This window comes from Azospirillum agricola, from assembly GCF_020005195.1.
GTDB classification, from domain to species: Bacteria; Pseudomonadota; Alphaproteobacteria; order Azospirillales; family Azospirillaceae; genus Azospirillum; species Azospirillum agricola.
This window is the reverse complement of record NZ_JAIFZR010000004.1, coordinates 973,169-1,030,839: the sequence shown is the minus strand read 5'-3', so window position 1 is coordinate 1,030,839 and position 57,671 is coordinate 973,169. Positions and strand designations below refer to the sequence as shown.

Annotated in this window: 39 protein-coding genes (2 of these 39 running past the window's edge); 14 read left to right on the top strand and 25 right to left on the bottom strand. The window is 71.6% G+C overall.

The features are described 5' to 3' along the window. A protein-coding gene (locus JN22_RS13315; RefSeq protein WP_085554365.1) for a hybrid non-ribosomal peptide synthetase/type I polyketide synthase crosses the window boundary here: on the bottom strand, nt 1-9,845 show its 5' portion. Its footprint begins 4,843 nt before the window's first position; 9,845 of the gene's 14,688 nt are visible here — the first part of the coding sequence; its start codon is at nt 9,843-9,845; its stop codon lies beyond the left edge, outside the window. A 907-nt stretch (nt 9,846-10,752) separates the two neighbouring features. Here JN22_RS13315 and JN22_RS13310 point away from each other — a divergent pair. The 6 genes from JN22_RS13310 (at nt 10,753) to JN22_RS13285 (ending at nt 21,984) form a co-directional block, all read left to right on the top strand. Continuing rightward, complete coding sequence (locus JN22_RS13310; protein ID WP_085554364.1) at nt 10,753-14,049, top strand: serine hydrolase; 3,297 nt, start codon at nt 10,753-10,755, stop codon at nt 14,047-14,049. 126 nt (nt 14,050-14,175) lie between these two features. Next, a complete protein-coding gene (locus JN22_RS13305) occupies nt 14,176-14,763 on the top strand; it encodes a YcjF family protein (protein WP_179166147.1) in 588 nt (195 codons plus the stop codon). Between the two features lie 89 nt (nt 14,764-14,852). After that, nucleotides 14,853-15,080 (top strand): hypothetical protein, encoded by a 228-nt coding sequence (locus JN22_RS13300; RefSeq protein WP_085554362.1) that lies wholly within the window; start codon nt 14,853-14,855, stop codon nt 15,078-15,080. Then, nucleotides 15,077-16,576 carry a prohibitin family protein gene (locus JN22_RS13295; RefSeq protein ID WP_085554361.1) on the top strand — a complete coding sequence of 500 codons (1,500 nt, stop codon included), beginning with the start codon at nt 15,077-15,079 and terminating at the stop codon, nt 16,574-16,576. The genes JN22_RS13300 and JN22_RS13295 overlap by 4 nt, the downstream gene beginning before the upstream one ends. After that, nucleotides 16,573-17,910, top strand: coding sequence for an outer membrane beta-barrel protein (locus tag JN22_RS13290; RefSeq protein WP_143268283.1), 1,338 nt, complete (start codon nt 16,573-16,575; stop codon nt 17,908-17,910). The genes JN22_RS13295 and JN22_RS13290 overlap by 4 nt, the downstream gene beginning before the upstream one ends. Before the next feature lie 48 nt (nt 17,911-17,958). Then, nucleotides 17,959-21,984 (top strand): non-ribosomal peptide synthetase, encoded by a 4,026-nt coding sequence (locus JN22_RS13285; RefSeq protein ID WP_085554359.1) that lies wholly within the window; start codon nt 17,959-17,961, stop codon nt 21,982-21,984. Between the two features lie 42 nt (nt 21,985-22,026). Here JN22_RS13285 and JN22_RS13280 read toward each other — a convergent pair whose 3' ends face one another. Then, nucleotides 22,027-22,995, bottom strand: a complete 969-nt coding sequence (locus JN22_RS13280) for a TauD/TfdA family dioxygenase (protein WP_085554358.1) — start codon at nt 22,993-22,995, stop codon at nt 22,027-22,029. A gap of 280 nt (nt 22,996-23,275) precedes the next feature. On the opposite strand from JN22_RS13280, the gene JN22_RS13275 reads away from it, so the two are divergent. Continuing rightward, nucleotides 23,276-24,397, top strand: coding sequence for a hypothetical protein (locus tag JN22_RS13275; RefSeq protein WP_085554357.1), 1,122 nt, complete (start codon nt 23,276-23,278; stop codon nt 24,395-24,397). 18 nt (nt 24,398-24,415) lie between these two features. Here JN22_RS13275 and JN22_RS13270 read toward each other — a convergent pair whose 3' ends face one another. Both JN22_RS13270 and creD read right to left on the bottom strand, forming a co-directional pair. Beyond that, a complete protein-coding gene (locus JN22_RS13270; RefSeq protein WP_085554356.1) occupies nt 24,416-25,726 on the bottom strand; it encodes a glycoside hydrolase family 3 N-terminal domain-containing protein in 1,311 nt (436 codons plus the stop codon). 5 nt (nt 25,727-25,731) lie between these two features. Beyond that, on the bottom strand, nt 25,732-27,090 hold the full coding sequence (gene creD / locus JN22_RS13265) for a cell envelope integrity protein CreD (protein ID WP_085554355.1): 1,359 nt from the start codon (nt 27,088-27,090) through the stop codon (nt 25,732-25,734). Nucleotides 27,091-27,231: 141 nt separating this feature from the next. On the opposite strand from creD, the gene JN22_RS13260 reads away from it, so the two are divergent. The 3 genes from JN22_RS13260 (at nt 27,232) to JN22_RS35220 (ending at nt 32,544) form a co-directional block, all read left to right on the top strand. Further along, nucleotides 27,232-27,924 (top strand): response regulator transcription factor, encoded by a 693-nt coding sequence (locus JN22_RS13260; protein WP_085554354.1) that lies wholly within the window; start codon nt 27,232-27,234, stop codon nt 27,922-27,924. After that, the gene (locus JN22_RS13255) at nt 27,921-29,543 is read left to right on the top strand and encodes a sensor histidine kinase (RefSeq protein WP_085554353.1); all 1,623 of its coding nucleotides are present in this window, start codon (nt 27,921-27,923) and stop codon (nt 29,541-29,543) included. The genes JN22_RS13260 and JN22_RS13255 overlap by 4 nt, the downstream gene beginning before the upstream one ends. Before the next feature lie 136 nt (nt 29,544-29,679). Beyond that, a complete protein-coding gene (locus tag JN22_RS35220; RefSeq protein WP_085554352.1) occupies nt 29,680-32,544 on the top strand; it encodes an autotransporter domain-containing protein in 2,865 nt (954 codons plus the stop codon). An 82-nt stretch (nt 32,545-32,626) separates the two neighbouring features. Here JN22_RS35220 and JN22_RS13240 read toward each other — a convergent pair whose 3' ends face one another. The 11 genes from JN22_RS13240 to JN22_RS13190 form a co-directional block, all read right to left on the bottom strand. Beyond that, complete coding sequence (locus tag JN22_RS13240) at nt 32,627-34,039, bottom strand: FAD-binding oxidoreductase (protein WP_085554351.1); 1,413 nt, start codon at nt 34,037-34,039, stop codon at nt 32,627-32,629. Between the two features lies 1 nt (nt 34,040). After that, nucleotides 34,041-34,748 carry an ABC transporter ATP-binding protein gene (locus JN22_RS13235; protein WP_085554350.1) on the bottom strand — a complete coding sequence of 236 codons (708 nt, stop codon included), beginning with the start codon at nt 34,746-34,748 and terminating at the stop codon, nt 34,041-34,043. Then, complete coding sequence (locus tag JN22_RS13230) at nt 34,741-35,529, bottom strand: ABC transporter ATP-binding protein (RefSeq protein WP_085554349.1); 789 nt, start codon at nt 35,527-35,529, stop codon at nt 34,741-34,743. Before JN22_RS13230 ends, JN22_RS13235 begins: the two co-directional genes overlap by 8 nt. After that, the gene (locus tag JN22_RS13225) at nt 35,526-36,533 is read right to left on the bottom strand and encodes a branched-chain amino acid ABC transporter permease (protein WP_085554348.1); all 1,008 of its coding nucleotides are present in this window, start codon (nt 36,531-36,533) and stop codon (nt 35,526-35,528) included. The genes JN22_RS13230 and JN22_RS13225 overlap by 4 nt, the downstream gene beginning before the upstream one ends. Beyond that, nucleotides 36,530-37,408 (bottom strand): branched-chain amino acid ABC transporter permease, encoded by an 879-nt coding sequence (locus JN22_RS13220; RefSeq protein ID WP_085554347.1) that lies wholly within the window; start codon nt 37,406-37,408, stop codon nt 36,530-36,532. The genes JN22_RS13225 and JN22_RS13220 overlap by 4 nt, the downstream gene beginning before the upstream one ends. Before the next feature lie 219 nt (nt 37,409-37,627). Next, entirely contained in the window at nt 37,628-38,758 is a 1,131-nt protein-coding gene (locus JN22_RS13215) for an ABC transporter substrate-binding protein (protein ID WP_085554346.1), read from the bottom strand. A gap of 61 nt (nt 38,759-38,819) precedes the next feature. Further along, nucleotides 38,820-39,683, bottom strand: coding sequence for an isocitrate lyase/PEP mutase family protein (locus JN22_RS13210; RefSeq protein ID WP_085554345.1), 864 nt, complete (start codon nt 39,681-39,683; stop codon nt 38,820-38,822). After that, on the bottom strand, nt 39,667-40,215 hold the full coding sequence (locus JN22_RS13205) for a 3-isopropylmalate dehydratase small subunit (protein WP_085554344.1): 549 nt from the start codon (nt 40,213-40,215) through the stop codon (nt 39,667-39,669). The genes JN22_RS13210 and JN22_RS13205 overlap by 17 nt, the downstream gene beginning before the upstream one ends. 8 nt (nt 40,216-40,223) lie before the next feature. Next, the gene (locus JN22_RS13200; RefSeq protein WP_085554343.1) at nt 40,224-41,480 is read right to left on the bottom strand and encodes a 3-isopropylmalate dehydratase large subunit; all 1,257 of its coding nucleotides are present in this window, start codon (nt 41,478-41,480) and stop codon (nt 40,224-40,226) included. Nucleotides 41,481-41,505: 25 nt separating this feature from the next. Next, nucleotides 41,506-43,104, bottom strand: coding sequence for an FAD-binding oxidoreductase (locus tag JN22_RS13195; protein WP_085554342.1), 1,599 nt, complete (start codon nt 43,102-43,104; stop codon nt 41,506-41,508). A gap of 236 nt (nt 43,105-43,340) precedes the next feature. After that, a complete protein-coding gene (locus JN22_RS13190; protein ID WP_085554341.1) occupies nt 43,341-44,279 on the bottom strand; it encodes an MBL fold metallo-hydrolase in 939 nt (312 codons plus the stop codon). A 216-nt stretch (nt 44,280-44,495) separates the two neighbouring features. Here JN22_RS13190 and JN22_RS13185 point away from each other — a divergent pair, with 216 nt between their 5' ends. Continuing rightward, a complete protein-coding gene (locus tag JN22_RS13185; protein WP_085554340.1) occupies nt 44,496-45,380 on the top strand; it encodes an IclR family transcriptional regulator in 885 nt (294 codons plus the stop codon). Between the two features lie 138 nt (nt 45,381-45,518). Here the strand turns inward: JN22_RS13185 and JN22_RS13180 are convergent, their stop codons facing one another. Next, a complete protein-coding gene (locus tag JN22_RS13180) occupies nt 45,519-45,716 on the bottom strand; it encodes a hypothetical protein (RefSeq protein ID WP_085554339.1) in 198 nt (65 codons plus the stop codon). Nucleotides 45,717-45,724: 8 nt separating this feature from the next. Beyond that, nucleotides 45,725-45,910 carry a hypothetical protein gene (locus JN22_RS13175; RefSeq protein ID WP_085554338.1) on the bottom strand — a complete coding sequence of 62 codons (186 nt, stop codon included), beginning with the start codon at nt 45,908-45,910 and terminating at the stop codon, nt 45,725-45,727. 139 nt (nt 45,911-46,049) lie between these two features. Here JN22_RS13175 and JN22_RS13170 point away from each other — a divergent pair, with 139 nt between their 5' ends. Continuing rightward, on the top strand, nt 46,050-47,453 hold the full coding sequence (locus tag JN22_RS13170; protein ID WP_143268281.1) for an MFS transporter: 1,404 nt from the start codon (nt 46,050-46,052) through the stop codon (nt 47,451-47,453). Nucleotides 47,454-47,514: 61 nt separating this feature from the next. On the opposite strand, the gene JN22_RS13165 is transcribed toward JN22_RS13170, so the two are convergent. The 3 genes from JN22_RS13165 to metX form a co-directional block, all read right to left on the bottom strand. Beyond that, nucleotides 47,515-48,090: a PRC-barrel domain-containing protein gene (locus tag JN22_RS13165; protein WP_085554337.1), complete on the bottom strand. Its 576-nt coding sequence runs from the start codon at nt 48,088-48,090 to the stop codon at nt 47,515-47,517. A gap of 96 nt (nt 48,091-48,186) precedes the next feature. Continuing rightward, nucleotides 48,187-48,753, bottom strand: a complete 567-nt coding sequence (gene metW, locus JN22_RS13160; protein WP_143268321.1) for a methionine biosynthesis protein MetW — start codon at nt 48,751-48,753, stop codon at nt 48,187-48,189. Between the two features lie 66 nt (nt 48,754-48,819). After that, nucleotides 48,820-50,019, bottom strand: a complete 1,200-nt coding sequence (gene metX, locus JN22_RS13155) for a homoserine O-acetyltransferase MetX (RefSeq protein ID WP_085554335.1) — start codon at nt 50,017-50,019, stop codon at nt 48,820-48,822. A gap of 137 nt (nt 50,020-50,156) precedes the next feature. Here metX and JN22_RS13150 point away from each other — a divergent pair, with 137 nt between their 5' ends. Beyond that, entirely contained in the window at nt 50,157-51,053 is an 897-nt protein-coding gene (locus tag JN22_RS13150) for a chorismate mutase (RefSeq protein WP_085554334.1), read from the top strand. A 65-nt stretch (nt 51,054-51,118) separates the two neighbouring features. Next, nucleotides 51,119-52,210 carry a histidinol-phosphate transaminase gene (hisC, locus tag JN22_RS13145; RefSeq protein ID WP_085554333.1) on the top strand — a complete coding sequence of 364 codons (1,092 nt, stop codon included), beginning with the start codon at nt 51,119-51,121 and terminating at the stop codon, nt 52,208-52,210. A 216-nt stretch (nt 52,211-52,426) separates the two neighbouring features. On the opposite strand, the gene JN22_RS13140 is transcribed toward hisC, so the two are convergent. From JN22_RS13140 to flhA, 5 genes are all read right to left on the bottom strand, one after another. Beyond that, the gene (locus JN22_RS13140) at nt 52,427-52,780 is read right to left on the bottom strand and encodes a tunnelling fold family protein (protein ID WP_085554332.1); all 354 of its coding nucleotides are present in this window, start codon (nt 52,778-52,780) and stop codon (nt 52,427-52,429) included. Next, nucleotides 52,777-54,666 carry a hypothetical protein gene (locus JN22_RS13135; RefSeq protein WP_085554331.1) on the bottom strand — a complete coding sequence of 630 codons (1,890 nt, stop codon included), beginning with the start codon at nt 54,664-54,666 and terminating at the stop codon, nt 52,777-52,779. The genes JN22_RS13140 and JN22_RS13135 overlap by 4 nt, the downstream gene beginning before the upstream one ends. A gap of 22 nt (nt 54,667-54,688) precedes the next feature. After that, nucleotides 54,689-55,486 carry a MinD/ParA family protein gene (locus JN22_RS13130; protein ID WP_085554330.1) on the bottom strand — a complete coding sequence of 266 codons (798 nt, stop codon included), beginning with the start codon at nt 55,484-55,486 and terminating at the stop codon, nt 54,689-54,691. Then, the gene (locus JN22_RS13125) at nt 55,483-56,592 is read right to left on the bottom strand and encodes a flagellar biosynthesis protein FlhF (RefSeq protein WP_085554329.1); all 1,110 of its coding nucleotides are present in this window, start codon (nt 56,590-56,592) and stop codon (nt 55,483-55,485) included. The genes JN22_RS13130 and JN22_RS13125 overlap by 4 nt, the downstream gene beginning before the upstream one ends. 64 nt (nt 56,593-56,656) lie before the next feature. Then, nucleotides 56,657-57,671, bottom strand: partial view of a flagellar biosynthesis protein FlhA gene (gene flhA / locus JN22_RS13120; RefSeq protein ID WP_143268280.1) — the end only. 1,157 nt of this gene lie beyond the right edge of the window; 1,015 of the gene's 2,172 nt are visible here — the last part of the coding sequence; the start codon falls outside the window, past its right edge — the gene reads right to left on this strand; it ends in the stop codon at nt 56,657-56,659.

The following is a 57,671-nucleotide window of genomic DNA, read 5'->3' as shown; positions in this document are numbered from 1 at the left end:
GCCCGCCAGCCGGTGCCCTCCAGCAGGTGGGCGATGCCCTCGCGGTCGTCCATCACCAGGACGATCTCGAACAGCGGGTTGCGCGCCGGGTCGCGGGGGGCGCCCACCGCCTCGACGATGCGGTCGAAGGGGGTGTCGCCATGCTCGAACGCCTCCAGCATGGTGGCGCGCGTCCGGTCCAGAAGATCGAGGAAACGGTCGGACGGGGCGACGGCGGTGCGCAGCGGCAGCGTGTTGACGAAGAAGCCGATGGCGTCCTCCAGCGCCGGGTGGTCGCGTCCGGCCCCGACCCCGCCGATCAGCAGGTCGCCGTGGCCGGTGACCCGGTGCAGCAGGCCGTAGAGCCCGGCGGTGACGGCCGTGAAGGGGCTGGCGTCGCGGGCGGCGGCCAGCGCCCGCAGGGCGGCGGCGGTTGCCGCCGGCACGGTGACCGTCACCTGGTCGCCGTCGTAGGTCTTGACCGGCGGGCGCGGACGGTCGGCCGGCAGCTCCAGGGCCGGCGGCGCGCCGTCCAGGCGCTGGCGCCAGAAGGGCAGATGGGCGTCCTGCCGTTCCGCCTGCCAGGCGGCGCAGTCGCGGTACTGCACCGGCAGTTCGGGCAGCGCGGCCAGGGGAAGGATCGGCCCGCCGTCCCGCTCCTGGCCGTAGAGGGCCAGCAGGTCGCGGATGAAGACTCCCACCGACCAGACGTCGCCGATGGCGTGGTGCATCACGGCGACGATCCACGCGCCGGCCCCTTCCTCGCCGGCGAGCAGCGCCACCCGCCACAGGGGCGCCCGGCCCAGGTCGAAGGGCGCGGCGACGATGGCGCGGGCGCGGGTCCGCGCCGCGTCCGCGCCGCCCACCTCCTCCACCGTCAGGACCGGGGCCGGGTCCGCCTCGACGGTCTGGCGTGGCAGGCCGTCCCGTTCGACCAGGGCGGTGCGCAGGCTTTCGTGGCGGCGCGCCAGCCGGTCGAGGGCGCGGCGCAGGGCCGGCTCGTCAACGGGGGTGCTGGTCACCAGGGCGAAGCCGATGTTGTAGGCGGTCAGGCCGGGGTCGATCTGCTCCAGCATCCACAGCCGGGCCTGGGCGTTGGACGGCGCGTAATCCGGCGCCTCGGGCAGGCGGGGGATGGGCGCGGCGTCGTCGGTGGCCCCGGCGGTGAGCAGGCGGGCCAGCCCGGCGACGGTCGGCGCCTCGAAGAAGCGGCGCAGCGGCACCGAGCGGCCGAACTCCCGCGCCACCCGCGCCAGGATGGCCAGCGCCTTGAGACTGTGGCCGCCCAGGTCGAAGAAGCTCTCGGTCACGCCCAGCTCGGTCAGCCCGAGCACCGACGACCAGACGGCGGCGACGCGCGCCTCATCCGGGCTGCGGGGGGCGACGATCTCGCGACCGCGCACCCGTTCCGCGTCGCCGGCCCGCAGGGCGTCGGCGTCGGCCGGTCCGGCGGGCAGGGCGGCGAAGAAGGACGGGACATGGTCGGCGGGCATGCGGGCGCGCAGGAAGGCCGCCAGCACCCCGGCCGGCACCTTGCCGTCGGTGAAGGCGGTCAGGCCGGCCTCCTCCAGCACCACCACCGCGCGGGTCACCGCCGGGTGTTCGGCGAGGGCGGCCTCGACGGTGCCGAGGTCGATCCAGCCGCGCGCGCCGCGCAGCAGCCGGCCGGCGCTGCCCAGCACCTCCACCGTGCCGTCGGGGCGAAGGCGGCCCAGCTCGCCGCTGTCCGACCAGCCGCCGCCCATGCGCCGCTCGACCGGCGCCACCACGCCGATGGCCGCCGGGGCGCCGAAGCCGTCGAGGGTGCGAATCCCCGATGCCTCCGCCGCCTGGACCGCCTCCTCGTCGGCCGGCGACAGGGGCAGGGACCGGAGCGGGGCCTGCGGGTCGGCGGCCGCCCTGTCCAGCAGGGCGACGAGGGACTCGAACCAGCGGGCGGCGGTGGCGGGGCCGGCCACGGCGGAATCATGGTCGAAATCGAACAGGGCCTCGCCGTTCAGCTCCAGCACGTTGAGGAACAGGTCCATCTTGGGATGGGCCACCGGCGGCGACAGCCAGTCCGCCTCCAGCCCGTCGAAGCCCATCCGCACGCCGCGGTCGACGTTGAACAGCACGTTGACCGCCGGCGCCGGCCCGTCCGGCTCGCGGCGGAACAGGCGGCGGATGTCGCGCTGGGCGGCGGTCAGGTCGGTCCTGACCCGCTGGAGCAGGGCGGCGAAGGACTCGCCGGGGGCGAGCGTCACCGCCAGCGGCAGCACCGCCGAGGCCGCCCCCACCATGTCGGGCATGCCGGCCTCGGTGTGGCCGGCCATCGGCAGGCCGACCGTGAGGCGGCGCTGGTCGGCCAGTCGGCCCAGCAGCAGGGCGAAGCCGGCGAGCAGCACCATCACCGGGCTGGCGTCCTGCGCCCGCGCCAGCGCCTTGACCCGGCCGTAGAGCGGGCCCGAGGGGCCGGCCGGTTCGCGGCGGTGGATGCGGCCGCCCTGGAAGGACGGGGTGCGGGCGTGGGCGTCCTCGCGCGGCAGCAGCACCGGCGGGGCTGGCTCGGTTGCCGGGGCCGGGGGCTGCGGCGGCAGGGCGTCGCTCCAGGCGACGAAGGCGTCGAAGGGCCGGGCGGGCGGCAGCGCCGCCGGCCGGCCGTGGCGCTCGGCGGCGTAGAGGGCCGACAGCTCCGACACCATCAGCCCGAGCGACCAGCCGTCGGCGACGATGTGGTGGACGGTCAGGGCCAGCGCATGGTGGCCGTTGCCGCGTTGCAGCAGGGCGGCGCGCAGGAGCGGTCCGGCCTTCAGGTCGAAGGGTCGGCCGAGGTCGGCCGCCAGCCACGCCGTCACCGCCGCCGCGTCCGCCACGGGATGCACCGGCAGGGGAACCGGGGCCGGCGGGGCGGCGCGCCAGCTCTCGCCGTCGAGCGCCGTCGCGCGCAGCGCCGGATGGCGGGCGGCCAGCGCGTCGAGCGCCCGCCGGAGGGCGGCCACGTCCAGCGGTCCGCGCAGTTCCAGCGCCACCATCTCGTTGTAGGCCAGGGTGGCTTCCGGCCGGGACTGGATCAGGAACCACATCTCCTGCTGGCCGCGCCCCACCGGCATCGGCGTCCGTTCCGGAGCCGGCGCGCCGGCCGGCCCCGCCATGGCGGTGGCTTCGGCGGCGGGCGCGTCCGCGTGTCCGCCGCCGCGCGGTGGCAGCCAGCCGCCGTCCCGCATCTCCGCCACGCTGCGGCGCACGGCCTCGACGATGAAGGCGATGTCGGCGTCGCTGTGGGCGGTGGACAGGAAGCAGTTGCGCCCCTCCCACACGAAGACGCCGTTCTTCAGCAGATGGTAGTTGAGGATCTCGGTGTCGGCGGCGAAGTCGAAGCGGAACAGCGAGCCGAAATGGACGACGCGCACCGGCACCTCCTCGGCCTCGAACAAGGCGTTGAGGTCGGCGGCCATCGCGGCGGTGCGGGCGTTCAGGGCCTGCTGGAGGCCCGGACCGGTCTCCTTCAGGTGGCGCAGCATGGCCTCGGCCGCCGCCATGGCGAGCGGGTGGTTGTTGAAGGTGCCGGCGACGAAGGCGGTGCGGGCGCTGGGGGCGCTGTCGTCGCCGTAGCGCCACAGGCCGCCGTCCACCGCGTCCATGAAGCGCTTCCTGCCGGCCACCACGCCCACCGGCATGCCGCCGCCGACGATCTTGCCGTAGGTCGCGAGGTCGGCGGTGACGCCGAAATGATGCTGCGCCCCGCCGGGATGGATGCGGAAGCCCATGATCATCTCGTCGAAGATCAGGGCGATGTCCTTGTCCGTGGTCAGGGCGCGCAGGGCGTGCAGGAACTCCCTCGGCTGCACCGCCGGGTCGCGGCTCTGCACCGGCTCGACCAGCACGGCGGCCAGCTCGCCGGCGTGGGCGCGGATGACGTCGAGCGCCGCCGGGTCGCCGTAGCGCAGCACAATGACGTCGTCCACCATCCGCTGGGGCGTGCCGTCGGTGACGGGCATGCTGGTCACCCGGCCGCCGTCGGCCCAGCCCACCGCCAGCACCCCGTCGAAGGTGCCGTGGTAGGAGTTGACGAACAGCACGATCTTCGTCCGGCCGGTGACGGCGCGGGCCAGCCGCACCGCCACCATCACCGCCTCGCTGCCGGTGGTGAAGAAGGCGACGCGCTCGGCCCCGGTCATCTCGGCCACCAGGCGGGCGACCGTGCCGGCCCTGGCGGTCTGCGGCCCCAGCGGCGCGCCGGCCGCCAATTCCGCCGCCACCGCCTCGCGCACGAAGGGCGGGTTGTGGCCCAGCAGGGTGACGCCGAACCCCATGGTGATGTCGACGTAACGGTTGCCGTCGACGTCCCAGACATAAGCGCCCTCGGCGCGGGCGACGTGGAGGGGGTAGGTCAGCTCCTTCCATTCCGGCCGGAAGCCGATGACGGCGCGGGGGTTGGCGTAGACGTCGCGGTGGCGGTCGGTGTGCTCCTTGGAGCCGCGCGTCCGGGCGTTGTAATCGGCGGCCAGACGGCGGACATGGGCCGCCTGCGCCTCGTTCCAGCCGTCGCGCTTGCCGGGCAGTCTCTTGAACAGACCCTTGATTTCCGGGGCGGCGCGCGCGGGGGACGAGGCCGCGACCGCTGCCGGGAGCGGGGCCGTCGGAGTTGCGGCGGGGGCGGCCGCCGGAGCCGCCGCGGGGGCGCCCTGGAGAACGGCGAGCTGCTGCTGGAACAGCGCGCTCATGGCCTCGATCTGGCGGGACAGCACCCCTTCGACGCCCGGCACCGGGGCCGCTGCCGGAGGTGGGGCCGGCGGAGGGAACGCCGCGCCGGGATGGGCGGGCGGGGGCAGGCGGGAATCCACCAGCGCCGCCAGGGCGTCCAGGGTGGAGCCATGCTCCAGCACGTCGGCCAGGGCCAGCTCGACGGCGTATTCCCGGCCCAGCGCCTGCTGGAGCTGGACGATCAGCAGGGAATCCAGCCCCAGGCTGAACCAGCTCGCCGAGGGCGCGACCTCCGCCGGGTCGAGGCCGGCGATGCCCTTGAGGATGCCGCGGATCGTCGCGGCGATGCCGTCGCGGCGGGAGGATGTTCCGGTGGGGGTCATGGGGACTGCCGTTGCGACGATGGCGTTGGGGGTGGGGGCGTTGGGTATGGGGGCGTTGGGAACGGCAGCCACGGGGGCGCCGCTGCGGACGGTGGGAAGCAGGCGGGTGCGGCCCTGGAACGGATAGGTTGGGGCGGTGGTCCGGCGGCCGGGGCGGGTGGCGAACACCGCCGGCCACGACACCGGCACCCCCAGCTCGAACAGGCGGCCCAAGGTCTCGTCCAGGCGCAGCGCGGGATCGGGGCCGCCGGCGCAGGCCAGCCAGGTGGCCTCCGGCAGGCTGGCGGCGGCCAGCGGCGCCAGTCCGGGACGGGCGCCCAGCTCGACGAAGACCGTGGCGGCGTCGACGGGCACGCCCTGGAGCGCCTCGTGGAAGCGCACCGGCGCGCGGGCGTGGCGCGCCCAGTAGGCCGGGTCGGACAGCAGCCCGGTCCCTGCCCGGCCGCCGGTGACGGTGGAATGGAACGGCACGCGCGGCTCGCCCAGGGACCGCTCCCGCGCCATCCCTTCCAGCGCCGCCAGGATCGGATCCATCAGGGGCGAATGGAAGGCGTGGGACACGTCCAGCCGGCTGGTGCGCACGCCCCGGCCTTGCAGGATGGCGACGGCGCGTTCCACCGCCGCGCTTTCTCCCGACAGGGTGACGGAGGCCGGCCCGTTGACCGCGGCGACGCAGCCGACGCCCCCGGCCCGCGCCAGGGCCGCCTCGGCGGTGGCCGGATCGCAGGCGGCGGCGGCCATGGCGCCGGGCGGCAGGGCCTGCATCAGCGCGCCGCGCCGGGCGGCCATCAGCAGGGCGGTGTCGGGATCGCAGACCCCGGCCACGGCGGCGGCGGCGATCTCGCCGACCGAATGGCCCAGCACCGCCGCCGGGACGACGCCCCAGGAGCGCAGCAGCTCGGCCAGCGCCAGCCCGAAGGCCACCACCGCCGGCTGGGTGACGGCGGTGCGGGCCAGATCCCCGGCGGTGCCGGCGAACATCAGCTCGGTCAGCGGCCGGCCCAGCCGGTCGCCCAGCGTCCGCTCGGCCCGCAGCAGGCTGTCGCGGAAGACCGGCTCGCGCTCGAACAGCTCGCGTCCCGCGCCCGGAGTCTGGGAACCCTGGCCGGAAAAGGCGAAGACGACGCGGGGCGCGGGCGAGGCCGGTTCGCGGTTGCGCGGCACGCTGGCGGCCAGCCGGTCCGCCAGCGTGCCGGCCTCGCGCCCGGCGACCGACAGGCGGTGTGGGAAGGCGGCCCGGCCAAGGGCGGCGGTGTGGGCGAGATCGTGCAGGCGTTCCGTGTCCGCGCTCCGCAGCGCCTCCCCGTAGCGGTGGGCCAGGGCCGCCAGATCGTCCTCGGTGCGGGCCGACAGGGCGATCAGGGCCGGCGGGAGGGCGCCGCCGGTGGCAATGGCCGTGTCCGTGGGTGCGGGCGCGGCCTCGACGATCACATGGACGTTGGTGCCGCTCATGCCGAAGGCGCTGACCCCGGCCCGCCGGGGCCGGCCGCCGGGGGTGTCGGGCCAGGGGCGGGCGGCGGCCACGACCTCCACCGGAATCGTCGTCCAGGGGATTCGGGGGTTGGGGGTCCGCAGATGCAGCGAGGCCGGCAGGAGGCCGCGCTCCAGCGCCAGCACCGTCTTGCACAGGGCGGCGATGCCGGCCGCCGCCTCCAGATGAGCGATGTTGCTCTTGACCGAGCCGACCAGCAGCGGCCGGCCTTGGCCGTGGACGGCGGCCAGGGCCATCACCTCCACCGGGTCGCCGAGCGGGGTGCCGGTGCCGTGCGCCTCGACATAATCGATCCCGCCCGGCTCCAGCCCGGCGTCGGCGAGCGCGGCGCGCAGAACCGCCTGCTGCGCCGTCCCGCTGGGGGCGGTCAGGCCGTTGGAGGCGCCGTCGTGGTTCATGGCGCTGCCGCGGATCACCGCCAGCACCCGGTCGCCGTCGCGCCGGGCGTCGTCCAGCCGCTTCAGCAGCACGGCGCCGCAGCCCTCGCCGCGCGCGTAGCCGTCGGCGGCGGCGTCGAAGCTCTTGCAGCGGCCGTCGGGCGACAGGGCGTTCATCCGCGACAGCCCGACCTGGAGTTCGGGCGCCAGGATCAGGTTGACGCCGGCCGCCAGAGCCAGCCCGCAATCCCCCGCCCGCAGCGCGCGCACCGCCAAGTGCACCGCCGCCAGGGACGAGGAGCAGGCGGTGTCCACCGCAAGGTTCGGCCCCGCGAAGCCGTGGAAGAAGGACAGCCGGCCCGAGGCGACGCTGGGCGCCGTGCCGGTGAAGGCGTAGGCGCCGATGCCGTCGAGCGCGCCGCGCGCCTGGGCCTGGGCGTAGTCGGAGCCGCTGATGCCGGTGAACACCCCCACCGGGGCGCCGCGCAGCCCATGGGGATCGATGCCGGCATGCTCGAAGGCCTCCCAGCTCACCGTCAGCAGCAGCCGCTGCTGGGGGTCGAGCGCCTCGGCCTCCACCGGGGTCAGGTTGAAGAAGCGGGCGTCGAAGCGGTCGAGCCGGTCGAGATAGGCGCCACGGTCGGTGGTGGCGCCGGCGTTGAGCGCCGCCGGCCAGCGGTCGGTGGGGAAGGGGCCGGTGGCGTCGAATCCCGCCGCCAGCCGCTCCCAGAAAGCGTCGGGACCGTCGGCCCCGCCGGGGAAGCGGCAGCCGATGCCGACCACGGCGATCGCCCCGTCCGCGCCGGCGGCGGCGGCCCATGGCGGGCTGAAGGGCGGGCTGGAAGGCGAGACGTGTGACGGCTCCGCTTCGCCGGCCGGCCGGGCGGCCGGATGCTCACCGTCCGACGCAAGGCCCATCAGGTGACCGGTGAGCCCGGCCAGCGTCGGGTGGTCGAACAGCACCGACACCGGCAGGGCCAGATCCAGGGCGTGGTTGACGCGGTTGAGGAACTCCACCAGCCGCAGGGAGGTCAGCCCCTGCTCCATCAGCGGCGCGTCGGGATCGACGGCGCCGGAGGGGGTGAGGCGGGCCGCCAGCGCCGCCAGCGCCGCCAGCAGCGCCGCGCGGTCGCCGGAGGAGCGGGCCTCGCGCAGCGCCGCCCCCCGCTCGCCGGCCAGCCGCCGGAGGGTGGCGATCTGCTCGTCGAAGGCCCCGGCCGCGAAACGTTCCACCAGATGGAAGCGGCGGACCTTGCCGCTGGTGGTCTTCGGGATCCGGGGCACCGCCAGGCAATGGTCGACGGCGATGCCGATCTTCCGGACCACCTGGTCGCGCACCTGCTCGGCCAGTGGGGCGAAGGCCTCCAGGCTCTTGCGGAACAGGATGCACAGGGCCAGCCCCTCGCGCCCCTCGCCGGGCAGCGGCACCGCGCAGGCCAGCACCATGTTCAGGTCCAGCCCCGGCACCTCGGCCGCCACCCGCTCGATGTCCTGGGGGTAGTAGTTGGCGCCGTTGAGGATGACGACGTCCTTGCGCCGCCCGGTGACGACCAGCCGGCCGTCCCGCAGATAGCCCAGGTCCCCGGTGTCGAGCCAGCCGTCCCCGGACAGGACGGCGGCGGTGGCCTCGGGGTTGTTGCGGTAGCCGCGCATGACGCTGGGGCCGCGGATCTGGATGGTGCCGACCACCCCGTCGGGGCAGGGCTCGCCCTGGGCGTCGGCGATGCGCAGGCCCACGGTGGCCACCGGAACGCCGACATCGGCGAAGACGATCCGGTCCAGGCTGCCGGGGTCGTCGTCGGGCCGCACCCGCATGCCCGCCGACACCGTGCGACGGTCGACCGCGTGGGCGCGCAGGCCGGCCCCCACCGGCGTCAGGCAGACGCACAAGGTGCCCTCGGCCAGCCCGTAGGCCGGCATCATCGCCCCCGGCGCCAGCCCGTAGGGGGCCATGGCGCGCTGGAAGTCGGCGATCAGGTCGCAGGCGATCGGCTCGGCGCCGTTCACCACCACCCGCACGCAGGACAGGTCCCAGCCGCGCGCCGCGCCGCCTTCCCCGCCCAACTCCCCGGCCCCTTCCCCGCCGTCCGCCGGGTCCAGATGCTTGAGCAGGTGGCGGTAGGAGTAGTTGGGGCCGCCCAGGATCGAGGCGCGGAAGTCCGAGGTCTTCTGCATCCAGATCAGCGGGTTGCGGATGAACAGCTTGGTCGGGATCATGGCGTGGTCGAGGGCGAAGACCACCGGCATGATGTGGAACCAGATGATGCCGAAATCATGGGTCAGGGGCATCCAGTTCAGCAGCCGCCCCTCGGCTCCCACCGGCCCCAGATGGTCCATGATGGCGCGGACGTTGGCCAGCAGGTTGGCGTGCGCCAGGGTCACGCCCTTCGGTGTCCCGGTCGATCCGGAGGAGAACTGGATCAGCGCCACGTCGTCGGCCGCCACCGCCGCCGGCTCGGCCAGCCGCCCGTCGAGCGTGGCGGCCGGGGCGGCGATGATCCGCCCGGCCATGCGGGCCAAGGTGTCCGCGCCGTGTCCGCCGGCCGCCAGCCGCGATTCGAGGGGCTGGTCGGACAGCAGCCACGGGCTGTCCAGCGCATCCAGCACGTTGAGGATCTTGACCGCCCCCTCGTCGTTGGTCGGGGTGGAGACCGGCACGGCGACGATCCGGCCGAGGATGCAGGCCCAGAACACGGCGGTGAACAGTTCCTGGTCGTCGGTGGCCAGGACGAGTTCGTCCCCCTCCCGCACGCCCTGGTCCTGGAGCCGGCCCAGCCAGCGCCGGGCGCGGTCAAGCAGGCCGGCGTAGGGCAGGCGCCGCTCCTCGCTGCTCGACAGGACATAGGTGACGCCGCGGCTGGTCGTGGCGCTCTCTTCGAGAGCTGCCGCCAGGGTCGAGGGGATCCGGTTGGGAGTGGAGCAGTCCATCATCGTCAGCGTCTGGGTTGCGGCGGTGCGAGGGGGTGGTCTCGTGCGGAATCTCGGTTGTCGTTAAAAATAACAATGACATGCAAATCATTTTGCCAGCGCGCGTGGCCGTCTTGAGTATACATGGGTTTCTTGCTGGTTAGTATCTTAGTTTCTCTTTGTAATGTTCAGATAAATATTATGAAGATAAATTGATGATTCCGGTATTTACGGGATATTCGGAGAATTATCATTGGATTCGGCAATGAGTTCGTGGATTTTCTGAAAATATCCTTCGCGGATTGACGGAGGGTTGTCTCTTGATGGGCGGTCTTGGCGGTAAACACGATTGCTGAACGCATCGATCGGCCATCTCGGAGATTGTGGATTCCGCACTCTGAACGATCATTGGAGTATTAATGATAAATTATACTTCTCAATGATTGTGAGAATGCGTGGCGCTGCATTTCCTTTATTCTCTTTGTATAAACCTCCTTTCAGGAATAGATTTTAAGCAATCAATGGTAGATTTCGAAATTTTCATGGCAATTCATGAACACTATTGTATCGATGCGCCTGTATGGCTTTATACGATTATCTGCCGTTTTAGGAAAGACTCTTGTTGTCATTTCATTGTTGCATGGTATATAGCAAAATCTGCATAGATAACGCGGGCGTGTCAATGATAATAGCAATTGGTTTTATAAAGAATCGGTCATTCATTCGTATTCTTTGTCATTTGAATGAGTAATTGGTCTCAATATGGCGCGGATTATTGAAGCACATATGAAATCTGTTCTGGAGGCGGATAGGAGATTATCTCCCAATAAGGCCTCTTCCTGAAAATTCACTGGACGATGGACCGCTGCCGAAGCGGCTGGCTGCGTCCATCGGAAAACCTTCACCATCACTTCGGCCGGGGGGCGGTGTCATGGCGTGCAGCAAGGACGAGGTTTGCGAAAGGGGCAGGAGCCGGACAGGGATCCTGCGGGATCTGCTGCTGGCGGGTGTCGCGCTGTGCCCGCTGGCGCTGGGGGCGGCCGAGGGCCGGGCCGCCAGCCGGGAGCAGCTGGGGCCGGTGCTCCAGGCGGTGATCGACATGACCGTGTCCCAGGGCTCCTCGTTGCAGGGCGTGGGCGTGGGGGTGAGCTACGGCAACGGCGAGATCTGGCTGGGGGCCGGCGGCTACCGGGACATCGCCCGGACCCAGCCCCTGCAACCGACCGACCAGTTCCGCATCGGCAGCCACAGCAAGACCTTCACCGGCACGGCGGTCCTCCAGCTGGTGGACCAGGGGGCGATCCGACTCGACGACACGCTGGAGCGCTGGCTGCCCAACACCGGCATTCCGAACAGCGGCGCCATCACGGTGCGCAACCTGCTGAACATGACCAGCGGCATTCCGGACTATCTGATGGCCACGTCGCTGCGCTACCCGAACATGTCGGTGCTGGCCGAATGGAGCCGCTTCGCCCTCGGTCCCCCCTACGCCACCGCCGACTACACGCCCGAGCAGCTGATCCAGGCGGTGGTCCAGACACCCGGCCAGACCTATGGCGCGGTCGGGCAGATGAAGTATTCCAACACCAACTTCGCCCTGCTGGGAATGATCGCACAGAAGGCGTCCTGCGCCACGGCCGGGGGCTGCCGCTCCATCGAGACCCTGGTGAACAGCGGCGTCATCCAGCGGCTTGGCATGGGGAGCACCCTGTTCCCGGTCGACGGGAACTTCACCGGCGTCCCGGTGCAGAACCTCCAGACCATCATGCCCAGCGACGTGATGCCCGGGATGCCCGCCGGCTCCTACAACGTCACCAACGCCAACCCCAAGGTGCCATGGGCGGCGGGATCGATCCTGTCCACCCCCCTGGACGAGCTGACCTGGATTCGCCAGCTGGCGCTCAACAACCAGAACCTGCTGTCCCAGCAGACCCAGATCGAGCGGCTGACCAGCACGGTGCCCGGCAACGTCGCCTACATCCCGGTGCAGTACGGGCTGGCGATCTACCACATGCCCTCCACGGGAACCGGCACCCAGCTGGTCGGCCACAGCGGCCAGATCGGCGGCTACGTCTCGTCCATCTTCTACGATCCCCTGCTGGACGTCGCTTTCTCCATCAACATGACGGGCTACGCGACCGACGCCGCCCCCTGGTACCCGCTCTACGGCGGCAGCGCCTACGCCCAGGCCCTCCAGGGCGGCAACTTCAACACCGTGCCGATCCTGTGGGCGCTGGACCGCAATCTTCAGATCGCCATGCAGGCCCAGGGGAGCTGCACCGGCTGGGGGGGAGGCGCCACCGCCGCTCCGGCCACCTGCACCGGCGACAGCGTCCGCACGGCGCCGCTGGACGTGTCGGGGGCCCTGACCGTCCAGCCGTCCGGGCGGACCATCGCCAACGCCGTGATCACCAACATCACCGATCCCATACCCCAGGTGGCCTTCGTCAACGTGCCGCGCCCCAGCATCGCCTTCTTCGGCAGCGGCATGGCCGGCATCAACCTGAATCCGGGCGCGTCCCTGACGCTCCAGCCCGGCTCGATCATCGAGATGACCGGAATCGACTCCGCCGCCGTCCTCCTGTGGGGCAACAACACGGTGAGCGCCTCCGGCACGGTCAACGCCTATGGGGCGGGTGCCTCCGCCTTCGGGATCCTCGGCAGCGGCAGCACCCTCACCATCGGCACCCCGGCCAGCGTGCTGGGCGACATCCGGCTGGGCCGGGGGACCACCAACACGGTGATCGTGGACGGCGTGGTCGCCGGCAACATCGACATGACGAACACCAACACCCGGTTGCAGGGAAGCGGCCTCATCACCGGCACCGTCGGCGGCGGCGGCCGGGTGGCGCCGGACTACATCGTCGCCGGCGGCCTGGGCGGCGGTCTGGGCGGCGGCACCCCGCCCCAACTGACCGTCGGCGCCTACAACGGCCACAACACGGTGCTGGAGATCCACACCCGGCCGGGCGGGGTCAGCAACCGGCTGGCGGTGGCCGGCACCGCCGATCTGCTGGGCGGCGTCCTGGAGCTGCATCCCGATTCGACGCGGCTGGACGGAATCTACACGGTGCTGACCGCCGGCACCGTCCTGAACCAGTTTTCCGCCGTCAACTCCATCGACCGCACCGCGGTGCGCGCCTATTACGGAGCGGGGGAGGTGACGGCGGCGGCGGTCAACGCGGTCAGCTTCGACATGGGCGTGCGCACCGCCAACGCCGGCATCGGCCAGCATCTGGGCGTTCTCCAGGACCGGGCGGCGCTGTTCGGCGGCTCGCCGTTGCAGGTGGCGGCCCGGCCCGGCGGCACCCTGACGGACGCCGCCGGCTCGGGCATCGAGGGCTTCGTCCCGCGCCGGCCGGTGGAACTGCGCGGCCCCCGTGGGGTCAATCTGTGGAGCGACGCCTTCTACCACATGGGCCGCTTCGACCAGACCGGCGGCACCGCCGGCATCCGCAGCCACGGCATCGGCCTGGCGCTGGGCGCCGACGTCGAGTTGTCCCGCAGCCTGGGCGTCGGCGCCATGGCCGCCTACCAGACCACGCGGGCCAGGGCGGGCGACGGCAACGACACGGAGCTGGATTCCCGGGCCTACTACGCCGGCCTCTACGGCGTGGCGAAGCTGGACGGGGTGACGGTCGACGCCTCGCTCCTGGCCGGCATCGGCGACAACGACACCCGCCGCCCGACCATGGTCCTGGGCTCGGCGATGGCGGCGGAAGGCGATTACCGCGATCTGCGGCTGGCGGCCAGGCTGGGGGTCAGCCGCGAGGTCGACGCCGGTTTCGCCACCCTGGTGCCGCGGCTGGGGGCCTCCTGGTCGCGGGTGCAGGGCGACGGCTACGCCGAGAAGGGGGCGGGCGTCGGGGCGCTGGCGGTGGACAGCACCTCGTCCCAGCTGTTCCGCGCCGAGGCGTCGCTGGGCCTGCGCCGGGTCTTCGATCTCGGCGACGGCGACCTGGGCGGCGGCGGCTTGCTGAGCGAGCTGCGGGTCGGGGTGGCGCGCGACGTCGAACTCGAGGGGCGCACCGAATCGGGCCGGGTCATCGCCTACGACCTCCCCCTCAGCGTGGACGGCTACGCCGAGAACCGCTGGAGCGTCCCGGTGTCGGCCCGGGTCGAGGCCATGGCCGGCGAAACCGTCAGCCTGTTCGGCGCCTATGGCGGCGAATTCTCTTCCCGCTCGGCCAGCCACCGCTTCAACGCCGGCCTGCGGGTCCGCTTCTGAGGCCGTGGCGCCAGGTTCGGGCGGGAAACCATGGACGGCGGGCCGCCGCTCCCCGGAGCGGCCGGCCCGCCGTCCGATCTGTGCAAGACCATGAGCGACTGCAACACGAAGGAGCTGGAACACGCCATGACCGAAAATCTGCACACAGACGTCAAGCCCGCCGGGGAGGTCGTTCCCGTCGACCGCCGCGCCAAGGCCGACGAGATCGTCCGCAAGCACGCCATCCTGGCCGCCGGGCTGGGCCTGATCCCCGTTCCGGTGCTGGATCTGGCGGCGATCAGCGGCGCCCAGTACAAGATGATCCGCGAGCTGGCGGATCTCTATGGGGTGCCGGCCTCCAACGACCGGCTGCGGTCCATCGTCACCGCCCTGCTCGGCGGCGGGCTGCCGTTCCTGCTGAGCACCGGGTCGCTGGGCGCCGTCGCCAAGTCGATCCCGGTGGTCGGCACGGTGGTCGGCATCGCGGTGATGCCGTCGCTGGCCGGCGCGGCGACCCTGGCGCTGGGCCGGGTGTTCACCGCCCACTTCCGGGCCGGCGGCAAGCTGCTGGACCTCGATGTGGACGAGCTGCGCGAGCATTTCCACAGGGAGTTCGAGGCGGCCAAAAGCAACCCGGACGACCACGGCGTGCCGGCGTCCCCGGTCGAGGTTCCGGTGGCGCCCGTCGCGGTGACCAAGCCGTCGGCCAAGACGCCGCCGTCCCCCACCGTCTGACCGGCGGCGCGGCAGGGTAAGGAAGAGCCGCCCGCCGCCCCGTGGGGCGCGGGCCGGACTGGCCCATTTTCGGCAAAGGACACGCAGGGATGGCTCATGTCGTCTACATCGCGCTCTGTCTCATGGTCGGTGCCTTCGCCATAGGGCAGCGCGGCGGCTTTTTCCTGTACTTCATCCTGTCGCTCGCGATGTCTCCCCTGGCCGGGCTGCTGATCCTGATCATCGCGACCTCGCGTCTCGACCAGGAGCGGCGGTCGGTCCTGACCGACCGGCCCCCGTCGGCGCCCCCACTGTCGCAGCAGACCTCCAGACCATGACCGACACCGCCGCCGCCCCGGAGACGTTCCGGGTCCGCTTCGCCCGCATCCCGCCGGTCCGCCGGCTGCGGGACTGGTATCTGCGCCACCGGCGCAACATCCTGCTCGGGGTGCTGATCGCCCTGTTCGTCGCCGTCTACCTCGCCCCGCTGATGGTGGTCAGCGTGCCGCCCGGCCATGCCGGGGTGCTCTACCGCCGCTTCGGCGGCGGCATCGACGTGCGCACGGTGCTTCAGGAAGGGGTGACGCTGATCTGGCCGTGGAACACGGTGACCGTCTACGACGTCCGTCTCCAGTACCGGCGGGAGGAGTACGAGGCCATCGCCCGCGACGGGCTGCACATCAGGATCGCCGTCAGCTTCCGCTACCGTCCCGATCCCGACGCCGTCGCCTACCTGCACAAGGCCGTCGGCCCCGACTACACCAACATCCTGCTGGTCCCGGAGGTCGGCTCCATCACCCGCCGCGAGGTGTCGCGGTATCTGGCGAGCGAGGTCTACGGCCCGCTGCGCAGCCAGATCCAGGACCAGATCTACCGCGGGGTGCTGGACCACACCGACGGCAACCTGATCGGCGGAGTCCGCTTCTCCCAGCGGACCGACCATTACGGCCTGTTCCTGGCGGTGCCCCCGGAGCAGGGCATCCCGCACGACGTTCCCAAGGGGCGGGGCGCGCCGCTCGGCTCCAACGGCGTGGCCGACACCTTCATCGAGCTGAACGACGTGCTGATCAGCGACGTGGTGCTGCCCGAGCGCGTCCGCGCCGCCATCGAGCGCAAGGAGGAGCAGGGACAGCTTGTCCAGGAATACGCCTTCCGCCTGGAACGCGAGCGCTTCGAGAGCCAGCGCAAGGCCATCGAGGCGGACGGCATCCGCCAGTTCCAGGACAAGGTGCAGGAGGGAATCTCCGACAATTACCTGAAATGGCGCGGGATCGAGGCCACCTTGAAGCTGGCCGCCTCGGCGAACGCCAAGACGGTGGTGATCGGCGGCCAGAACGGCCTGCCGCTGATCCTCAACACCGGCGAGGGCGCCGTGCCGGCGCGGCCGGGGCACCCGCCGGCGACCGTGCCGCCCGAGATCGACAGCAGCGGCCTCGACCTGCCGGACCAGGAGCCGGGGAACCGGGACCCGATGCCGCCGCCCGGCAGCGATCCTCACGCCGATCCGCGCACCGCCCCGCGCACCGATGTCCGGGCGGATACCAAGCTGGCCCTGCGCGGCGATCCGGCCCAAGCGGCCACAGCGGCGGCCACGGCGACGCCGCTCCGCACCGGCCCGGTCCAGCCGGTGCTCTCGCCCCTGATGGGGCTGGAGGGCACCGCCGGCCTGCTCGGCAGTCTGGGCGGCCTGCTCGGCGCCGTGCTGGGGCCGGGCGAGCGGACACCCGCCATCCGTCCCGATTCCGTCCGCCCGCTTTCCGTCCAGCCCCCGCCAACGCCGCCGATGGCGCCGCCCACCACCCGCCCGCCCCCCATGGGAGCGACCGATCCATGACCGGCGGCCTGCGGACAGGCCTCCCTTCCGTCCTGCTGGCGGCGCTGGCGGCCGGAGGGGCGTCGGCCGGCACCTTCGTCGAAGGGACGCCGCCGGAGGCGGGCCAGCCCCCGGCGGCGGCCGTCCGCGACCCCGACGCGCAGCGCGGGGAGGCGACCGGCCGCACCGAAGCCACCCAGCCCCTGGACGTTCCGGACGGCGCCGCGCCCCTGGGCCTGCTGGGCGGGGCGCTCGCCGTGGCTCCGAAGCTGTCGCTGCACTCGGTCTACACCACCAACGCCCTCAAGGATTCCAGCCGCATCGACGGCGTCCGGCTGGTGACCGCGCCGGCCCTCACCCTGCGCACCGGCAAGGATCTGTTCGGGGGCGCCGCCGGGGGGGAGGCGACCGGCTCGGCCCGTCTGACCCGCTATCTGGCCGGCGGCGTGCAGAGCCTGGGGGAGTATCTGGGCGGTGGCTCCGTGTTCGTCCGGCCCGCCGACGGCCTCACGGTCACCGGCGGGATCACCGTCACCCGCCAGCAGCTCAGCCAGGGCAGCCTCAACGCCATTTCCGGCGCCTCCAGCACCTTGCGGGAGGGAACCAAATACAGCCTCGGCGTCAGCCACGCGCCCGGTCCGCTGGAAACCAGCTTGCGGCTGTCCCGCGACGAGCGCCGCTACGCCGCCGTCAGCCGCGACGGGCAGACGATCGATCTGACCGGCCGCGACAACGACGAGACCATCGCCGTCGCCAAGCTGGCCTACAAGGCGTCGTCGTCGTTCCAGCCGCACCTGCTGGCCTCGGTCAACCGCAACGTCTATGTCCGGGACACCAGCCGCCAACTCTACGACCGGGATTCGCGCGGCTGGCAGATCGCCGCCGGCCTCCAGGCCAAGCCGCTGGCGGGGGTGAGCGTCAGCGGGCAGCTCGGGCTGCTGCGCCAGGATTACGACGACCCGCGCTTTTCCCCCGTGGTCGGGCCGGTGGGCAACGCCACCCTTCGCTGGGACATCGCCGCCGACTGGGCGGCGACCCTGGAGTGGAGCCGCATGGCGGCCGAATACGTCTATCCCGGCACGCCGGGCATCTTCGTGGCCGGCTATGGCGGACGGCTGTCCCACCAATGGTCGTCCGCCCTGCTGCTGGAGGCCCGGCTGGACTCCACCGTCCAGCGGGCCATCCAGCTTCCCGTCACCTACCGCGAACTCACCGCCGCCGCCGGCGGGGCCTGGACGCTCGCTCCCTGGGCCGTCCTGGAATTCGGATACATCTACGACATCCAGTACACCTCCACCGGAGAGGACGAGTACACCGCCCACAGCCTCGGCGCCGGCCTCACCGTCTCGTTCTGAGGCGCTGACCGGTGTCCTTCCCTTCATCCCTGACCGGGTTTTCCGCCAATGATCACGCGCGATGACATCAAGGATATCTACCCCCTGACCCCGTTCCAGGAGGGAATCCTCTATCATGACCTGATCGACCAGGATGCCGTGGCCGGCGAGCCGAGGGCCTACTTCCAGCAGCTGATCTTCCGCATCCGCGGCCCGCTCGACCTGACGGCCTTCGAGGAGGCGTGGCGGCATGTGATCGGCCGCCACGACATCCTGCGCACGGTGTTCCGCGCCAATGGGCGCGACCGGCCGTTGCAGATCGTGCTGAAGCGCGTCGACTTCGCGCTGGAGCGCCAGGACAGGGCCGGCCTGTCCCCGGCGGAGCGGGACGCCGCCCTGGCCGGCTACGCCGCCGGGCAGCGGCGCCGGCCCTTCGCGCTCGACCGCGCCCCGCTGACGCGGGTGGGCTGCCTGAGCTTCGGTCCCGGCCCCGACGGGCGGGCCGATCACGGGGTGGTGTGGGACTTCCACCACATCCTGGTGGACGGCTGGTGCCTGGGCCTGCTCCAGGACGAGCTGGCCGACGCCTATCAGGCCTTCGCCGCCGGCCGCCGGCCGGCCCCGCGTCCGGCGCTGCAATACGCCAGCTTCGTCCAGTGGGTGGAGGCCCGCCGGGGCGACGGGCGGCTGGCCTTCTGGTCGGACTATCTGGCCGGCTACGAGACGGCGCTCGACCTGCCGGGCCAGCGGCCGGTGCCGCTGCCCGGTCCGCGCGACCCGCGCACCCACCGGCTGCGCCTGGAGCCCGGCCTGCTGGCGCGGCTGGGCGAGCTGGGGCGCGAGCAGGGGGTGACCGCCAGCACCCTGGTGCAGACCCTGTGGGGGCTGGTGCTGGCCAAGCACAACAACACCCGCGACGTGGTGTTCGGCAGCGTCGCCTCCACCCGGCCGCCGGAACTGGCGGGCAGCGAGGCGATGGTCGGCCCCTGCATCGGCATGCTGCCGCTGCGCGTCGGCTTCGAGGCGGGCGAGAGCTTCCGCGGCCTGCTCCGCCGCACGCGCGGCCGGATGCTGGACTGGCTGGACAACGTTCATTGCCCGCTGGCCGAGATCCAGGCGCGCAGCGGGCTGCGCAACGGCCTGTTCAGCCATTACTTCGTCTTCGAGAACTACCCGCTGGAGGAGCGCTTCAAGGGCGAGGCCCAGGAGCTGGCCCCCGGCGTCACCGTCGGCGACGTGTCGGTGTTCATGGCCAGCCATTATGACTTCCTGATCCGCGCCCTGCCGCCGGACGCGGATGGCATGCTGGTCGAGTTCGAATACAACGCCCGCATCGTCGATCCGGCCGCCATCGAGGCGATCGCCGGCCGGCTGGGGCTGCTGGCCGAGCGCGCCGCCGGACGGCCGGACGAGCCCATCGACGCGCTGTCGCTGCTGGACGACGCCGAGCGCGCGCTCATCCTCGACCGCTGGAGCCGTGGCGCCGATCCCGTCCGTCTCGCCGCGACGGTGCCGGAGCGGCGCGCCGCGGTGGTGGCGGCCGGCGGCGACCGGCCGGCGGTGCGCGGCCGGCGGGGCGTCCTGTCCCATCGCCAGCTCCAGGAACGGGCCGAGGCGCTGGCCCGCCACCTGCACCACCAGCACGGCGTCGGCGTCGGCAGCGCCGTCGCGATCCACGCCGAGCCGGGCGAGCCGATGCTGCGGGGCATGCTGGCCTGCCTGCTGCTGGGCGCCGCCTTCGTCCCGCTGGATCCGGCCCTGCCGGCGCCCCGCGTCCGCCACATGCTGGCCGACAGCTACGCCGCGGTGATCCTGGCGGCGTCCCCGGCGGCGGTGGAGGCGGTCGCCGGGGCGCTGCCGGTGGTGGTTGTTTCCGAGGGGGATGCCGGGGAGACTGGCGGCGGGGACGGTGCCGGCACCCTGTCCGGCGCGCCGCTGCCGGCGGTGCCGGCGGACGCCCCGGCCTACATCATCTACACCTCCGGCACGACCGGGCTGCCGAAGGGGGTGCGGGTCGGGCAGGCGTCGCTGCTCAACTACGCCGGCTGGCTGAGCCGCGACCTCGGCATCGGTCCGGGAAGCGCCACCGCCCTGGTGACCTCGGCGGCCTTCGATCTCGGCTACACCGGCCTGTTCGGGGCGCTGCTGCTGGGCAGCTGCCTGACGCTGCTGGACGAGGACGAGCGGCGCGATCCGGACCGGGTGATGGAGGCGGTGGTCGGGGACCGGCTGAGCTTCCTCAAGGCGACGCCCTCCTACCTGAACATGCTGCTGGCCTCGCCGGCCGGCCGGCGCTTCGCCGAGGCCGAGGCGCTGGAGTTGGTGCTGCTGGGAGGCGAGCCGCAGAATTTCGACGACCTGGGGCGGCTCCGGGCCTTGCGGCCGGGCTTGCGGATCCTCAACCATTACGGCCCGACCGAGGCCACCATCGGCTGCGTTGCCGGCCCGCTCGACGATCTGGCGGGGGGCTCCGGCGCTCCCCAGCGCATCGGCCGCCCGGTGGCTGGCGCCCGAATCCTGCTGTGCGACCACACTCTCGCCCCGGTCCCGCCGGGGGTGCCCGGTGAACTGGTGGTCGGCGGCCTGCCGCTGGCCCAGGGTTACATGAACCCGACCCCCGCCGACGCCGCCCGCTTCACCACGTTGCCCGCGCTCGGCGGCGCCCCGGTCTACCGCACCGGCGACTTCGCCCTGTGGCAGGCCGACGGCACCATCGTCTTCCTCGGCCGCCGCGACGATCAGATCAAGGTGCGCGGCCATCGCGTCTCGCTGAGCGGGGTCGAGGCGGCCCTGCGCGAGACGCCGGGCGTGAAGGACGCGGTGGTGCTGGCCGAACGCGCCGCCTCCCCGGACCAGGGGACGGAGCTGACCGCCTACCTGATCCTCCAGGACGGCGCGGGCGCGGCCAAACCGACGGCGGCGGGCCTGCGCGCCGATCTGGCCGGACGCCTGCCCGAACCGATGATCCCCGGCCGCTTCGTCACGGTCAGCCGCTTCCCGATGACCGCCAACGGCAAGATCGACCGCGCCGCCCTGGCCGGGCAGCGGCGGACGGACCGGCCGGCGGGCCCGGCGGACGCCGAGGCCGGGACCGCCTCTGCCACCGCCACCGAGGAGACCTTGCAGGGCATCTGGCAGGAGATTCTGTTCGTCGAGCGGGTCGGGCTGGACGAGGATTTCTTCGCCCTGGGCGGCCACAGCATCAAGGCGATCCTGATGATTGCCAAGGTCCGCACCGCCCTGAAGAAGAGCTTCACCATCCGCGACCTGTTCGAGAACCCGACCATCCGCCGGCTGGCCGCGCGCCTGGACGCCATTGGCGGCGGGGCGGCCTCCCCGGCGGTTTCGCAGGCGGCGGCCCGGCCGTCGCCGTTGCTGGCGCTCCGCCCGGCCCCGGCGGGCGCTCCGGCGGCGCTGTTCCTGCCGCAGGCGCTGGGCACCGCCACCCTGTACAAGGAACTGGCGGCGGCGTTGTCGGCGGAGGTGGCCTGCTGGGGGGTGCAATGCCCTGGCTTCGATCGCGACGAGCCCTTCGCCCCGTCCCTCGACGCGCTGGCCGGTGGCTTCGCCGCCCAGGCCGCAACGCTGGAGGGGACGGAGCCGTTGCGGCTGGTCGGCTGGTCTTTCGGCGCCCATCTGGCGGTGGAGACGGCCCGTCACCTGGAAAAGGCGGGACGGGCGGTGCGGCTGGTGCTGATCGACGCCGGGCCGCGCCCGGATGATGCGGGGGAGCCGGCCTTCACCGGCTTCGCCGAACTGCGCACCCGGCCCTATTGGGGGCGCGTGCTGTCGATCCTGATGGACGGCCTGCCGGCGCAGGAGGTGGCGCGGCTGGAGCGGCTGGTGCGTCACAACATCGCCCTGCTGGCGAAGCATGATCCCGCCGCCGACCCGATTGCCGCCGACATCCTGGCCATCGAGGCGATGGACAACCCCCGGCCGGCCGGGATGCATGGCTTCGCCGATCTGACCCGCGGGCGGGTGACGGTGCACCGGCTGCCGGGGGACCATTACTCCCTGTTCCACCCGCCGCATGTCGCCCGTGTCCTGGAGGTGCTGGACACCGCCCTGTCGGCCCGGCGCGTTCCGGCCTGAGCCTGAGGGGGCTCCCCCGGATGTGTTCCGGGGGAGCCGGCGTCAGATCAGGGCGCTGTGGGGATCGCTCATCGCCACCACCACGCGCCGCGGCCCGGTGAAGGGGTTGCGCCCGTGGGAATAGCGCATGTTGTCGATCAGCAGCATGTCGCCGGCCTGCCAGGGAAAGGCCAGGGTCTCGGCGGCGAAGGCCTCCCGCACCGCCTCCAGATCCGCCGCCGCGATGGGGCTGCCGTCGCCGTGGAAGGCGTTGCGGGGCAGATCGTCCTCGCCGAACATGGCGATCATGGCCTCCTGCAACTCGGCCGGCAGGCTGGAGATGTGGAACAGGTTGGCCTGGTTGAACCACAGCTCCTTGCCGCTGCCGGGATGGATGGCGGTGCCCTGGCAGACATGGGAGGTGCGCAGGCGGTCGCCGCCCAGCCACGCGAAGTCCATGCCGTTGGCCCGGCAATAGGCCTCCACCTCGCCCGGAACGTCGGTCTGGAACACCGTCTGCCAGGGCAGGTCGACGCCGTGGCCGTAGTTGCGCACATACAGGACGCCGCGCTCGCGGAAGCGTGCCATGCGCTCGGTCCCGATGCGGGCCGTCACCCGCTCCATGTCGGCCAGCGGCGTCTCGCCGCCGGTCGTGGCGGGCACCACGCACTGGAAGGCCAGCAGCATCGGCCAGTCGCGGTGATAGGCCATCTCGCAATGCTGGGGAATGGTGTGGTTGGCCGGGTATTCGGTCGTGGTGTAGACCTTGCCGTCGACACGGGTGCGCGGCGTCGACTGGTTGACGTAGGTCAGCAGGTCTTGTGAGAAGAGCGAGAGGAAATCCTCCAGCCCGGCCACCGGCCGCGCCTCGAAGCCGCGCAGCAGCACCGCCCCGCGGTCGGCCAGCAGCGCCCGGATCGCGTCGCGGCGGTCGTCGGCCCAGGCGATCAGGCCGGTGCCGTCCGCCGGCGGCGTGACGACGGCGATGGACGATCCCGCAAACAGATCACTGACGGTCAACCCGCTGCTCATGGCCCGCTCCCATTGGTTGTCGATGGGCGAGTGTTTTTCGGATACTCGGTAATCGTCAAGATTTGTTGCAGTGTATGCGACAATAAATCATTGAATTCTGGCCGGGTAAGTCTTACGAATACGTATGAAATCATGAAAAATATAAGTATTGATGGCCGCCGTGACGGCGGGTTCCGATCCCGGCCGGTTGCCGCACCCGGCCCGACGGCCCATCCGCTTGAAGAGTGTTCCGGGCGCGACCATGGTTGAAGGGGGGAGGCGGCGGAGGAACGGATCGGGCATGGCCGGGACGCGTGGAATTGGACGGGACGAGAGCGCGGCGATCCTCGCGGAGGCCCGCCGCATCGTCCTGGACCGCGACCGGCGTGCGCTGGCGCCGCCGGCCTCGCTGGCGGGCCTCGCGGAGGTCCTGGCCGACCGCTTCGACGAGACCTACACGGCCGAGCGCGTGATCGACCTGCTCGATCCGGCGCATTGGCGTTCGCTGCGCAGGCGTCTCGCCGGGGAGGGCGCCGCCGGGGAGGGCGCCGAGGTCTGGCTGCCGGCTGATGTCGCCGCCCGGCTGAGGGAGATCGCCGACGAGCCCGCCGACGCGATCCGCATCCTGCTGGAAGGCCTGCCGGGCCTGCCGGAGCCGGGCAGCGAGGAGCATTGCCGCGGCCGGCTCTGCGCCCCCCGGATTCGTCTTTCGGATCCCGGCCGCTGGGCGTGCGCGGCCTGCGGGCTGGAGGGGGACGCCCAGCGGCCGTTCAACCCGGTCATCCGGGAGCGGCTGGCTGGCGAGCAGGACCGCATCGGCGAGCTGCACGCGCTCGCCTCCGGGATTTACGAAACCTGGGGCGCGGGGGAGCGCTTCACCCTGGCGGAATGCGCGGCGCGCCGCCTGCCCGGCGTCCGGGCCGACCGCGACCGGCTCAAGGGCCTGCTCGCCGATCTGGTGCAGGCCGGGCTGGTCGAGGAGGCGCCCGGCCCGCGCGGCGGCGCCGGCTGCCGGGTTCTCGACGAGCCGCCCGACTGGATCGCCGACGCCCTCGCCGAGCGCCGCGAGCAGCGCGCGGCGGAGGCCCGCTTGCGGGACGACCGGGCCACGGCGATCCGGCGCGCGCTGGAGGAGGGGCTGACCCACACCACGCCCGCCGGCGAGGTCGTCGAGGTCGACCAGAGCGAGCGGGGGCTGGAACTCCAGTTCCCGGCGATCCCGTCCTGGGAACTCCGGGAGGAGATGAAGCGGCAGGGGCACTGCCGCTGGGACGGCCGCCGACGCCGCTGGTGCCGGGCGTCGCCGGTCGCCACCGTCGAGCCCTGGCTGGCGGCGGCGCTCGACGCCGGGGCGACGGTCGCTCCCCTGGGAACGGCGGACCCCGACGCGGAGGATTGGGCGCAGCCGGACTGGCCCGACTGACGCGCCGGCCGGGGAGGATCAGCGCTCCGGCTTCGCCGCCACCTCGGCAGCCGCATCCGCCGGGGCCTGCGGCAGCCGCGCGCGGCTCGCCGCCAGCATCGCGCCGTCCAGTTCGCCACGCTTCCCGGCGTCCAGGGCGCAAGCCATGGCCCGGTAGAACTGGCGGCCGTCGAAGGCCACCAGCAGGTAATCGACGCCGGCGTTCAACGCCTCGGCGACCGCCCGGCACAGCCCGTACTGGTAGACCGGCGTCATCACCAGATCGTCGGTGACGATCGGGCCGTCGAAGCCCCATTCCCGCCGGATCACCCCGTCGATCAGCCGCCGCGAATGGGAGGCCGGCCGGTCGGGATCGACGGCGGCGACGATGGCGTGCCCGACCATCAGCAGGGCCTGCGGGTCGTCCGCCAGCAGCTGGCGGAAGGGGCGCCAGTCCGTCGCCTCCAGCTCCGCGCGGGACTCGCGGATGGTGGTGCGGAAATGGTGGGTGTCCTGCCCGGCGCGGCCCAGGCCGGGGAAATGCTTCACCGTCGGCCGGACGCCGGCCTCCGACAGCCCGGCGGCGTAGGCGGCGGCGATCTCGGCCACCACCTCCGGGTCGCCGTCGATCGCCCGCTGCGTGATCCGGCTGTTGAAGTCCAGCGGATTGCGCGGACGGTCGTGGCGCAGGTCGAGCACCGGCGCGAAGTTGACGGTCACGCCGACCGACGACAGGTCCCGCCCGTGGCCGGCCCCCAGGGCGTGGGCGGCGGCGCGGCGCTCGCCGGGCGGCAGGCCGGCCAACGTGGACAGGGCCGGTTGGTGCGGCAGCCAGGGCGACAGCTGCGACACGATTCCACCCTCCTGGTCGGCCGTCACCGTCAGGGGCGGCAGTCCGGCGCGCCGCCGGATGTCCTGCAAATAGCGGATCTCCGCGCCCAGCGCCTCGGCGGTGCGGCCGGCCAGATTGCGGCGGGTGACGAAGAGGCCGCCGATCAGCCCGCGCGCGGCCAGCCCCTCGACCTCCTCGACCCGCCGGTAGCCGACGATGAAGTGGCGCCCCAGATCGAGGGCCAGCGGCCCGCTCGCCGCCAGCACCGACGCCTTGCGCGTCTGGAACACGGCCTCCGCGCCGAGGGCGGACAGCGGCACCGCCCCCCACAGCAGGGCGAGCAGGAGGCGGTGGCGGAGCCCACGCTGCGCCCGGCCGCGAAGCTGGACCAGCAGGCCGCACAGCCCGGCCGCCACGATCGTCGGCAGCGACCAGCCGCGCACCGGCACCATGTAGGGGTCGTGGATGTTGGCCCCGGCGAAGGCCAGCGTCAGGCCGGCCAGCCACCACATCATCATGGCTTTCACGGCCGCTCTCCCCGCCAGTCCACGCGCTGGGTGACCGCCATGATGACCGACAGCGTCAGGAACAGCGCGACCGACCCCGCCAGCAGCGCGTAGCTTTCCAGGCTGAGCAGCACGTAGAGAAAGCCGAACAGGCCGGACAGGACCACGGCGAAGATCAGGGTGGACAGCAGCCGGCGGGTGACGGCGGCGGTGTAGGCCGTCGCCTGGCTCAGGACGAGGGCGGTGCTGATCCAGTAGCCGGCGGCGTAGCCCAGCGGCTCGGCGAAGGACACCAGCAGAAGGGCGAACAGCGTCATCGACAGCCCGAGCAGGCCGTACTGGACGACGTGGATGCGCACCGCCGACAGAAGCTCGAACAGCGCGTAGACGGTGAAGGACAGGACGATGAAGAGCAGCGCGTATTTCGACGCGCGGTTGATCATGCGGTAGGTGGGGACCGCCTCCAGCAGGGTCACGCCGATCGAGGGAAGGCAGTTGGGGTCCGGCGTCTCCGAGAGCCGGACGGTGGACCAGAGCTGCGGCCTTGAGAAATCCAGCATGTGCCAGCGCGCCTCGAACCCGTCGTCGGTCACGCTCGGTTCGGCGGGCAGCACGCTGCCGGTGAAGCTTGGCGTCGGCCAGGGGGCCTTGATGACCGCCGTGGTCTGCCGGCTGTACACGCTCTGCTGGAAGGCTTCGGTTCCGCGCAGCGTCACCGTCGCCTGGAACGGGATCTCGGCGTTCGCGGCGGCGGCCGCCGCCGTCAGCGCCGGGCGGGCGACGAGCGGCGCGTCGCTGCAATCGCCGGCGTGGGGAACCAGCTCGTAGCAGGCCCGCCAGGGGAGCGTCCGGCCGTCCCAGACGATGCGGTCCCCGGCCGTCATGCCCGTCAGCCCCGACGCTTGCAGCAGGACGACCGCGTCCTCCCAGAAGATCGCGCCGCCGGGGCCGGTGATGGTCTCCAGATCGGCGGCGGACGGGATCGCCAGCGTGCCGGTCATGTCCAGGGTCGTGGTGTAGACGATGGCGGAGAACAGGCCGCGCTTCTTCCGTTCGGGGGCCAGCACGGCTTGCGTGGACAGCTCGCGGGGGGCGATCTTCAAGTAGCCGCTGGTCTTGCCGTGGGCCGCCGTGTAGGGCACCGCCAGGATCGGCGCGTGCACCGTCTGGGCCGGGCTCCAGCTCCGCATGATCTCGGCCCGCATCTCGGCCTGCCGTTCCTCGCGCTCGTGGATGATTCCCGCGATCGGCACGCTTGCCAGCAGGGTCGCGAGCAGCAGCCCGGCGACTTGCAGGACCTTCGCCGACCGGCGGCGTCGGTGCGAAGGGAGCGGAGCGGCGGGCGCCATCGGCGGATCGGGCGGCGCGGTCGTCATGAAGGACTCTCCGGGAGACGGTTGGAGGGGACAGGCCCGCACTGTGCCGCCGTGCCGTGCCGTGGCGATGACGCGGCCTTGCAGGGACGGAGGAAACTCCGTGCAGAACTTGTGCAGGGGATCGGGTAGAGTTGCGCCGCCATGCCCAAGACGCCCAAGATCCTGCTGATCGACGACGATCCCCACATCCGCGACATCGTCCGCTTCGCCCTGATGCGCGAGGGCTTCGCCGTGGTCGAGGCGGAGGACGGCGCGCGCGGGCTGGCGCTGGCCGTCGGCGAGGCGCCCGACCTGATCCTGCTGGACATCGCCATGCCGGAGATGGACGGCACCGAGGTCTGCCGCCGGCTGCGCCGCGACAGCCGGGTCCCGATCATCTTCCTGTCCTCGCGCGACGACGAGATCGACCGCATCCTCGGTCTGGAGCTGGGCGGCGACGACTACGTCACCAAGCCCTTCTCCCCGCGCGAGCTGACGGCGCGGGTCAAGGCGGTGCTGCGCCGCGTGGCGCCGGCTGAACCGGCGGTTTCCGAGCCGGTCCTCCGCCACAACCGCCTGCGGCTGGAGCCGGAGGGCGTGCGCGCCTTCTGGGACGGGGCGGAGGTGACGCTGACCGCGACCGAGTTCGGCCTGCTGCGCACGCTGGCCGAGCGTCCGGGCAAGGTGTTCAGCCGCGACGCTCTGATGGACGGCGCCTACGCGACCGAGCGCTATGTGGCCGACCGCACCGTCGACAGCCACATCCGCCGGGTCCGCGCCAAGTTCCAGGCGGTGGGCGGCGCGCCGGTCGAGACCGTGCACGGGCTGGGCTACAAGCTGTCGGACTGCCGATGAGGCGGCCGTCCGGGCGGCGCCTGTCGATCGGAACGGTGCTGCTGGTTATGACGCTGGCGGCGCTGGTGCTGCCGCTGAGCGGGCTGTGGATCCTGCGCCTCTACGAGAGCGCCCTCATCCGCCAGACGGAATCGGAGCTGATCGCCCAGGCCGGCGTCATCGCCGCCTTCTACCGCGACGGCTGGCGCCGGGCCGGCGGGCAGCCGGAGGGGCTCGGCTCGGCGCTCGACCCGTCCTGGACGCACGCGCCGGGCTTCGAGGCGCCCTGGACGCCCCGCTTCGCCGGGCTCGATCTGGCCGAGGATCCGGTGCTGCCGGCCGCCCCGGATCCGGTTCCGGCGCCCTCCGCGCCCGACCCCGCCGCCGTCGCCGCCGGGGCGTCGCTCGGGCCGATCCTGCGCGAGGCGCAGCGCGTCACCCTGGCCGGGATGCGGGTCACCGACCGCCGGGGCGTGGTGGTCGCCAGCACCGGCGAGGAGCTGGGGCTGTCGCTGGACAGCCAGGACGAGGTCCGCCGCGCCCTGGCTGGCGAACCGGCCAGCGTCCTGCGCGAGCGCTCGGGCACCCGCGTCGGGCTCGACGGCGTGGCGGTGCCCGACCGCAGCCGGTCGCTGCGGGTCTTCACCGCCCAGCCGGTGCTCGATTCCGGCCGCGTCGTCGGCGTCGTGCTGCTGTCGCGCACGCCGCGCAGCCTTTCCGACACCCTGTACGGCAAGCGCTGGCACCTTGCCGGGATGACGCTGCTGCTGCTGGCGTCGGTGGGGTTGCTGGCGCGGCTGGGCACCGTCGCCATCGCCCGGCCGCTGCGGACCGTCACCGCGCTCGCCAAGCGCACGGCGGACGGCGAGCGCGGCGTGATGGTTCCGCTGCCGCGTCCCGTGGTGCGCGAGGTGGCCGAGCTGTCCGACGCGCTGGCCCGGATGGCGGCGACGCTGGAGGAGCGGGCCGACTACATCCGCGACTTCGCCGCCCACGTCTCGCACGAGTTCAAGACCCCCCTCACCACCATCCGGGGCACCGTCGAGCTGCTGCGCGACCATCTCGACAGCATGCCCGCCGCCGAGCGGGACCGCTTCCTCGCCAACATGGATTCCGAGGCCGAGCGGCTGTCCCGGCTGGTCCGCCGCCTGCTCGAACTCGCCCGCGCCGACGTGATGACGGTGGCGGAGGATGCGGCGACCGACGCGGTGCCGGTGGCCGCCCGTCTGGCCGGACGCCACGGCGCCGAGGCGTCGCTTCCGGAGTCGCTGCCGGTCGCCATGGGGCTGGAGGCCCTGGAGAGCGTCCTGGCGAACCTGATCGACAACGCGCGGCGCCACGCCGGTCCGGACGCGCGGGTCGCCGTCACGCTGCGCTCCGAGGCGCGGCCCGAGGGGGAGCGGGCGGTCCTGCTGATATCCGACGACGGGCCGGGCGTCTCGCCGGCCAACGCCGACCGCGTCTTCAACCCCTTCTTCACCACGGCACGCGGCCATGGCGGCACCGGGCTCGGCCTCACCATCACGCGCGGGCTCGTCGAGGCGCATGGCGGAACCATCGCGCTGCTGCCGTCCGAACGCGGCGCCCTGTTCGAGGTCGTGCTGCGCCGCGCCGATCCGGTTCGATCGCCTCCGGTGTGATTTCGCGGCCACCGGGCGAGGGTTCCGTGGTTTGGGGCGGACACACCCTGTGTTGCGGAGCGTGGGAATGCGCTACAACGCCGAAAATGCATTCGACACGCAATAATTTCCAACGACCGGGGATCGAAACACGCCGATGACCACGCCGGACCTTTTCCTCCGTGGCCGCCTGGGCTGGCTGGGCGGGCTGCTTCTCGGCTCGACCGCCCTGGTCGCGGCAACCGCCGCCACCGCGCAGACCGCCGCGCACCCCATGGTCGCGGGCTTCGAGGACGCCGAGTACCGCGCCGACTGGGGCTTGGCGGCGATGAACGCCTCGACCGCCTACGCGCGGGGCTTCACCGGCAAGGGTGTGCTGGTCGGCGTGGTCGACACCGGGATCGAGGTCACCCATCGTGAATTCGTGGGGAAGCTCGATCCGCGTTGGGCCAACTTCATGCTCAGCGACCTCAACGGCGATCCCGGCGACCCCAAGGATGTGGATGGGCACGGCACCCATGTCGCCGGCACCGTCGGCGCGCGGCGCGACGGCGCCGGCATGATGGGCGTCGCCTTCGATTCGCGCATCCTGGCGCTGCGCGGCATCCCGGCGTCCCCGCCGCTGGAGGAAACGGCGCTTCCCGGAACGCCGTCGGCGACCACGGCGGCCGCCATCGACCGTGCGGTGGCGCTCGGGGTGAGGATCATCAACGCCAGCTACGGCCCGTCCTTCGGCGATTCGCGGGAGGGGGCCCCCCTGCTGTCCACCACCCCGTTCGGACCGGACGACGTGACGGAGTACCAAGCGCTGTTGCGGGCGGTCCGGCAGGGGGTGATCCCGGTCTTCGCCGCCGGCAACGAGTTCGAGGGCCAGCCGATCGTCGCCCGCAACCCGACCAGCGCCGGCCTGCTGCCCTATGTCAGCCCGGCGACCAGGGGGGACGGCGTCTACCAGTTCCTCAACGCGGACGAGACGCCCAGCGCGGCGACCCATGATTTCAGCGCGCTGAAGGGAAGGCTGGTGGTGGTGGTCGCCACCGACCGCAACAACGTCATCGCCGATTTCAGCAACCGCTGCGGCGTCACCGCCGACTGGTGCGTGGCCGCCCCGGGGGTGGACATCAACTCGACGGTGCCGAACGGGGGGTACGACCGGCTCGACGGCACCTCGATGGCCGCGCCCCATGTGGCGGGCGCCTTCGCCGTGCTGGCCGAGGCCTTTCCCGACCTCGCCGCGACCGAGCTGATCAAGACCCTGCTGACCACCACCACCGACCTCGGCGAGCCGGGCACCGACGCGATCTACGGCCGTGGCCTCGTCGATCTCGGCAAGGCGTCGGGCGGCCCCGGCGCGATCGCGGCGGACGGCTTCCACGCCACGGTGGCGACCCGCGACGTCACCTTCTCCAACGACATCGGCGGGACCGGCGCGTTGCTGAAGGACGGCGGCGCCCGCCTGACCATGACCGGCCGCAACAGCTACGCCGGCGGCACCCGCGTCGCCGCCGGCACGCTGACGCTGAACGGGTCGCTGGCCAGCGCGGTGCGGGTCGATTCCGGCGCGCGGCTGTCCGGCACCGGGACCATCGGCGCCGGTCTCGTCAACGACGGCACCGTGGCGCCGGGCAATTCCATCGGGACGCTGACGGTGCAGGGCGACTATGTCCAGCAGGCCGGCGGCCGGCTGGCGCTGGAGGTGGACGGGACGCGCGGCGACGCGCTCGCCGTGGGGGGCGACGCCGTGCTCGACGGCGGCATCGACGTCACCATCGCGGACGGTGCGAAGATCAAGGATCTCGACCTGCGCGTCGTCAGCGCCGCCGGAACCCTGTCCGGCCAGCTCCAGGTCGGCGGCGTGACGCCCTTCCTGCGGGGCAACGCCCTGTCCGGCGCCCACGACGTCACGCTGACGCTGCGCCGCGACTTCGCGCTGCCCGCCGCCACGGCCAACCAACGGGCCGTCGCCGGCCACCTGAACGCCTCCTACCTCACCAGCGCGCAGGGCGATCTCGACGCGGTTTTCGGGGCGCTCGACGGGCTGGCCGGCGCGGAAGAGGGGCGGGGGGCGCTCGACAGCCTCTCGGGCCACGAGCTGGCCTCGCTTGCCGTCGCCGGCCGGCACGCCCAGACGCTGTTCATGCAGCGGATCGGCGACCGGCTGGCCCAGCGCCGCGTCGGCCTGACCGATCCCGCCAGCCCGTCGCTCTGGCTGTCGGGCATCGGCGGCCTGTCGAACACCCGGTCCGACGGCAACGGTCCAGCCCTGCGCAGCCGTGCCGCCGGCTTCGCGCTGGGTGGCGATCACGCCATCACGCCGGATCTCGTCGGCGGCTTTGCGGGCGGCTACACGCGCGGACGGCTGACCTCCGGGGAGGCGCGCGGCGACACCACGGCGTGGCACGCGGCGGTCTACGGCACGGCGGTGCTGGGAGCGGCCTTCGTCGACGGGTTGGTCGGCTACAGCCGGGGCGAAACCGACGTCAGGCGGCGGATCGCCATCGGGTCGCTCGACCGCACCGCCACGGCGTCGCCGACCTCCGACGGAATGGGCGCCGCGGTCGAGGCCGGCACGGCGCTGACGTTCGGCGCCGTCACCCTGACGCCCTCGGCCCGGCTCGACTGGCAGCGCGTCGCGGTGGACTCCTTCACCGAGCGGGGGGCGGGTTCCGCCGGCCTGTCGGTGTCGCCGCAGGCCTACGACCTGCTGGCGCCGTCGATCGGGCTGTCGGCGCGCACCAGCGTGGCGGCCGGCGACTCGTTGCGGGTGTCGCCGCAGGCCCATGTCCGCTGGCAGCACAATCTGGGCGACGCGGCGCCCGGTATGAGCGCCGGGCTGGTCGGGGCGCCGGGCGCCGCCTTCGCGGCGGACGGCAGCCGGCCGGGACGCGACGTCGGGCTGTTCGGCGTCGGCCTCGACATCGCGGGGGAGCAGGCCCTGCGCGTCAATGTGGGCTACGATCTGTCGGTGTCCCGCCACCAGACCGGTCACAGCCTGACCGCCGGCTTGAAATACGCGTGGTGACAGGCGTGCGCCGCCGGTTCATGGCGGGGCCGGCCGCTTGATCCCCACGCGGCGGAGGCCGACGCGTGGGAATGCCGCGTCCTTACAGCAGCTTGCCCGGATTGAGGATGTTCCGCGGGTCGAACAGCCGCTTGATTCCGCGCATCAGCGCCATTTCGGCCGGCCCCTTGAGGTCGGCAAGGGACGCCCGCAGGCTCTGGCCGATGCCGTGCTCGGCGCTGATGGTGCCGCCGAGCGCAACGGCGCGGTCGTGGACCGCCGCGTTGATCGCGCGGACGATCGGCTCCAGCGGCTCGCCAGAGGTCCGCAACGCCTCGGGCAGGATCACCACCAGATGGATGTTGCCGTCGCCGATGTGGCCGACCGCGACGATTCGGGCGTCTGGCCGCAACGCCGCGACCGCCGCGCTGGCGCCGGCGACGAAGGCGGGGATTTGCGCGATGGGCACGGCGGTGTCGTGGCCGACGACGATGCCGCTCTTGCGGTTGGCCTCCGACACGCTGTGGCGCAGCGTCCACAGGGCGGCGGCCTGGGCGCCGCTGCGGGCGACCAGCGCGTCGGCGGCGGTGCCGTCCTCCAGCGCGCCGCCCAGCACCTCCTCCAGCCGGTCGGCCAGCGGCTGGCCGGGCAGCGTGTCGGTCACCTCGGTCAGCAGATACCAGGGCGTGCGCGTCTCCAGCGGGCGGATGGTGCCGGGGACGTGGGCGAGCACGGCGGCGAGCTGGCTTTCCGACAGGATCTCCGCCGCGGTGACGCGGTCGCCGAGCGTGGCGCGCAGGCGGGCGAAGACCTCCAGCGCGCCGTCGAGGCCGGGCAGGGCGGTCAGCGCGGTGGCGCTGCTCCTGGGGCGCGGAAACAGCTTCAGCACGGCGGCGGTGACGATTCCGAGCGTGCCCTCCGCCCCGATCAGCAGATGCTTGAGGGCGTAGCCGGTGTTGTCCTTGCGCAGCGAGCGCAGCCCGTTCCACACCGTCCCGTCGGGCAGCACCGCCTCCAGCCCGAGCACGAGGTCGCGCATCGGGCCGTAGCGCAGCACGGCGGTGCCGCCGGCGTTGGTGGCGATGGCGCCGCCGATCTGGCAGGTGCCCTCGCTGCCGAGGCTCATCGGGAACAGCCGGTTGGCCTCCTCGGCCGCAAGCTGGATCTGGGCCAGCGTGCAGCCGGCCTCCACCGTCACGGCGTCGCCGGTGCGGTCCAGCGCGCGGACGCGGTTCAGGCGCGCCAGCGACAGCACCAGCGCCGTGCCGGAGGAATCCGGGATGGCGCCGCCGACGACCCCGGTGTTGCCGCCCTGTGGCACCAGCGGGATCCGCCGGTCGGCGCAGAGGCGGACGAGTGCGGCCACCTCCGCCGTGTCGGCCGGGCGGACGACGGCGAGCGCCGCCCCCCGGTAACGCCCGCGCCAGTCGGCGAGGAAGGGGGCCGTGTCGGCGGCGGTCAGGACATGGTCCGGCCCGACGACCGCCCGCAGGTCGGCGATGACGCTGTCCATCATCTCACAGGCCGAGATAGGCGGTCTTGATGCGCGGGTCGGCCAGCAGGGTGTGCGCGGCCTCCTGCATGACGACGCGGCCGGTCTCCAGCACATAGGCGCGGTCGGCCAGCCGCAGGGCGAGATCCACCCGCTGCTCGACCAGCAGCACGGTGATGCCGGTGCCGTGCAGGTTCCTGATGGTGTCGGCCAGCGTGTCGACCATGATCGGCGCGAGGCCGAGCGAGGGTTCGTCCAGCATCAGGCATTTCGGGTTGGCCATCAGGCCGCGCGCGATCGCCACCATCTGCTGCTGGCCGCCGCTCATGGTGCCGGCCTTCTGGGCGTGGCGCTCGGACAGCACCGGAAAGAGGTCGTAGACCCAGCGCAGCCGTTCGGGGAAGCCCATCGCGCCCGGCCGGCCGCGCAGGGCGCCGAGTTCCAGATGCTCCAGCACCGTCATCTCGGGGAACAGCAGCCGGCCCTCCGGGACATGGACGAGGCCTCGCTCGATGATCTGGTGCGGCGCCAGCCGGTCGATGCGCTCGCCCTCGAAGACGATGCTCCCGCCCGACGGGCGCAGCAGGCCGGAGATCGCCTTCAGCGTCGTCGTCTTGCCGGCGCCGTTGGAGCCGACCAGCGTGACGATCTCGCCCGCCTCGACGCTCAGCGACACGTCGTGCACCGCCTCGCGGTGGCCGTAGCTGACCTGAAGCTTCTCGACCTTAAGCATCGACCGTCTCCCGTCCCAGATACACGCGGATCACCTCAGGGTCGTTGAGCACCTGGGACGGTGGCCCCTCGGCGATCTTCACCCCGTGGTCGAGCACGAACAGCCGGTCGCAGACGGCGGCGACGACGCGCATGTGGTGCTCGACCAGCAGCACGGTCACGCCGCGCGCCCGGATGCGGCGGATCATCTCGACCAGCCGCTGGCCCTCCTCCGGGTTCATGCCGGCGGCCGGCTCGTCGAGCAGCAGCAGGCGCGGCTGGGCGGCCAGCGCGATGGCGATCTCCAGCCGGCGCTGCTCGCCGTAGGACAGCGCGTCGGCCAGCGTGTCGGCCCGGTGGTCAAGGTCGCAGAAGGCGAGGGTCTCCATCGCCCGGCGGTGCAGGTCGGCCTCCTCGTTGCGATAGGCGGCGGTGCGGAAGACGGCGGCGCCCCAGCCGGCCTTCGTCGTGCGGTAGGCGGCGCTGCGCACGTTGTCGAGCGTGCTCAGGCTGGGGAAGACGCTGGTGATCTGGAAGGTGCGCGAGACGCCGCGCTGGCCCATGGCGTGCGACGGCAGCCCGGTGCAGTCGGCGCCGTCGAAGCGGATGCGCCCGGCCGAGGGCGGCAGCGAGCCGCCCAGCATGTTGAACAGCGTCGTCTTGCCGGCGCCGTTCGGGCCGATCAGCCCGACCACCTCGCCGGCGCGCACCGACAGCTCGACGTCGCGCACCGCCGTCAGGCCGCCGAACACGCGGGTCAGGCCGCTGACGGAGAGGATTTCCCCATTCATGGCGGTGCTCATTTGGCGCCTCCTTCGGCGTGGCGGGGGCCGCGCCAGCGGCTCCACAGGCTGACCAGACCGCCCGGCAGGAAGACCACGGTGCCGGTCAGCAAGGCGGCGAAGACCACCATGCGCAGCGGCCCGGCGACGCGCAGCGATTCCAGCAGGCCGATGTAGACCAGCGCCCCCAGGATCGGCCCGGCGATGGTGCCGCGCCCGCCGACGACGACGACGATGATCAGCGCCGCGACGTTGTGCACGCCCATGATGTCGGGGGTGATGACCTTGATGTAGTGGGCATAGATGGCGCCGCCGACGCCGGCGATGGCGGTGGCGACGACGAAGCCCAGCAGCTTGGTGTGGAAGACGTTGACGCCGAGCGAGGCGGCCAGCGGCGCGTTCTCGCGCACGGCGATGAAGGCGCGGCCGGTGCGGCTGTTGACCAGCGCGTGGCACAGGAAGGCGACGATCAGCACCAGGGCGAGCACGAGATAGTAGGTCTCGCGCGCCTCGGCGAAGGTGATGGGGCCGAGCGACAGCGGCGGGATGTTGGAGATGCCCATCGGCCCGCGCGTCAGATCCACCCAGTGGTTGGTGACGGTGTAGAGGATCGAGCCGAAGCCCAGCGTCAGGATGGCGAACTGCGGCCCGACGACGCGCAGCGCCGCGTAGCCGATGACCAGACCGAACAGCGCTGCGACGATGCCGGCCAGCGGCAGCCCGATCAGCGGCGGCAGGCCGAGTTGGGTCGAGAGGATTGCCGAGGTGTAGGCGCCGACGCCGACGAAGGCGGCGTGGCCGAAGGACAGCTCGCCGAGATAGCCGATGATGATGTTGAGGCTGAGCGCCAGCAGCGCGTACAGCATCCACAGCACCAGCAGATGCTCCAGATAGGCGTTGCCGGCCAGGAAGGGCAGGATTCCGAGCAGCAGCGCGCCGCCCGCGAGCCCCAGCGTGCCGCCGGGAATGCCGCCCGGAACGCCGGTGGAGGTTCCGGGAGAGGAGGCGGTGGTGTGAGTGCTCATCGCAGCCCCCTTGCCGTGCTGAACAGGCCGTTGGGGCGCCACAGCAGGACCGCGATGATCATCGCGTAGCCGATCGCCTCCATGAAGCCGAGGGAAATGTAGCCGCCGCCCAGCGATTCGATGACGCCGAGCAGCAGACCGGCGAACAGCGCGCCGGTGACGCTGCCGAGCCCGCCCATGATCACCACGATGAAGCCCTTCAGCACCGCCCAGTTGCCGATGGTCGGGAAGATCATCACGGTCGGTCCGACCAGCGCGCCGGAGAGTGCGGCCAGCCCGCAGGCCAGCGCGAAGGTGTAGCTGTGGACCAGCCCGATGTTGATGCCGGTCAGCGCGGCGCCGTCGGGATTCTGCGCGGTCGCCCGCATCATCTTGCCGAAGCGCGAGTAGCGGATGAAGAGATAGACCGCCACCAGCACCGCGACGGCGGCGCCGAACACCAGCACGCGCTGCTGGGTCAGGGTGACGGTGCCGATGTCGAGCACCTCGTCGGCGAAGGGGCTCTCGACGTATTTCGGGTCGGCGCCGAACAGCAGCTCGCCGCTGTTGGCGATCAGCAGGGCGAGGCCCAGGCTGGAGAGCAGGATGGTGAACTCGTGGTCGCGGCGCAGCGGCCAGAAGATCAGCTTGTTGGCGGCGACGCCGAGCGCCGCCACCACCACGGCGCCGAGCACGGCGGCGGTGATGTAGTCCAACCCCAACAGGGTTCCGGCAAAGTAGGTGAGGTAGGCGCCGAGCATGTAGAATTCGCCATGGGCGAAGTTCACGATGCGCAGCACTCCGAAGACCAGCGTCAGCCCGGTGGCGATGAGCACATAGGCCATCCCGTTGACCAAGCCGTTCGCGATCTGCTGGGCGAAGACGGTGACATCCATGGAGATGGGAACCTTCCCTTGTCGGGGTGCCGGAGGGACGGAGCGAGAATCCCTCTCCCGCCCCGGGAGAGGGAGGGGACCCGCTGCGCAGCGGTGGGGAGGGTGAGGGGCTAGCGGGCGTGCGGCTCAATCCATGCTGCCGATCGCCCCTCACCCTTCCCGCTTTGCGGGCCCCTTCCCTCTCCCGGGGCGGGAGAGGGAGAGACGGCACGGCTGGCGTCAGTCGCGGACGGCGACGATCTGCTTGCTCTTGACCTGGACGAGGTGGATCGGTTGGGTCGCCTGGCCCTGCTCGGAGAAGCGGACGTTGCCGAGCACGGTCGGGATCTCGTTCGCCTTCAGATAGGCGGCGATCTTGTCGTAGGCGCGCGGATCGCCGCCGGTGGCGGTGACGCCGGCCGCGATGACCTCGACGCCCTGCGCGCCGAGCGCCGCGATGAAGGACGGCTCGTTCTTGTAGGACTTGCGGTATTCCGCCAGCCACGGCTTCATCGAGGGCTGGCCGTTGTCCTCGACGAAGGGCGAGGCCGAATAGACGCTCTCCAGCGAGTTGCCCGACAGCTCGACCAGCTTGGGGTTCATGTTGCCGGCGGACGCGATCACCTTGCCGCGGAAGCCGGTCTGCCGGACCTGCCGGTAGATGGTGGCGCCCTGCGAGGTGTTGATCGCCGCCACATAGATGGCGTCCGGATTCATCGCCTTCAGCTTGGTCAGCGCGGTCGTGAAGTCCGTGTCGGTCCGGTTGTAGAACTCGTGACCCTTCACCTCGATGCCGCACGCGCCGAGCAGCTTGGTGTAGTTCTCAAGCTCCAACCGCCCCCAGTCGTCGTTGACGTTCATGAAGGCGACCGACTTCGGCTTGATCTGGTTGCAGATCGCCTTCGAATAGAAGCTGGACATCATCGCCGAGGTGGCGTTGAGGCGAAACAGGTACTTGTGGCCCTCTTCCGTCACCTTGGGGTGCTGCGAGCTGGTCATCACGGTGATGATCTTGTCCCGCGTGACCTCCTTCATCGACAGCGCCACGGCGCTGAACCAGCCGCCGATGATGAAGTCGACGTTGTCCTGCTCGATGGCGCGCTTGGCGGCGCTGACGCCGTCCTCGGGCGAGCCCTTGTCGTCGTAGGTGACCAGCTCCAGCTTGCGGCCGGCGACGCCGCCCTTGGCGTTGATGATGGCCGCCGCCGCCTGGGCGCCCTCCAGGCCGAGCTGGCCCTCGAAGGCGCCGGTGCCGCTCATCGGCCCGATGAGGGCGATGCGCACCGGCGGCTGCTGGGCCTGGGCGCCGGCCAGGGGGGCGAACAGGGCCAAGGCGGCCGCCGCCGCAATGAGATCGCGCCTTCCGAGCATGGTTTCCTCCGTTGATTGTCGCTTTGTTGAGTCGGGCCAGTGGGATGAGGCCGGCGCCGGTTCAGGCGCTCTTGAGGTATTTCTTTTGCAGTTCCTCGATCTCCGGGAAGCCGATGAAGTCGATGAAGCTGTTGTGGTCGGTGACCGGGCGCGGCAGATCCTTGGTGGACCGGCGCTGCGCCAGCGCCGCCAGATTCTCCTTCAGCGCGGAGGCCACCGTCATCAGCGGCACCAGCGCGTAGGTCGCCATGCCGGCGACCTCCTCGACCTCGGCCGGCGACAGGTCCTTCTCCAGCCAGCCCAGCAGTTGCAGCGACAGCGGCACGCCGACCGCCTCGCGCATCGCCCGCAGCCCGTCGATCGAGCTGAAGCATTTGCTGATCGGCTGGATCATGTCGGCGCCGGCCTCGGCATAGGCGCGACCGCGCTTCATCGCCTCGGCCGGATCGACCGCGTCGGTGCGGGCGATGATCAGCATGTTGGGGTCGCGGCGGGCGGCGACGGCGGCCTGGATCTTGGCGACCCCCTCGTCCAGCGGGATCACCTCGACCCCGCCGACGCAGATCGGGCAGCGCTTGGGCGCCACTTGGTCCTCCATGATGACGGCCGAGACGCCGGCCGCCTCGAACTCGCGGATCGTGCGCATGACGTTGATGGCGTTGCCGTAGCCGGTGTCGATGTCGGCGATCACCGGCAGCTTGACCGCCGAGACGACGTTGCGCACCACCGTCAGGTTCTCCGACATGGTGTACAGCTCGGCGTCCGGCTGGCCGAGGAAGGAGGCGGACACGCCGAAGCCCGAGGTCATCAGGGCGTCGAAACCGGCCTGCTCGATGAAGCGGGCCGACAGCGCGTCGTAGGCGCCGGCCGACCAGACGGTCTTCCGCGCGAGAATGCGGTTGCGGAACTCAGGCCCCCTGGACATGCTCGCTTCCTTTCCGTTCGCGTTGTTCAGCAGCTTGGCGTTTCAGGTAGGGGACGAGGCCGCCGGCCTCGATCATCTCGGCGTCCGACTGCGGTGGCGGCTCGAAGGCGATCTCCGTCCCCTGGGTGACGTTGCGGATGGTGTGGGTAGTCCAATCCACCTCCAGCTCGTCCCAGCGCCGGACGAAGCCGAGGATTCCGGGGCAGCTCACCTGCGGGAAGCCCATGCTGATCTCGCCGCGCCAGTAGCCGGGCGAGAAGGACTCCGCGATCACCCCGGTGATGCCGAGGTGCCGCATCGCCTTCATCGGCGGGTAGTGCGGGTGGCCGTAGCCGAAGTTGTCGGCCCCGACCAGCAGGTCGCCGGGCTTCACCTTGGTGGCGAAATCCGGGTCGTAGGGCTGCATGGCGAGCTTCGCCAGCTCCTCCACGTCGGTGATCTTGATGTTCTTGACGCCGACGATCTGGTCGACGTCGAAATTGACCTCGTCGAAGATGTAGGCGACGCGGCCGCGCAAGGGGTTGAGCGCCATGGCGGGCCTCACAGATAGGGGCGCGGATCGGCGATCCGGCCCTCGATGGCGGAGGCCGCGACGACGGCGGCGTTGCACAGGTAGATCTCTGAATCCGGGCTGCCCATGCGGCCGCGCACGTTCAGCGTCCCGGTGGACACCGCGCGCTGGTTGGCGGTCATCGTCGCGATGCGGCCGAAGCAGTAGTCGCAGCTCGGCGAGGAGACGAAGGCGCCGGCCTCCACCAGGGTGGCGATCAGCCCCTCGCGCGCCGCCGCCGCCATCAGCTCCTGGCTGGTCGGGATGATGTGCAGCGAGACGCCGCCCTTCACCTGACGGCCGTTCAGGATCCTGGCCGCGACGCGCATGTCCTCCAACCGGCCCGAGGCGCAGGATCCCAGATAGCCGGCGTGGATCTCCAGGCCCAGGAATTCGGTCAGGTCGCGGGTGTCGGCCGGGGTCGGCGGCACCACGACGATGGGCTCCAGCGCCGACAGATCGACCTCGTGGACCGCCGAATACTCGGCGTCCGCGTCGCTCGACACCGGATCGAGTTTCTTGCGGGCGCGCGGCAGGGCGTAGTCGAGCCGCACCGGGTCGGGGTTGACGATGGCGGTCAGCGCCCCGGTGAACATCGCCAGCCCGGTGATGGTCTGAAGACCTTCCGTGCTCATCGCCGCCGCCGCCGGCCCGCCGATCTCCAGCACCTGGAAGCGGCAGGAGCTGGGGCCGAGCACGCGGACCAGATGATGGAAGACGTCGCGCGCCATCACGCCCGGCCGCAAGGAGCCGTGCAGGTTCACCCGCACGGTGTGCGGCACGCGCAGCGACACGGTGTCGCTGACGAAGGCTTCCAGCACGTTGCGGCGCAGCCCGATGGCGAGCGTGCCGAAGGTGCCCATCTGGCTGACATGGCCGTCGAAATGGACGGCGAAGGCGCCGGGCGTCGCGTAGCCGACCTCGCAGGCCACCTGATGGCCGATGCCGCGCCGTTCGAACAGCGGCACCTTGTTCTCCGCGCACCAGTTGCGCGTGTTGATGTGCAGCTCCTCTTCCTTGGCGGTGGCGGTCGGCACCATGTGGTCGATGAAGATGCCGAAGCGCTCCGGCTCGGCGACCCGCTCGATGCCGAAATCCTCCTTCATCGTCTTGAAATAGACGTCGGTGTATCCGGGGAAGTCGTAGGCGAGGACGAAGTCCGGCTTCGCCTTGATGTCCTGGCCGGCGCGGACGGCGGGCAGCCCCGCCGCGCGCGCCAGGATCTTCTCGGTGATGGTGTGGCCCATGGCGGCGGTCTCCGTTCCGGTGCGCTCAGTCGAGGCCGAGCGCGCCGGGATTCATCAGGCCCTGCGGATCGACGGCGCGCTTGACGCCTTCGAGCAGCGCCCAGGTCTCGGGCGAAAGGATTTCGCGGAAGGGGTAGTCGCGGGCGACCTGCCAGCTGATGCCGCCGAGTCCCGCGTAGAGTTCCTGCGTGGCGCGGCGCAGCTCCGCCACCGCCTGCCGGGTGCCTGGGTTGGCCGGACGGTCGCGCCAGGGGCGCACCACCTCCTCGCCCAGGCTGGCGGCGTGCAGCGGGGTGATCTCGTCGTCCCAGTAGAAGGCCGGCTCCAGGAAGAAGTCGTTGCCGACCGTCATCGTCATCACCGAATAGATGATGCCGTGAGTCTCCATGAAGGCGCGCTTCCCGGCAAAGAAGGCGTCGTTGGCGTCGACCACCTTGGCGGCGTCGCCGAGCGGGAAGACGGCGTGGATGGGAACCCAGCGCTGGCCGTCGCGCCCCAGCATGCCGCGCACCGGCCCGAAGGGCTTGGAGCGCATCACCTTGGGCACGCTGTTCTCGATCTCGGTGCCGTGGCGCTTGCCGATGGCGCGCAGCGTGTCCAGCGAATGGCGCAGTTCGCCGTCGGTGCGCCCCTCCACCACCAGATGGAGGGTGAAGTTGTGCGCCTTGAGGAAGGCGGTGCCGGCGGTCGCCACGCCCAGCGCGTCCTTGGCGCCCTGGAGCAGCGACTTGCCGCCCATGGCGAGGTTGCCGAGTGTCTTCAGCCCGTCCGACAGCTTGTTGACGCTGGCCGAATGCTCGATCTTGGTGCGGTCGATGCCGAAGCCTTCCGAGACGCAACGCGAGCGCGCCATCTCGACCTGGGCCGCCGCCATCGCCTGCATGGTCGGGAAGCCGAAGGACAGGAAATCCACCTTCTCCGGGTGCGGGTAGAGGCGCAGGGTGGCCGAGACCTTCAGCCCCATCGCCCCGTTGTCGCCGAGGAAGAGGCCGGTCAGGTCGGGACCGCCGAAGCGGTTGAAGGGCTTGGCGCCGACGCGCCCGCCCGATCCGGTGGTGACCTTGCGGCCGTCGGCCAGCACGACCGTGACGCCGAGCACCGTCTCCGCCACCGTGCCGTGGACGCCGGAGCCGAAGAAGGCGCTGTTCTGCGACAGGGCGCCGCCGATGGTGGCGTTGATGCCCGACAGTGGCCCCCAATAGCCGGTGCGCAGGCCGGTGCCCTCCAGCGCCTCGTTCAGCGCCGCCCAGGTGCAGCCGGTCTCGACCGTCACATATTGGTCGGCGGTGTTCAGCTCGACGACGCGGTTCAGCTTGCGGCCGTCGACGATGATCGAATCCGGGCGCTTGGGCAGATAGCCCTTGGTGTAGGACATTCCGCCGCCGCGCGGCACGATGGCGACGCCGGCCTTCGCGGTGGCGGCCACGGCGGCGGCGGCCTCGTCGGCCGTGCGCGGCAGGACGATGGCGAGCGGGGCAACGCCCGGCTGCCAGAAGACGTCGTTGGCGTAGAAGTTGCGGCTCTTCTCGTCGTCCAGCACGGCTTCGGCGCCGAGGGCGGCGCGCAGGTCGTCGAGCAGGGTGGCCGGCAGGGTGGCCGAGCCTTCGAGGGCGGCGATGCTCATCGAAATGTGCCTCTGCGTCAGAGTGTCGAAAAACTCGGGTCGTTGGATCGGTGGCGCCCGGCTTTTTTGAGCCCTCTCCCGCCCCGGGAGAGGAAGGGGACCCATGCGGAGCATGGGGAGGGTGAGGGGTTCTCCGGGAACAATAGGCTTTGATCCTCGGATACCCCCTCACCCTTCCCGCTGTCGCGAGCCCCTTCCCTCTCCCGGGGCGGGAGAGGGAATCTCGCTGCCGGCGCTCACACCGTCCCGTTCAGTGGCTCGAAGCGGAAATCCTCGCCGCGACGGCGCACGAAGCCGGTGTGCGGCGCGCCGAAATGGGCGGGGAAGACCAGGGCTTCGCGGTCGGCGGCGAAATCCAGCAGGCGGCGGCGCGTCGCCACCGCCTCGGTCTGGTCCTCGCAGAAGCGGCTGTTCCAGGTGGGCCGGGTGATCTGCATCGGCTGGTGCAGGCAGTCGCCGGTGAACACCGCCGCGTGGCGGCCGGACTCCAGCGTGACGAAGAGCTGGCCCGGCGTGTGGCCGGGCGCCAGCTCGACCTCCAGCCCGTCGAGGATGCGGTCGCCGCTCTCGATCAGCTCGACCTGGCCCGCCTCCCACACCGGCATCACGCTGTCCTCCATCACCGGGCCGTTGCCCGGCATGGTGACCAGGCCGCCGGTCGGCGAGCGCCAGTGCGCGAACTCCTTGGCGCCGTAGATGTAGCGGGCGTTGGGGAAGGTCGGCACCCAGCGGCCGTCCACCCATTGGGTGTTCCAGCCGACATGGTCGATGTGCAGGTGGGTGTTGATGACCAGCGTCACCTCCTCGGGCCGCACGCCGGCCTCCTTGAGGCGCTGGAGGTAGGGCTTGTCGAGCATGTGGAAGCGCTCGAAGCCCGGCGTGTCGCGGTGCTTGCCGTTGCCGCAGCCGGTGTCGATCAGGATGACGTGGTCGCCGGTGCGGATCAGCCAGGAATGCATGCTCGACATCAGGCGGCGCGACGCCGGGTCGAGGAAGTTCGGGGCCGCGAGATCGGGATCCGCCTCGAGGATGGCGTCCTCATAGGCCGGGAACAGGAAGGCCGGATCGAAGCCCGGCGTCAGCATCTCCTCGATCCGCGTGACCGTGAAGGCGCCCAGCGAAATGGTGTGGGGCGAAATGGTGTGGGGGGTCTGGGTGTGGGCGATGGTGGTCATCCGCCTCCCCTCCTGCCGTTTGTTCTGTTTGTTCGCAAAGGAAACCATTTGCCATGAAGAGTGTCAACAGGCAAATATGGTATCACTCTGCAACACCGATGGGCGGACCCGACATTGGGCTTGCGCAACGGGGCGCGACCAACGAATGCTACCGGAACGGGATGAATCCGACCGGTTCGGGACCCGGCGGCTCGCCATCCACGAGAGGTTTTGCTTATGGACAAGGATCAGGACGACACCCAGGGCGCCGAGCAGGCCACGGAACAGGGGACGGAGCAAGGGACGGAAAAGAACGGGCTGAGCGTCCGCGCCGTGTCCCGCGCGCTCGCCGTGCTGCGCAGCTTCTACCAGGAGGGGCCGTCGCTCTCGCTGACCGAGATCGCGGGGGCGGCGAAGCTCGACAAGGGCACGGCCCGGCGCATCCTGCTGACGCTGGTGCAGGACGGCTTCGCGGTGTTCGACGCGCAGACCCAGAAATACAGCCTCGGGCTGGAGATCCTGAAGCTGGCCGGGGTGGTGCCGGAGCGGCGCGATCTGCGCCAGATCGCCGCCACCGTGCTGTCGCGGTTGGCCAAGGCCACCGGCAGCACGGTCTTCCTGTCGGTCTATCACGACGGGGCCGCCATCTGCCTCGACCAGTTCCACAGCGACCGCTCGGTCGAGGTGCGCTGGTGGATCGTCGGCGGGCAGTTGCCGATGAACTGCGGCGCCGCCCCGCGCGTGCTGCTCGCCTTTCTGGCGGAGGAGGAGGTGGCGCGGGTGCTGGCGCGCGGCACCACCCGCCTGACGCCCTATACCACCACCGATCCGGCCGTGCTGCTGGAGGAGCTGGAGACGGTGCGGCAACGCGGCTGGGCGGTGGCGGTGGACGACGTCTACGAGGGCCTGTCGGCCATCGCCATGCCGGTCTTCGACCCCGACGGCGCGCTGGTCGCCTCGGTGAGCCTGACCGGCCTGACCCCGCACATCATCCGCAACGGCCAGCCGGCCTTCCTGGAGGAGCTGCGCGGCGCGGTGCGCGACATCTCGGCCAATCTCTACCCCGGTCGGGTGCCGCCCCTGCACCGGGCGGCGCGGGCGCAGTTGGCGCTCGGCGATTGAGACGGCAACGGCCGGAGCGATCGCTCGCTCCGGCCGTTGTATCGCTGAGCAACACTGATTTCGGTGAATGGAATTCGGCCGCTCCGGCCGCGCTCTCGCCCCTCTCCCGTCCGGCGGGCGAAGGGCGCCCGAATTCCGTCAGCTCTTGGTCCGGGGATCGTGGGTGTGGTGGATGTCGCGCTCCCCGCCGCCGCCGGAGATGTGGCTGCGCTCGGTGTTGGTCGGCTCGCCGGGGCGGGGGTGCTTCTCGGCGGGGGCCTGCGGCTTGTCGGCGTTCTGCCGGCTGCTGCCGGGGCCGCCGTGATGGCGGTCGGTGGCCTCGTGTCGCTTCGTCATGATGGGTCTCACCGGTCCTGTTGAAGGCCTTGATGGGTGGTGTTCTGGGCGGCGTTGCCCTGGCGGTCCTGCTCCTTCAGGTTCGCCGGCGGCGCGTTGCCGGCCGCCGTGTCGGCCGGGGCGCTCTCCGGCACGCCGGCCGGACCCTTGTTGCTGCGTCCGGCGGGCGGGACGGGGGGAATGTGCTTGGTCATCGAAGCCGCTCCTGCGGTTGAAGACAGTTCCTCTCCAACAGGGGCGCGTCGCGGCGGGTTCCCCGTTCCGCCGCCGCAACGCTTGCATGCGAAGAAATCGGGAGGGCGGGGGATAATCCGCCCCTTATGCTCCCGGCCCATGCCGCACAGCCCATCGCCCGCCCCATCCGCCGCCGCGCCGTCCCCCGCCGTTCCCGCCGCCGACGGCCTTCCGGTTCCGCAGCGTTATTGGGCGATGGCGGCGATGACGGCGGCGCTGGTCATGGCGGTGCTGGACGGCGTGGTCGCCACCATGGCCCTGCCGACGATCCAGCGCGAGTTCGCCATCGACGCGGCGCAATCGATCTGGGTGGTGAACGCCTACCAGATCGCCGTCACCATCTCGCTGTTCCCGCTCGCCTCGCTGGGCGACATCCTGGGCTACCGCCGGGTCTACTGGGGCGGGCTGGCGGTGTTCACCGTGGCGTCGCTGGCCTGCGCGCTGGCGGATTCGCTGCCGCTGCTGACGGCGGCGCGGGTGCTCCAGGGACTCGGCGGCGCCGGCATCATGAGCGTCAGCCTGGCGCTGGTCCGCCACATCTACCCGACGGCCCAGCTCGGGCGCGGGGTGGGCTACAATGCGCTGATCGTCGCGGTGACGACGGCGGCCGGCCCCAGCGTCGCGGCGCTGATCCTCTCCGTCGCCTCCTGGCCGTGGCTGTTCGCCGTCAACGTGCCGATCGGGCTGGCGGCGCTGGCGGTCGCGGCGAAGGCGCTGCCGCATTCGCCGCGCTCCGTCCACAGCTTCGACACGGCGGGTGCCGCGCTGAACGCGCTGACGCTCGGGCTGGCGATCCTCGGCTTCAAGGGGCTGGACGGCAGCCAGCCGCACTGGATGACCGGGCTGGAGCTGGGCGGCGCGCTGGCCTTCGGCGTGGCGCTGGTGCGGCGCGGGCTGTCGCAGGCGGCGCCGCTGCTGCCGGTCGATCTGCTGCGCCGGCCGGTCTTCGCCCTGTCGGTGGTGACGTCGGTCTGCTCCTTCGCGGCGCAGAACATCGCTTTCGTGGCGCTGCCCTTCTTCTTCGAGGACGTGCTGGGGCGCAGCCAGGGCGACACCGGCCTGCTGATGACGCCCTGGCCGGTGGCGGTGGCGCTCGTCGCTCCGCTGGCCGGACGGCTGGCCGACCGCTACGAGCCGAGCCTGCTGAGCGGCGCCGGGCTGGCCCTGTTCGCCGCCGGGCTGGCGCTGATGGGGACGCTGCCGGCCGACCCGGCCTTCTGGGACGTGGCGTGGCGGATGGCGCTGGCCGGCTTGGGCTTCGGCCTGTTCCAGACGCCCAACAACAAGGTGCTGGTCAGCAGCGCGCCCAAGGAGCGCAGCGGCGGGGCCAGCGGCATCCAGGCGACCGGCCGGCTGCTCGGCCAGACGCTGGGGGCGGCGGCCGTCGGCCTGCTGTTCAGCGGGCTGGGCAAGGCCGACGGCACGGTGTGGTCGATGGCGCTGGGCGCCGGCCTGTGCCTCGTCGCCTGCCTGACCGGCAGCCTGCGCCGCCGCGTCCGCTGAGCGGACGCGCTCCCGGCCGCCGGCGCCGGCGGATCATTCCTGACGGATCATTCCTGACGCATCATTGGCGCCGGATCAGCGTGCGCTGGTCGATGCCGTAGGCGAAGCCCGGCGCCTGGGCGAGTTCGGCGGCGTCCATGTCGAGCGTCGGGGTGCCGTCGTCCATCTTCAGGGCCGTCACCGGCACCGTCACCATCTTGGCTCCCAGTCCCAGCACGTCGTTGGGGGCGAGCACGACACGGGCGATGCGCCCGTCTGGTTCCGCCATGGTGAAGTCGAGGATCCGGCCGCCGACCTGGCCGTCGCGGGTGCGCAGCTCGGTTCCGACCATCGCCTGCGCCTGGGGCGCCGTCAGCGCGTCCGGCGGCAGCGAGGCGACCGGCGGCGACGGGTTCTGCACCTCGTTGGAGGGCGCCGAGCCGCCGACGCCCGACGGCGAGGCCAGCGGGTCGGTGGTCGGCCGGTCGTCGGGGCGCGGCGCGGTCATCAGCGGCGGCGGCGCGGCGGCCGGCGGCACCGTCTGGGCGGTCGTGCTGCGGCCGGGTTCGGTCTGGTCGGGGTTGACGATCTGGGCCTGGGCGGCTCCCGCGAGCAGCAGGGCGGCGGCGGGCAGGGCGAACAGGAGAGGGCGGGGCATGGGACGGGCCTTCCGGTGGGGAAAAGAGCTTTTTCCCTAAACACCCGGAAGCGGCTCCGGGTTGCCGGCCCGGCTTTCGGATCCCCGCTATTCCGTTCAGTCGCGCTTCAGCAGGAAGACGCCCTGTTCGCCCAGAAGGTTGGCGAAACCCGAATGCGCCCGGCCGGTGACGCGGCCGGCGCGGTCGAGAATGCGGGCCTGCTCGATGCGGATTCCCATCTCCTCGGTCAGCACGACGAAGTCGCGCAGCGTGCAGAAATGGATGTTGGGCGTCTCCCACCACTGGTAGCCCAACTTTTCCGTCACCGGCATCCGCCCGGTCAGCAGAAGCTGGAGCCGGACGCGCCAATAGCCGAAATTCGGCACCGAGACGATGGCGCGCCGGCCGATGCGGCACATCAGGTCCAGCACCTCGCGCGGGTTGCGCATCGCCTGGAGGGTCTGGCCGAGGATCACATAGTCGAAGGCGTCGGCCGGGTAGTCCTTCAGGTCGGTTTCGGCGTCGCCCTGGATCACCGACAGGCCCTGCGCCACGCATTGCCGGACGCCGTCCATGCTCAGCTCGATGCCACGACCATCGACGTTCTTCGCGTGGGTCAGATAGTCGAGCAACGCGCCGTCGCCGCAGCCGACGTCCAGCACGCGGCTGCCCGGTTCCACCATCTCGGCGATCAGCTTCAGGTCGTCACGGATGTCCACGGTCTGTCTGGTCCTCGGCTTCTCGGGTCGTCAGCGGGCGCGGCGGCGGACGGTCAGGCCGCGATGCTCGGCGCAACCCTCCAGGAAGCCGTGGATGACCTGATGGAACTCCGGTTCGTCCAGCAGGAAGGCGTCGTGGCCCTTGTCGGTCTCGAACTCGACGAAGCTGACGTTGGCGGCGACGGCGTTCAGCGCGTGGACGATGGCCCGCGACTCGGCGGTCGGGAACAGCCAGTCGCTGCTGAAGCTGGCGAGGCAGAAGCGCACCGGCGTGGTCTTGCCGCCCGGCCGGAAGGCGTTGGCCAGCGTTCCGCCCGCGTCGGCCGCGAGGTCGAAATAGTCCATCGCGCGGGTGATGTAGAGGTAGGAGTTGGCGTCGAACCGCTCGACGAAGGCCGCCCCCTGGTAGCGCAGGTAGCTCTCCACCTGGAAATCGGCGTCGAAGCCGTAGGTGATGGACTTGCGGTCCTGGAGGTTGCGCCCGAACTTGCGGTGCAGCGCGGTTTCCGACAGGTAGGTGATGTGCGCCGCCATGCGCGCCACCGCCAGACCGGACTCCGGACGGGTGCCTTCCAGCAGGTAGTTGCCGCCGCGCCATTCGGGGTCGGCCATGATCGCCTGACGCCCGACCTCGTGGAAGGCGATGTTCTGCGCCGAATGGCGGGCGGCGGTGGCGATGGGGCAGGCCGCGAACACCGATTCGGGGTAGGCGACCGCCCATTGCAGCACCTGCATCCCGCCCATCGAGCCGCCGATCACGCAGAACAGCTGGTCGATGCCGAGATGCTCGACCAGCAGCTTCTGGGCGCGCACCATGTCGCCGATGGTGATGACCGGGAAGGACAGGCCGTAGGGCTGGCCGGTCGTCGGGTTGATGTCCTTCGGGCCGGAGCTGCCCAGGCAGCCGCCCAGCACGTTGGAGCAGATGACGAAATAGCGGTCGGTGTCGACCGGGCGGCCGGGGCCGACCAGCATCTCCCACCAGCCGGGCTTGCCGGTGACCGGGTGCCTCTCAACCACGAAATGGTCGCCGGTCAGGGCGTGGCAGATCAGGATCGCGTTGGACCTGTCGGCGTTCAGCGTGCCGTAGGTCTGGTAGGCGATCTCGAACGGGCCCAGCTCGGCGCCGCTGTCCAGCCGCATCGGGGTGGTCACGCCCAGCCGGACCCGCTGGCCGGGCAGGGGACCCGCGTCGGCGGGAACGACGACGGAGGGTTGGGACGCGGGCATGGGCGCTTGGAAGCCTTGGGCGGGACGGGAACCGTATAGCTACGAAGCCGGGCTTCGGAGTGTCAACGTTTTCTTTGATTTTGCGGCGCATGCGGACTACTACTATCCGGCTTTGCCTCCGACGGTTTTGTGAATCGATGTCTCCCGCCCGGACCCCGCTCGACGATTTGCGCCGCGAGATCGACCAGATCGACGACGCGCTCCACGATCTGCTGATGCGCCGCGCCGCGGTGGTCGAGCGCATCGGCGCCGCCAAGGGCGCGCCGGGGCAGGCCATCTACCTGCGTCCGGCGCGCGAGGCCTCGATCCTGCGCCGCCTGATGGCGCGCCACACCGGAACCTTCCCGGCCCAGGTCGTCGTCCGCATGTGGCGGGAGATGATCACGGCGCTGACCCGCATCCAGGGCCCCTTCGCCGTCGCCGTCCACGCGCCGGAGGACAAGCGTGGCTTCTGGGACGTCGCCCGCGACCATTACGGCAGCTTCGTGCCGATGACCGCCGTCAACACCCCGGCGGCGGCGCTGCGCGCCGTGTCGGACGGCACGGCGACGGTCGCGGTGGTGCCCTATCCGGCCGAGGACGACAACGACCCCTGGTGGCGCTTCCTGGTTTCGGCCGACGCCAATCGGCCCCGCGTGGTCGCCCGCCTGCCCTTCGGCGGGCGCGGCAACGCCCGTGGCGAGAACCGCGACGCGCTCGCCATCGCCGTGGCGGCGCACGAGCCGACCGGCGACGACCGCACCCTGCTCAGCATCGAGATCGGTGGCGACCTCAGCCGCGGCCGGCTGAAGGACATGCTGGAGGCCTGCGGCCTGCCGCCCGTCGGCTTCTGCTCCTGGCATTCCGGTGGGGGGCATTCCAGCGGAGGGCACGCCGGCGGCGGCCATCACGGCGGCCCCTCCATCCATCTGGTGGAGATCGCCGATTTCGTCGATCCCGCCGACCCCCGCCTGACCGCGCTGGTCGAGCGGTCCGGGGACATCCCGGTGCGGGTCAACACCGTCGGCGGCTACGCCGTGCCGCTGCCGCTGTAAGCGCTCCCAAACCCACAACTCCCAAACCAGCCACGCCTCTTTTTGGATTCGGAAGGTTCCACGCCATGACTCAGCCGAACGGCCCGGTGCCGCGTCCGGGGATTCTCGACATCGCCGCTTACGTCGGCGGCGAGCATTCCGGCCACATCCGGCTGGCGTCGAACGAAGGCGCGCTCGGCCCCAGCCCGCGCGCGGTGGAAGCCTACACGAACGCCGCGGCCACGCTGCACCGCTACCCGGACGGCGCGTCGGCCGCCCTGCGCGGCGCCATCGCCAAGCGCTTCAACCTGGACGCCGACCGCGTCGTCTGCGGCGCCGGGTCGGACGAGATCATCAGCCTGCTGATCCGTTCCTACGCCGGGCCGGGGGACGAGGTGCTGTATTCGCAGCACGGCTTCCTGATGTACCCGATCGGCGCCAAGTCGGTCGGCGCCACGCCGGTGACGGCGCCGGAGGACGGGCTGACCGCCAGCGTCGATTCGCTGCTGGCCCGCGTCACCCCGCGCACGAAGATCGTCTTCCTCGCCAACCCCAACAACCCGACCGGCACCTACCTGCCGGCGTCGGAGGTGGCGCGGCTGCACGCCGGGTTGCCGGCCAACGTGATCCTGGTGATCGACGCGGCCTACGCCGAATACATGAACCGCGAGGACTACACCGCCGGCGAGGAGCTGGTGGAGCGTTTCCCCAACGTGGTGATGACCCGCACCTTCTCGAAGATCTTCGCGCTGGGCTCGCTGCGCATCGGCTGGGCCTACGGCCCGGCGGGGATCGTCGACGTGCTGAACCGGGTGCGCGGGCCGTTCAACGTCTCGACCGCCGCCCATGTCGCCGGCATCGCCGCGATCGAGGACGTCGACTTCCTTGAGCGCTCGCGCCGCCACAACGAGACGTGGCGGGGGTGGTTCGCGGCCGAGGCCGAAAAGCTCGGCCTGACCGTGCATCCCAGCGTGACCAACTTCATCCTGGTCGATTTCAAGGGGCAGGCCGCCGGCAAGGACGACGCCGAGGCGGCGCGCCAGTTCCTGAAGGCGCGCGGCATCCTGGTCCGCCAGATGCCGGCCTATGGCCTGCCGAGCTGCCTGCGCGTGACCATCGGCACTGGCGAGGAGATGCGCGCGGTGGCCGACGCGCTGAAGGCGTTCCTGGAAGGGTGATGTTCTGTGCGGGGGGGCGGCGTCGGCCGACGATGCCCCCCTGCCGTCTCATACCGCCAAGCGCAAGCGCTGACGCATCCACCTTGCTTTCCGTCATGACCGGGCTGGTCCCGGTCATCCACGCCCGGTCTCTTTCCGATCGTTTGCGGCCGTCATGCCCGGCTCAAGGCCGGGCATGACGGGTTACGGGTGTGTCAGGACTTTCACTCGACGGTATCAGAGCCGCCGCAGCCGCGCCACCAGGGCCGGGTTGTCCCAGTTGGGCTGTCGGTCCTCGATCACCACGCGGTGCGGGAAGGGCGTGTCGCGCTCGGCCGTTATCTCCACCCAGCGCGGCACCAGCTCGTTGTTCAGGTCGTCGAGCACGGCCATCGCCAGGGCTTCGAGCCCTTCGGCGACGTCCGTCAGTTCGCCCAGATAGGCGACGAGACCGGCGGGCTCCAGAACCAGCGCGTCCGGCACGAACCGCACCGTCAGCCGCGTTCCCGCCATCGGTTCGCCGCGCAGCTCCACCAGGAAATCGTGGCGGCTGTCGGGGGAGGGGCGCGTCGTCAGCCGCTCGCGCCTCACGCCGACACCCCGAGCGCGCTCTTGCCGGCGCGGGTCAGCTTGACCCAGCTCTTGGCCCCCGACTGGAAGGACAGGCCGCCGGTATAGCCGACCGCGCGGACGCTGTCGGCGAAGATCTGAATCAGCTCCACCCGCAGCTCTGGTGGCAGGGCGGCGTGGCTGCGGAGGATCAGGTCGAAATGGTTGGGCCGCACCAGACCGTCGAGCTGCATCGGGCCGAGGCGGCTCATCTCGACGTCGATCAGGAAGCGGCTGCCGGGCTTGCCCTTCTCCTTGCCGTCGCCGCCCTCCTCCTCGTCGCCCTTCAACGGGTGGATGTGGAGCTTGATCGGCTTCGGCCCGTTGGAATCCATCATCGGCAGCGTGTAGGGGCGCCAGTCGCCGGGCATCGGCTCGGACGCCTCGCGCCTCAGCCCCTCGAACTCCTTGTCGAGCCGGGCCAGCAGATCGCCGCGGCCGGAGCGTTCCAGGGCGGAACCGGCCTCGTCGCCCAGCCAGCCGCGCGCGTCGCCGCCGCGCATGGCCGACAGGAAGAAGGTCAGCGCCGCCGTCAGCTTGCGGTTCGGCTGCGGCATGGTCGCCAGCATCGACCGCGCCAGCGCCGGGTCGGCCGCCGCCAGCGCCGCCATCAACTGCCGCATCGCCGGCCAGTCGCGCTCGCTCATCGGTCCAGGATCGCCTCCCGGCAGCGGGGCGGCCTGCGCCGCCTGCCGGGCCGCCTGGGCGGGATCGGCGAGCACCGCCGTGACCTTGGCGCCCTGCGGCAGGCTGGCCTGGACGTTCAGGGCCAGCATACCCTGCCGGGTCGCCAGCACCGGCTGGCCCTGCGGGGTCGTGCCCGCCACGGTCCCGCGCAGGATCGGCGCGTCGGGGGCGAGGTCGGCCATCGGGTCGGTCATCGGGGTGGCGGCCGGATCGGCCGGCGGGGAAGGCTGGGGCTGGCCGCCGGTCCCGGACTGTCCCTGCTGCGGCCTGGGGCCTGATCCGTTGTCGGGCTGGCCGGGCGGCTTGGGCTGCTGGGGCGGCGGGGTGACGGTGAGGATCCTCAGCGCCACCGTCGCCCCGCGCGGCAGGTCGGGAGCCTCCGGGTTCGCTTCCGGGTTCGCCGGCTTCAAGGTGGGCGTCTCGGCACCGGGATGCGCGGCGTCGCCGCCCAGCTCGACGGGAAGGTCGAGCATCGGGGCGGTGGGAAGCGGGGAGGCCGCGGGGGCCGACCCGCTCTGGGGTGGCGCAGTGACCGGCGCCGGCAACGGTGGAGTGGCGGCGTCCCCGGCCGGAGCCGGGCTTCCCGCCGGTGGCGCCGCGACGAGGGTGCCTGGAACAGCGGGCTGCACCGGGGGCAGGGCGCCGGCCGGGGGCTGGAGCGGCTTGGTCGCCGTGGCCGACGCCAGCACCAGCGCCGGCACGACGGTGCCCGGCAGCAGTGTCGGCAGGGCGGGGGTGGCCGGGGGTGTCGGGGGTTGCAGGATGACGGTGGGCACCCCGGTGTTGCCCGGCGTGGGGGCGGCGGGGGCTTGGGTGCCGGTGGCGGCGCCGCCGCTCGCGGTGGCGAGGCTTTGCAGCAGGATCAGCGCGGTCGGCTTGGCCTGGAGCGCTCCGTTGGGCGCCGTCTGGCCCGGTGTGATCTGGAGCGTCACCGGCTTGTCGGCCGGCAACGGGGTCGGGCTGTCGATCCGCACCTCGCCGGCGGAGGTGCGGATCCGCGTCAGCCCTTCCGGCGTCTCGCCCAGCACGGTGCCGGTCAGCACCACCGGCCGGGCGATGTCCTGGAGCCGGTCCGGCAGCGCGACGACCGTCGCCTCCCCCACCGGAACCGGCGCCGGGGCGGCGGCCGGTGCCGTGGCGGTGGCGGCCGGCACGACCGGCGGTGGGATGGCGCCGCCCATCGGCCCCTCCGGCCCGCCCCGCTCAGTTCGAGCTGGCGAGCAGCCGCTGGACGATGGACTGCACGTCGCGGGCGGCGTCGCTGGTCGGCGAGCGGGTCAGCAGCGGGGTCTGGCTGCGGATGGCGTCGCGCACCTTCAGGTCGCGGCGGATGATGCCGGCCAGCGCCGGCTTGTATTTCAGGAAGTTCTGGCAGGCCTTCAGGATGGTGCCGTAGGTCCGCTCGCCGTCCTTCACGCTCTGCGCCATGTTGACGACGATGCGCAGGTCGGCCGACGGGTTGGTGGCGTGGGTCAGCTTGATGAAGGCGTAGGCGTCGGTCAGCGAGGTCGGCTCGTCGGTCGTCACCACCAGCGTCACCCCGGCCGGTCCGGACAGGGTGCGCACCGTGCGGTCGACGCCGGCCCCCATGTCCATCACCACCCGGTCGTAGCTCTTGGCCAGCTCCAGCAGGTCGTTGCGCAGGCCGGACAGGCGCTGGCTCGGCAACTGCGCCAGCGTGCCGGAGCCGGAGCGGCCGGCGATGATGTCGAAGCCGGTGTCGGGGAAGCGTTGCGCCGCCTTGGACAGCGTCACCTCGCCGTTGATGACGGCGCCGAGGTCGTTCCGGGGCGAAAAGCCCAGCTGGATGTCGACGTTGGCGAGGCCGAGGTCGCCGTCGAACAGCAGGGTGTTCAACCCCGCCTTGGTCAGGGCGTGGCTCAGCGTGATCGAGAACCACGTCTTGCCGACGCCGCCCTTTCCGCTGGCCACGGCGATGACGTTGGCGCCGCGCAGCGGGCGAACGTTCTTGAGGGCGGCCGGGAACACCGGATCGGTCATGGCAGGGTCCTCGACGAGGGGGAACTGGCGGCTTTGGCCTTGGTTGCGGTCTTGGCGGGTTTGGCAGCGGGTTTACTGGCAGGCTGGGCGGCGGATCTGGCGGCGGGACGGCCGCGCGGCGCCGGTTCGGGCGCCGTGTCCTCCCCGGCCTCCTCGGGCGGAAGCATCATCCGTGCCAACGCCAGAGGGTTGAGCGGGGTCAACCCCTCCGCCACCTTCGACGACACGCTGGCGTCGCAGAAGGCCATGCGCGCGCGGCTGGCGATGGTCAGCAGGCTGCCCAGACGCCGGGCCATGTCGACCCGCGTCACCAGCATGCGCCGGACGCCGAGCGCCTTGAAGGCCATCGCGATGTCGGCGGCCTCCAGCGCGTCGAGCCCGGCGGGCAGCACCAGCACCGGCTCGACCTCGCCCGCCGACAGCAGCGCGCGCAGATCGTCCATGTCCTCATGGCTGAAGGGGTTGCGCCCGGCGGTGTCGACCAGCACCAGATCGGTCTTGCGGTGGACCTCGAAGGCGCCGGCCAGCGCGTCGGGATCCTCGACGGTCGCCAGCTTCAGCTTCATCAGCCGGGTGAAGGCGGCGAGCTGGTCGACGCCGCCGGCGCGCACCGTGTCGGTGGTGATGACGCCGACCGAGCGCTTCTTGAAGACGGCGCGGGCGGCCAGCTTGGCGGCGACCAGCGTCTTGCCGGAGCCCGGCGGGCCGACCAGCACCAGCGGCTTGACCGCCGTCCGTCCGTCCGGCAGGGGGGCGAAGGTGTAGAGGGAGTCCAGCGCCGAGCCGAGCGCCAGGCAGGCGTCGTCGGTGTCCAGCCCGGAGGCGGCGTCGATGAGCTGCTCGGCCAGCGCCGCCGGCACGCCGTGGCGGTGCAGGGCGTCGGCCACCACCTCGCCGACGTCGATCTCCGGCTCGGCCGGCCTCACCGGCTGGCGCGCGCGCTCCTGCGCGATCAGGAGATCCTCCTCCTCCACCGCCGCCGTGACGCGGACGCCGCCGCCTTCCTCCTCGCGCGTCGCGACGATGATGGCGTCGTCGCCCAGCGACTGGCGCACCATCCGCATGGCTTCGGACATGGTCTTGGCGTGGAAGGACTTCAGCCTCATGGGCGGAGCCTTCCGGGATCGGGCGGGCCTGGATCAGGCGGGTGGCGGCGCGCGGCGTGCATCGTCAGATCTGCCCCAAGGTCTTGATCCGCGCCTTGGGATGGATCTCGTTCTGCGACATGACCACGGTCGCCGGCCGGAACCGCTCGACGATCGAGCGGACGAAGGGACGGATCAGCGGGCTGGTCAGCAGGACGGGGGTCTCGCCCATCATGGCGTGTCGCTCGAAGGTTTGGCGGACCGAGGTGATGAACTGTTGCAGACGGGAGGGGGCCATCGTCAGCTGCCGGTCGTCGCCATCCCCCACCAGCGACTCCGCGAACGCCTGCTCCCAGTCGGGCGACAGGGTGACGAGCGGGATGAATCCCATCTCGTTGGTGTTCACGTCGCAAATCTGCCGGGCAAGGCGGGACCGCACATGCTCGGTGATCTGGGTGATGCTGCGAGTCTGACTGGCCGCTTCCGACACTCCTTCCAGAATGGTTGGAAGATCCCGGATCGAGACGCGTTCGGCAAGGAGATTCTGCAACACCCGTTGCAATCCGCCCACAGTGATCTGATTCGGCACCACATCGGCGATCAGCTTCTGGTGTTCCTTGTCGGTCTCGTCCAGCAGCTTCTGCGTCTCGGTGAAGGACAGCAGCTCCGGCATGTTGTCCTTGATCAGCTCGGTCAGATGGGTGGTGACCACGGTCGAGGGGTCGACCACGGTGTAGCCCTTGAACAGCGCCTCCTCGCGGTAGCCGGGCTCGATCCAGATGGCGGGCAGGCCGAAGGTCGGCTCCACCGTCTGCTCGCCGGGCAGGCTCATGGCGTCGCCGCGCGGGTCCATGACCAGCAGCATGGTGGGCCGGATGTCGCCGCGCCCGGCCTCGATCTCCTTGACGCGGATGATGTAGGTGTTGGGCGGAAGCTGGAGGTTGTCCTGGATGCGCACCGCCGGCATGACGAAGCCGACCTCGCCGGCGATCTGCCGGCGCAGCCCCTTGATCTGGTCGGTCAGCCGGTGGCTGCCGGCCTGCGGCTGGTTGATCAGCGACAGCAGGCCGTAGCCAAGCTCCAGCCGGATCAGGTCGATG

Bases quoted from the DNA above. Each gene is read 5' to 3' on its own strand.
- JN22_RS35220 (WP_085554352.1), top strand. From the start codon at position 29,680: ATGACCACGCCGGACCTTTTCCTCCGTGGCCGCCTGGGCTGGCTGGGC.
- metX (WP_085554335.1), bottom strand. From the start codon at position 50,019: ATGCCCGCGTCCCAACCCTCCGTCGTCGTTCCCGCCGACGCGGGTCCC.
- JN22_RS13220 (WP_085554347.1), bottom strand. From the start codon at position 37,408: ATGGATGTCACCGTCTTCGCCCAGCAGATCGCGAACGGCTTGGTCAAC.
- JN22_RS13275 (WP_085554357.1), top strand. From the start codon at position 23,276: ATGGCCGGGACGCGTGGAATTGGACGGGACGAGAGCGCGGCGATCCTC.
- JN22_RS13280 (WP_085554358.1), bottom strand. From the start codon at position 22,995: ATGAGCAGCGGGTTGACCGTCAGTGATCTGTTTGCGGGATCGTCCATC.
- JN22_RS13200 (WP_085554343.1), bottom strand. From the start codon at position 41,480: ATGGGCCACACCATCACCGAGAAGATCCTGGCGCGCGCGGCGGGGCTG.
- JN22_RS13255 (WP_085554353.1), top strand. From the start codon at position 27,921: ATGAGGCGGCCGTCCGGGCGGCGCCTGTCGATCGGAACGGTGCTGCTG.
- JN22_RS13270 (WP_085554356.1), bottom strand. From the start codon at position 25,726: ATGATGATGTGGTGGCTGGCCGGCCTGACGCTGGCCTTCGCCGGGGCC.
- JN22_RS13175 (WP_085554338.1), bottom strand. From the start codon at position 45,910: ATGACCAAGCACATTCCCCCCGTCCCGCCCGCCGGACGCAGCAACAAG.
- JN22_RS13180 (WP_085554339.1), bottom strand. From the start codon at position 45,716: ATGACGAAGCGACACGAGGCCACCGACCGCCATCACGGCGGCCCCGGC.
- JN22_RS13230 (WP_085554349.1), bottom strand. From the start codon at position 35,529: ATGAGCACCGCCATGAATGGGGAAATCCTCTCCGTCAGCGGCCTGACC.
- JN22_RS13170 (WP_143268281.1), top strand. From the start codon at position 46,050: ATGCCGCACAGCCCATCGCCCGCCCCATCCGCCGCCGCGCCGTCCCCC.
- JN22_RS13225 (WP_085554348.1), bottom strand. From the start codon at position 36,533: ATGAGCACTCACACCACCGCCTCCTCTCCCGGAACCTCCACCGGCGTT.
- JN22_RS13150 (WP_085554334.1), top strand. From the start codon at position 50,157: ATGTCTCCCGCCCGGACCCCGCTCGACGATTTGCGCCGCGAGATCGAC.
- hisC (WP_085554333.1), top strand. From the start codon at position 51,119: ATGACTCAGCCGAACGGCCCGGTGCCGCGTCCGGGGATTCTCGACATC.
- JN22_RS13310 (WP_085554364.1), top strand. From the start codon at position 10,753: ATGGCGTGCAGCAAGGACGAGGTTTGCGAAAGGGGCAGGAGCCGGACA.
- JN22_RS13210 (WP_085554345.1), bottom strand. From the start codon at position 39,683: ATGTCCAGGGGGCCTGAGTTCCGCAACCGCATTCTCGCGCGGAAGACC.
- JN22_RS13300 (WP_085554362.1), top strand. From the start codon at position 14,853: ATGGCTCATGTCGTCTACATCGCGCTCTGTCTCATGGTCGGTGCCTTC.
- metW (WP_143268321.1), bottom strand. From the start codon at position 48,753: ATGGTGGAACCGGGCAGCCGCGTGCTGGACGTCGGCTGCGGCGACGGC.
- JN22_RS13295 (WP_085554361.1), top strand. From the start codon at position 15,077: ATGACCGACACCGCCGCCGCCCCGGAGACGTTCCGGGTCCGCTTCGCC.
- JN22_RS13205 (WP_085554344.1), bottom strand. From the start codon at position 40,215: ATGGCGCTCAACCCCTTGCGCGGCCGCGTCGCCTACATCTTCGACGAG.
- JN22_RS13195 (WP_085554342.1), bottom strand. From the start codon at position 43,104: ATGAGCATCGCCGCCCTCGAAGGCTCGGCCACCCTGCCGGCCACCCTG.
- JN22_RS13305 (WP_179166147.1), top strand. From the start codon at position 14,176: ATGACCGAAAATCTGCACACAGACGTCAAGCCCGCCGGGGAGGTCGTT.
- JN22_RS13290 (WP_143268283.1), top strand. From the start codon at position 16,573: ATGACCGGCGGCCTGCGGACAGGCCTCCCTTCCGTCCTGCTGGCGGCG.
- JN22_RS13125 (WP_085554329.1), bottom strand. From the start codon at position 56,592: ATGAGGCTGAAGTCCTTCCACGCCAAGACCATGTCCGAAGCCATGCGG.
- JN22_RS13260 (WP_085554354.1), top strand. From the start codon at position 27,232: ATGCCCAAGACGCCCAAGATCCTGCTGATCGACGACGATCCCCACATC.
- JN22_RS13135 (WP_085554331.1), bottom strand. From the start codon at position 54,666: ATGGGCGGCGCCATCCCACCGCCGGTCGTGCCGGCCGCCACCGCCACG.
- JN22_RS13215 (WP_085554346.1), bottom strand. From the start codon at position 38,758: ATGCTCGGAAGGCGCGATCTCATTGCGGCGGCGGCCGCCTTGGCCCTG.
- JN22_RS13165 (WP_085554337.1), bottom strand. From the start codon at position 48,090: ATGCCCCGCCCTCTCCTGTTCGCCCTGCCCGCCGCCGCCCTGCTGCTC.
- JN22_RS13190 (WP_085554341.1), bottom strand. From the start codon at position 44,279: ATGACCACCATCGCCCACACCCAGACCCCCCACACCATTTCGCCCCAC.
- JN22_RS13235 (WP_085554350.1), bottom strand. From the start codon at position 34,748: ATGCTTAAGGTCGAGAAGCTTCAGGTCAGCTACGGCCACCGCGAGGCG.
- creD (WP_085554355.1), bottom strand. From the start codon at position 27,090: ATGACGACCGCGCCGCCCGATCCGCCGATGGCGCCCGCCGCTCCGCTC.
- JN22_RS13185 (WP_085554340.1), top strand. From the start codon at position 44,496: ATGGACAAGGATCAGGACGACACCCAGGGCGCCGAGCAGGCCACGGAA.
- JN22_RS13240 (WP_085554351.1), bottom strand. From the start codon at position 34,039: ATGATGGACAGCGTCATCGCCGACCTGCGGGCGGTCGTCGGGCCGGAC.
- JN22_RS13130 (WP_085554330.1), bottom strand. From the start codon at position 55,486: ATGACCGATCCGGTGTTCCCGGCCGCCCTCAAGAACGTTCGCCCGCTG.
- JN22_RS13285 (WP_085554359.1), top strand. From the start codon at position 17,959: ATGATCACGCGCGATGACATCAAGGATATCTACCCCCTGACCCCGTTC.